61 protein-coding genes are annotated in these 52307 nt (G+C 62.9%); 29 read left to right on the top strand and 32 right to left on the bottom strand.

The genetic code is table 11. The annotated features are described in order from the left end of the window. Positions 1-142: 142 nt before the first annotated feature. A complete protein-coding gene (locus AArcSt11_RS13830; protein WP_250597928.1) occupies positions 143-1285 on the bottom strand; it encodes a thiolase family protein in 1143 nt (380 codons plus the stop codon). 120 nt (positions 1286-1405) lie between these two features. Here AArcSt11_RS13830 and AArcSt11_RS13825 point away from each other — a divergent pair, with 120 nt between their 5' ends. From AArcSt11_RS13825 to AArcSt11_RS13810, 4 genes are read left to right on the top strand one after another with little or no spacing between them, the layout of a single operon-like run. Next, the gene (locus tag AArcSt11_RS13825; protein ID WP_250597927.1) at positions 1406-2218 is read left to right on the top strand and encodes a DUF8173 domain-containing protein; all 813 of its coding nucleotides are present in this window, start codon (positions 1406-1408) and stop codon (positions 2216-2218) included. A gap of 58 nt (positions 2219-2276) precedes the next feature. Then, a complete protein-coding gene (locus AArcSt11_RS13820) occupies positions 2277-3644 on the top strand; it encodes an ATP-binding protein (RefSeq protein WP_250597926.1) in 1368 nt (455 codons plus the stop codon). A gap of 4 nt (positions 3645-3648) precedes the next feature. Then, entirely contained in the window at positions 3649-4473 is an 825-nt protein-coding gene (locus AArcSt11_RS13815; protein WP_250597925.1) for an MBL fold metallo-hydrolase, read from the top strand. 38 nt (positions 4474-4511) lie between these two features. Next, positions 4512-4694 (top strand): hypothetical protein, encoded by a 183-nt coding sequence (locus AArcSt11_RS13810; protein ID WP_250597924.1) that lies wholly within the window; start codon positions 4512-4514, stop codon positions 4692-4694. Between the two features lie 4 nt (positions 4695-4698). Here AArcSt11_RS13810 and AArcSt11_RS13805 read toward each other — a convergent pair whose 3' ends face one another. Then, the gene (locus AArcSt11_RS13805) at positions 4699-5682 is read right to left on the bottom strand and encodes a DUF5787 family protein (RefSeq protein ID WP_250597923.1); all 984 of its coding nucleotides are present in this window, start codon (positions 5680-5682) and stop codon (positions 4699-4701) included. 40 nt (positions 5683-5722) lie between these two features. After that, positions 5723-7414, bottom strand: a complete 1692-nt coding sequence (locus AArcSt11_RS13800) for an L-lactate permease (RefSeq protein WP_250597921.1) — start codon at positions 7412-7414, stop codon at positions 5723-5725. A gap of 226 nt (positions 7415-7640) precedes the next feature. On the opposite strand from AArcSt11_RS13800, the gene AArcSt11_RS13795 reads away from it, so the two are divergent. From AArcSt11_RS13795 to AArcSt11_RS13775, 5 genes are read left to right on the top strand one after another with little or no spacing between them, the layout of a single operon-like run. After that, complete coding sequence (locus tag AArcSt11_RS13795) at positions 7641-8873, top strand: translation initiation factor IF-2 subunit gamma (protein ID WP_250597919.1); 1233 nt, start codon at positions 7641-7643, stop codon at positions 8871-8873. Positions 8874-8879: 6 nt separating this feature from the next. Beyond that, on the top strand, positions 8880-9266 hold the full coding sequence (locus tag AArcSt11_RS13790) for a type II toxin-antitoxin system VapC family toxin (protein ID WP_250597917.1): 387 nt from the start codon (positions 8880-8882) through the stop codon (positions 9264-9266). A gap of 2 nt (positions 9267-9268) precedes the next feature. After that, on the top strand, positions 9269-9841 hold the full coding sequence (locus AArcSt11_RS13785; protein ID WP_250597915.1) for a DNA-directed RNA polymerase: 573 nt from the start codon (positions 9269-9271) through the stop codon (positions 9839-9841). Next, positions 9841-10038, top strand: coding sequence for a transcription elongation factor subunit Spt4 (spt4, locus tag AArcSt11_RS13780; protein WP_250597913.1), 198 nt, complete (start codon positions 9841-9843; stop codon positions 10036-10038). The genes AArcSt11_RS13785 and spt4 overlap by 1 nt, the downstream gene beginning before the upstream one ends. Position 10039: 1 nt before the next feature. Next, positions 10040-10600, top strand: a complete 561-nt coding sequence (locus tag AArcSt11_RS13775; protein ID WP_250597911.1) for a GTP-dependent dephospho-CoA kinase family protein — start codon at positions 10040-10042, stop codon at positions 10598-10600. Here AArcSt11_RS13775 and AArcSt11_RS13770 read toward each other — a convergent pair. From AArcSt11_RS13770 to AArcSt11_RS13750, 5 genes are all read right to left on the bottom strand, one after another. Further along, on the bottom strand, positions 10597-11010 hold the full coding sequence (locus AArcSt11_RS13770) for a magnetosome magnetite crystal formation protein family (RefSeq protein WP_250597909.1): 414 nt from the start codon (positions 11008-11010) through the stop codon (positions 10597-10599). The genes AArcSt11_RS13775 and AArcSt11_RS13770 overlap by 4 nt on opposite strands. 6 nt (positions 11011-11016) lie before the next feature. Next, the gene (locus AArcSt11_RS13765) at positions 11017-11601 is read right to left on the bottom strand and encodes a hypothetical protein (RefSeq protein ID WP_250597908.1); all 585 of its coding nucleotides are present in this window, start codon (positions 11599-11601) and stop codon (positions 11017-11019) included. An 88-nt stretch (positions 11602-11689) separates the two neighbouring features. After that, the gene (locus AArcSt11_RS13760) at positions 11690-12571 is read right to left on the bottom strand and encodes a hypothetical protein (protein WP_250597907.1); all 882 of its coding nucleotides are present in this window, start codon (positions 12569-12571) and stop codon (positions 11690-11692) included. A gap of 150 nt (positions 12572-12721) precedes the next feature. Then, the gene (locus AArcSt11_RS13755; RefSeq protein ID WP_250597906.1) at positions 12722-13357 is read right to left on the bottom strand and encodes a helix-turn-helix domain-containing protein; all 636 of its coding nucleotides are present in this window, start codon (positions 13355-13357) and stop codon (positions 12722-12724) included. 63 nt (positions 13358-13420) lie between these two features. After that, the gene (locus AArcSt11_RS13750) at positions 13421-13795 is read right to left on the bottom strand and encodes a DUF7344 domain-containing protein (RefSeq protein WP_250597905.1); all 375 of its coding nucleotides are present in this window, start codon (positions 13793-13795) and stop codon (positions 13421-13423) included. Positions 13796-14031: 236 nt separating this feature from the next. Between AArcSt11_RS13750 and AArcSt11_RS13745 the strand changes: the two genes are divergently transcribed. From AArcSt11_RS13745 to AArcSt11_RS13735, 3 genes are read left to right on the top strand one after another with little or no spacing between them, the layout of a single operon-like run. Further along, entirely contained in the window at positions 14032-14346 is a 315-nt protein-coding gene (locus AArcSt11_RS13745; RefSeq protein WP_250597904.1) for a 30S ribosomal protein S24e, read from the top strand. Next, on the top strand, positions 14347-14511 hold the full coding sequence (locus tag AArcSt11_RS13740; protein WP_250597903.1) for a 30S ribosomal protein S27ae: 165 nt from the start codon (positions 14347-14349) through the stop codon (positions 14509-14511). A 36-nt stretch (positions 14512-14547) separates the two neighbouring features. Then, positions 14548-16146, top strand: coding sequence for a bifunctional N(6)-L-threonylcarbamoyladenine synthase/serine/threonine protein kinase (locus tag AArcSt11_RS13735; RefSeq protein ID WP_250597901.1), 1599 nt, complete (start codon positions 14548-14550; stop codon positions 16144-16146). A 16-nt stretch (positions 16147-16162) separates the two neighbouring features. Here the strand turns inward: AArcSt11_RS13735 and AArcSt11_RS13730 are convergent, their stop codons facing one another. The 4 genes from AArcSt11_RS13730 to AArcSt11_RS13715 all read right to left on the bottom strand — a co-directional run bounded on the left by AArcSt11_RS13730 (position 16163) and on the right by AArcSt11_RS13715 (position 21929). Next, positions 16163-16807 carry a cyclase family protein gene (locus AArcSt11_RS13730; RefSeq protein ID WP_250597899.1) on the bottom strand — a complete coding sequence of 215 codons (645 nt, stop codon included), beginning with the start codon at positions 16805-16807 and terminating at the stop codon, positions 16163-16165. A 38-nt stretch (positions 16808-16845) separates the two neighbouring features. After that, the gene (locus tag AArcSt11_RS13725; RefSeq protein WP_250597897.1) at positions 16846-18855 is read right to left on the bottom strand and encodes an AMP-dependent synthetase/ligase; all 2010 of its coding nucleotides are present in this window, start codon (positions 18853-18855) and stop codon (positions 16846-16848) included. A 107-nt stretch (positions 18856-18962) separates the two neighbouring features. After that, the gene (locus tag AArcSt11_RS13720) at positions 18963-20954 is read right to left on the bottom strand and encodes an AMP-dependent synthetase/ligase (RefSeq protein ID WP_250597895.1); all 1992 of its coding nucleotides are present in this window, start codon (positions 20952-20954) and stop codon (positions 18963-18965) included. 63 nt (positions 20955-21017) lie between these two features. Continuing rightward, positions 21018-21929 carry an MBL fold metallo-hydrolase gene (locus AArcSt11_RS13715; protein ID WP_250597893.1) on the bottom strand — a complete coding sequence of 304 codons (912 nt, stop codon included), beginning with the start codon at positions 21927-21929 and terminating at the stop codon, positions 21018-21020. Between the two features lie 99 nt (positions 21930-22028). On the opposite strand from AArcSt11_RS13715, the gene AArcSt11_RS13710 reads away from it, so the two are divergent. Together AArcSt11_RS13710 and serS are read left to right on the top strand one after the other, a co-directional pair. Then, the gene (locus AArcSt11_RS13710) at positions 22029-22625 is read left to right on the top strand and encodes a DUF4234 domain-containing protein (protein WP_250597891.1); all 597 of its coding nucleotides are present in this window, start codon (positions 22029-22031) and stop codon (positions 22623-22625) included. Between the two features lie 68 nt (positions 22626-22693). After that, positions 22694-24073 (top strand): serine--tRNA ligase, encoded by a 1380-nt coding sequence (serS, locus tag AArcSt11_RS13705; protein WP_250597889.1) that lies wholly within the window; start codon positions 22694-22696, stop codon positions 24071-24073. Between the two features lie 17 nt (positions 24074-24090). Here the strand turns inward: serS and AArcSt11_RS13700 are convergent, their stop codons facing one another. Further along, on the bottom strand, positions 24091-24444 hold the full coding sequence (locus AArcSt11_RS13700; RefSeq protein WP_250597887.1) for a nuclear transport factor 2 family protein: 354 nt from the start codon (positions 24442-24444) through the stop codon (positions 24091-24093). A 76-nt stretch (positions 24445-24520) separates the two neighbouring features. Here AArcSt11_RS13700 and AArcSt11_RS13695 point away from each other — a divergent pair, with 76 nt between their 5' ends. The 6 genes from AArcSt11_RS13695 to AArcSt11_RS13670 all read left to right on the top strand — a co-directional run bounded on the left by AArcSt11_RS13695 (position 24521) and on the right by AArcSt11_RS13670 (position 28433). Continuing rightward, positions 24521-25306 carry a PHP domain-containing protein gene (locus AArcSt11_RS13695; RefSeq protein WP_250597885.1) on the top strand — a complete coding sequence of 262 codons (786 nt, stop codon included), beginning with the start codon at positions 24521-24523 and terminating at the stop codon, positions 25304-25306. Between the two features lie 63 nt (positions 25307-25369). Further along, positions 25370-25534, top strand: coding sequence for a DUF6757 family protein (locus AArcSt11_RS13690; RefSeq protein WP_238477724.1), 165 nt, complete (start codon positions 25370-25372; stop codon positions 25532-25534). 96 nt (positions 25535-25630) lie between these two features. After that, positions 25631-26224, top strand: coding sequence for a uracil-DNA glycosylase (locus AArcSt11_RS13685; protein ID WP_250597883.1), 594 nt, complete (start codon positions 25631-25633; stop codon positions 26222-26224). 151 nt (positions 26225-26375) lie between these two features. Beyond that, positions 26376-27527: a chorismate synthase gene (gene aroC, locus AArcSt11_RS13680; RefSeq protein ID WP_250597881.1), complete on the top strand. Its 1152-nt coding sequence runs from the start codon at positions 26376-26378 to the stop codon at positions 27525-27527. Beyond that, positions 27527-28048 (top strand): DUF84 family protein, encoded by a 522-nt coding sequence (locus AArcSt11_RS13675; RefSeq protein ID WP_250597879.1) that lies wholly within the window; start codon positions 27527-27529, stop codon positions 28046-28048. Before aroC ends, AArcSt11_RS13675 begins: the two co-directional genes overlap by 1 nt. Positions 28049-28175: 127 nt before the next feature. Beyond that, entirely contained in the window at positions 28176-28433 is a 258-nt protein-coding gene (locus AArcSt11_RS13670; protein ID WP_250597877.1) for a DUF7123 family protein, read from the top strand. Here AArcSt11_RS13670 and AArcSt11_RS13665 read toward each other — a convergent pair. The 5 genes from AArcSt11_RS13665 to pyk all read right to left on the bottom strand — a co-directional run bounded on the left by AArcSt11_RS13665 (position 28430) and on the right by pyk (position 33100). Next, positions 28430-29047 carry a winged helix-turn-helix transcriptional regulator gene (locus tag AArcSt11_RS13665; protein ID WP_250597875.1) on the bottom strand — a complete coding sequence of 206 codons (618 nt, stop codon included), beginning with the start codon at positions 29045-29047 and terminating at the stop codon, positions 28430-28432. The genes AArcSt11_RS13670 and AArcSt11_RS13665 overlap by 4 nt on opposite strands. 45 nt (positions 29048-29092) lie before the next feature. Then, positions 29093-30235, bottom strand: a complete 1143-nt coding sequence (locus AArcSt11_RS13660; RefSeq protein ID WP_250597873.1) for an SPFH domain-containing protein — start codon at positions 30233-30235, stop codon at positions 29093-29095. A gap of 73 nt (positions 30236-30308) precedes the next feature. After that, complete coding sequence (locus AArcSt11_RS13655) at positions 30309-30941, bottom strand: NfeD family protein (RefSeq protein WP_250597871.1); 633 nt, start codon at positions 30939-30941, stop codon at positions 30309-30311. 48 nt (positions 30942-30989) lie between these two features. Continuing rightward, positions 30990-31289 carry a DUF7312 domain-containing protein gene (locus AArcSt11_RS13650; RefSeq protein ID WP_250597869.1) on the bottom strand — a complete coding sequence of 100 codons (300 nt, stop codon included), beginning with the start codon at positions 31287-31289 and terminating at the stop codon, positions 30990-30992. Positions 31290-31336: 47 nt separating this feature from the next. After that, positions 31337-33100: a pyruvate kinase gene (pyk, locus tag AArcSt11_RS13645; RefSeq protein WP_250597868.1), complete on the bottom strand. Its 1764-nt coding sequence runs from the start codon at positions 33098-33100 to the stop codon at positions 31337-31339. 277 nt (positions 33101-33377) lie between these two features. Here pyk and AArcSt11_RS13640 point away from each other — a divergent pair, with 277 nt between their 5' ends. The 3 genes from AArcSt11_RS13640 to AArcSt11_RS13630 are packed head-to-tail and all read left to right on the top strand — an operon-like array spanning position 33378 to position 36207. Further along, positions 33378-34151 carry an ABC transporter ATP-binding protein gene (locus AArcSt11_RS13640; protein WP_250597867.1) on the top strand — a complete coding sequence of 258 codons (774 nt, stop codon included), beginning with the start codon at positions 33378-33380 and terminating at the stop codon, positions 34149-34151. Next, on the top strand, positions 34141-35823 hold the full coding sequence (locus tag AArcSt11_RS13635; RefSeq protein ID WP_250597866.1) for a hypothetical protein: 1683 nt from the start codon (positions 34141-34143) through the stop codon (positions 35821-35823). The genes AArcSt11_RS13640 and AArcSt11_RS13635 overlap by 11 nt, the downstream gene beginning before the upstream one ends. Positions 35824-35862: 39 nt before the next feature. After that, positions 35863-36207: a DUF7964 domain-containing protein gene (locus AArcSt11_RS13630; RefSeq protein ID WP_250597865.1), complete on the top strand. Its 345-nt coding sequence runs from the start codon at positions 35863-35865 to the stop codon at positions 36205-36207. A gap of 28 nt (positions 36208-36235) precedes the next feature. Here AArcSt11_RS13630 and AArcSt11_RS13625 read toward each other — a convergent pair whose 3' ends face one another. Further along, entirely contained in the window at positions 36236-36898 is a 663-nt protein-coding gene (locus tag AArcSt11_RS13625) for an HVO_2922 family protein (RefSeq protein ID WP_250597864.1), read from the bottom strand. Positions 36899-37148: 250 nt separating this feature from the next. On the opposite strand from AArcSt11_RS13625, the gene AArcSt11_RS13620 reads away from it, so the two are divergent. After that, positions 37149-38570: an FAD-dependent oxidoreductase gene (locus tag AArcSt11_RS13620; RefSeq protein WP_250597862.1), complete on the top strand. Its 1422-nt coding sequence runs from the start codon at positions 37149-37151 to the stop codon at positions 38568-38570. 27 nt (positions 38571-38597) lie between these two features. Here the strand turns inward: AArcSt11_RS13620 and phnE are convergent, their stop codons facing one another. The 5 genes from phnE to AArcSt11_RS13595 all read right to left on the bottom strand — a co-directional run bounded on the left by phnE (position 38598) and on the right by AArcSt11_RS13595 (position 41874). Further along, entirely contained in the window at positions 38598-39452 is an 855-nt protein-coding gene (gene phnE / locus AArcSt11_RS13615) for a phosphonate ABC transporter, permease protein PhnE (RefSeq protein ID WP_250597861.1), read from the bottom strand. Then, positions 39439-40152 (bottom strand): phosphonate ABC transporter ATP-binding protein, encoded by a 714-nt coding sequence (locus AArcSt11_RS13610; protein WP_250597860.1) that lies wholly within the window; start codon positions 40150-40152, stop codon positions 39439-39441. Before AArcSt11_RS13610 ends, phnE begins: the two co-directional genes overlap by 14 nt. A gap of 4 nt (positions 40153-40156) precedes the next feature. Further along, positions 40157-41065 (bottom strand): phosphate/phosphite/phosphonate ABC transporter substrate-binding protein, encoded by a 909-nt coding sequence (locus tag AArcSt11_RS13605; RefSeq protein WP_250597859.1) that lies wholly within the window; start codon positions 41063-41065, stop codon positions 40157-40159. Between the two features lie 75 nt (positions 41066-41140). Beyond that, on the bottom strand, positions 41141-41605 hold the full coding sequence (locus tag AArcSt11_RS13600; RefSeq protein ID WP_250597858.1) for a hypothetical protein: 465 nt from the start codon (positions 41603-41605) through the stop codon (positions 41141-41143). A gap of 38 nt (positions 41606-41643) precedes the next feature. Next, positions 41644-41874, bottom strand: a complete 231-nt coding sequence (locus tag AArcSt11_RS13595; RefSeq protein ID WP_250597857.1) for a hypothetical protein — start codon at positions 41872-41874, stop codon at positions 41644-41646. 109 nt (positions 41875-41983) lie between these two features. Between AArcSt11_RS13595 and AArcSt11_RS13590 the strand changes: the two genes are divergently transcribed. Next, complete coding sequence (locus tag AArcSt11_RS13590) at positions 41984-43798, top strand: L-aspartate oxidase (protein ID WP_250597855.1); 1815 nt, start codon at positions 41984-41986, stop codon at positions 43796-43798. A 44-nt stretch (positions 43799-43842) separates the two neighbouring features. Here the strand turns inward: AArcSt11_RS13590 and AArcSt11_RS13585 are convergent, their stop codons facing one another. Both AArcSt11_RS13585 and AArcSt11_RS13580 read right to left on the bottom strand, forming a co-directional pair. Next, positions 43843-44541 carry a DUF429 domain-containing protein gene (locus tag AArcSt11_RS13585; RefSeq protein ID WP_250597853.1) on the bottom strand — a complete coding sequence of 233 codons (699 nt, stop codon included), beginning with the start codon at positions 44539-44541 and terminating at the stop codon, positions 43843-43845. Beyond that, the gene (locus tag AArcSt11_RS13580; RefSeq protein WP_250597851.1) at positions 44538-45332 is read right to left on the bottom strand and encodes a helix-turn-helix transcriptional regulator; all 795 of its coding nucleotides are present in this window, start codon (positions 45330-45332) and stop codon (positions 44538-44540) included. The genes AArcSt11_RS13585 and AArcSt11_RS13580 overlap by 4 nt, the downstream gene beginning before the upstream one ends. A gap of 195 nt (positions 45333-45527) precedes the next feature. On the opposite strand from AArcSt11_RS13580, the gene AArcSt11_RS13575 reads away from it, so the two are divergent. Together AArcSt11_RS13575 and AArcSt11_RS13570 are read left to right on the top strand one after the other, a co-directional pair. Next, positions 45528-46511 (top strand): DMT family transporter, encoded by a 984-nt coding sequence (locus tag AArcSt11_RS13575; RefSeq protein ID WP_250597849.1) that lies wholly within the window; start codon positions 45528-45530, stop codon positions 46509-46511. Between the two features lie 62 nt (positions 46512-46573). Further along, positions 46574-47113, top strand: a complete 540-nt coding sequence (locus AArcSt11_RS13570; protein ID WP_250597846.1) for a purine phosphoribosyltransferase family protein — start codon at positions 46574-46576, stop codon at positions 47111-47113. Between the two features lie 11 nt (positions 47114-47124). Here the strand turns inward: AArcSt11_RS13570 and AArcSt11_RS13565 are convergent, their stop codons facing one another. Genes AArcSt11_RS13565 through AArcSt11_RS13550 form a run of 4 tightly spaced genes read right to left on the bottom strand, consistent with a single transcriptional unit; the run spans position 47125 to position 49048 of the window. Next, the gene (locus AArcSt11_RS13565) at positions 47125-47556 is read right to left on the bottom strand and encodes a universal stress protein (RefSeq protein WP_250597844.1); all 432 of its coding nucleotides are present in this window, start codon (positions 47554-47556) and stop codon (positions 47125-47127) included. 57 nt (positions 47557-47613) lie between these two features. Then, positions 47614-47925 (bottom strand): ASCH domain-containing protein, encoded by a 312-nt coding sequence (locus AArcSt11_RS13560; protein ID WP_250597843.1) that lies wholly within the window; start codon positions 47923-47925, stop codon positions 47614-47616. A gap of 42 nt (positions 47926-47967) precedes the next feature. Beyond that, positions 47968-48324: a 2Fe-2S iron-sulfur cluster-binding protein gene (locus AArcSt11_RS13555; RefSeq protein WP_250597841.1), complete on the bottom strand. Its 357-nt coding sequence runs from the start codon at positions 48322-48324 to the stop codon at positions 47968-47970. A gap of 1 nt (position 48325) precedes the next feature. Then, complete coding sequence (locus AArcSt11_RS13550; RefSeq protein WP_250597839.1) at positions 48326-49048, bottom strand: profilin-fold protein; 723 nt, start codon at positions 49046-49048, stop codon at positions 48326-48328. A gap of 165 nt (positions 49049-49213) precedes the next feature. On the opposite strand from AArcSt11_RS13550, the gene AArcSt11_RS13545 reads away from it, so the two are divergent. Further along, positions 49214-50212, top strand: coding sequence for an AIR synthase family protein (locus tag AArcSt11_RS13545; protein ID WP_250597837.1), 999 nt, complete (start codon positions 49214-49216; stop codon positions 50210-50212). Between the two features lie 73 nt (positions 50213-50285). On the opposite strand, the gene AArcSt11_RS13540 is transcribed toward AArcSt11_RS13545, so the two are convergent. Both AArcSt11_RS13540 and AArcSt11_RS13535 read right to left on the bottom strand, forming a co-directional pair. Beyond that, entirely contained in the window at positions 50286-50780 is a 495-nt protein-coding gene (locus AArcSt11_RS13540; protein WP_250597835.1) for a DUF8154 family protein, read from the bottom strand. A 3-nt stretch (positions 50781-50783) separates the two neighbouring features. Beyond that, on the bottom strand, positions 50784-51467 hold the full coding sequence (locus AArcSt11_RS13535) for a nucleotidyltransferase domain-containing protein (RefSeq protein ID WP_250597833.1): 684 nt from the start codon (positions 51465-51467) through the stop codon (positions 50784-50786). Between the two features lie 408 nt (positions 51468-51875). On the opposite strand from AArcSt11_RS13535, the gene AArcSt11_RS13530 reads away from it, so the two are divergent. Then, the coding region (locus tag AArcSt11_RS13530) for a hypothetical protein (protein ID WP_250597831.1) at positions 51876-52307 on the top strand (432 nt) is incomplete at its 3' end.

Genomic DNA, 52307 nt, shown 5'->3' with positions numbered 1-52307 from the left:
AAAGACCCAGGTTGATCGCTTCAGGGACGTTCGAACTCGATCGCCGCACCCTGACGCGACCACCTTTTGTCTCGACCGACTCGCTCGCCGTGCTCGCGGTCGGTCTCGCAAAATCTGGGCCAAAAGACCCAGGTTGATCGCTTCAGGGACGTTCGAACTCGATCGCCGCACCCTGACCGAAGCCCACACAGAGCGTCGCCAGTCCGCGGTCGGCGTCGCGCTTTTGCATCTCGTGGATGAGCGTCACGGGCAGGCGCGCGCCGCTCGCGCCGAGCGGATGGCCGATCGCGATCGCGCCGCCGTTGACGTTGAACGTCTCGGGGTCGATCCCCAGTTCGTCCCGGGAGTACACGGCCTGGCTTGCGAACGCTTCGTTGAGTTCGACGAGGTCGTACTCCTCGATGTCCCGGTCGGCACGGTCGAGCAAGCCACGGGTCGCCGGTACCGGGCCGATCCCCATCACCGTCGGATCGACGCCCGCAACGTTGTTCGCGCCGACCTCTGCGAGGACGTCAAGGTCGTGCTCGTCGGCGAAGGCTTTGCTCGTCACGAGCGTCGCCGCTGCGCCATCGCTGACCTGTGAGGCGTTCCCCGGCGTCACCGTCCCGTCGGATTTGAACACGGTCGGCAGGCCTGCGAGTTTCTCCAGAGAGGTGTCCGGGCGGATCCCCTCGTCCTCGGTCACGGTTCCCTCCTCCGTTTCGATCGGTACGATCTCGTCATCGAACCGTCCTGACTCGGTCGCCTCGTGGGCGCGCTGCTGACTCTGCAGAGCGTACTCGTCCTGTTTCTCGCGGGAGACGTCGTGTTCTTCCGAGACCTTCTCGGCGGTCATCCCCATCTGGAGCTCGCCGATGTTGTACAGTTCGGCGAGTCGTGGATGGACGTTGTGCGTGTTCTCCCCCATCGGGACACGGCTCATGGACTCGACGCCGCCCGCGATCACGGCGTCGCGGTTTCCAGCCGCGATGGCGTCGGCTGCCGAGATGACCGACTGCATGGAGGAGGCACACCAGCGGTTAATCGTCGAAGCGGGGACCGATTCGCCCAGTTCAGAGAGCAAGGCGATCACGCGCGCCATGTTGTTACCCTGCTCGTCGCGCTGCTGTGCACAGCCCCAGAGCAGGTCGTCGATCTCCGCGCCGGTGAGGCCAGTTTCGTCGAGTATGTGGTCGATTAGCGGGACCGAAAGGTCCTCGCTCCGTAGATCGGCGAAAACGCCGTCCTCTTTGCCCTGTGGTGTGCGATACGCCGCAGCGATGACCGGAGTCGTCTCGTCGGACATGTATCCTGAATCGTTGTTCATGAACTTAAAACCGGTTAGAACTGGAAGGGGTTGGTCGGCGAGTTCACTGCCCCTGACGTGATCACCATCCTTATATTCGATACGGGAGGAATACGAATTATGAGACGATCAGCCCTCCACGCGATCGTAGCAACGTGTGCGCTCGTGCTGTTTTCCGGAGTTACGACTGCAACTCAACAGAACCCCGAAGAGATCACCGTGGCATTTGACGAACTATCGACGACGGCGATGCTCGCCGGACTCGCCGCCTCGTTCGTATTCTTCGGGCTGATCGCTGCCGTCCTGATTCACCTCACGTCGGAGTACACCCGCTCGACGAACCAGCACATACGGAGTGATCCGATCACGACCGGATTGATCGGGTTCGGGACCGTCATCGGTGTCTTCATCGTCAGCCTCGTGCTCATACTGACGTTTATCGGCGCTCTCGTCGGGATTCCACTCCTGTTGGCGCTCGTATTGGTGTCCTTTGTCGGCGCAGTGCTCGTCGACATCACGATCGGGCGTTACCTGCTCGCGGAGTTCGCCGGTCGCACCGAACGCCCGCCATCCACGAAGACGCTCTGGCTCGCGTTTCTTGTCGGCTTCGTTGTTACGGCGATTGTCACCTCGATCCCGGTCGTCGGTGGGCTCCTCGCGCTTGCGCTGTCCTCGCTCGGCATCGGTGCAATGGTCCAGCAGTTTCGGCTTGGATCTGCCCTACCGGAGGACCAGGACGGGACCGGCGACGAAACGTGGGCGTCGAGTTCGACGTCGAGCAGCTGGGATGACCCGGAAGGCGACGACGCTGGCTGGGGACAGCAGGACGAGGAGCCGAATAACTGGGAGTCAGACGACACGGCATCCGACAACGAGTGGGGAGCCGACGACGAGGGCGTCGACGACAGGCGGGACGACGACCGGCCCTGGTAGATCGAGACCGGTGTGTCTTCGACGCGCTTAACATCCGGCCACACGAACCTCTTCTAGAATGAGCGATGCGTCGATAGACGTCGTCGAGTTCCTGCTGACGACGCGGCTGTACACCGACAACCGATCCCTCGACGAGAACGACCTGCCGCCCCGGTATCGGCAGGTGTTCTGGAGCGATGGCGAGATAGAGCGACCGCTGTCGGCGACGAACAGCACCGCACGAACGGCAACGGGCATCGACCAGCCCTGGGACGCCGTCTCGGAGCTGATGTTCACCGAGCGCGACGAGTTCTCGGGCTCGATCTCGTTGACGGACGAGCGGATGGCGGAGAACTGGTTCCGCGACCGGGTCGATACCGAGCGGGTTCAGTCGAACCCAACCCTCGCGTACGCCTTCGAGGACGAGTTCGAGGGTGTCGACTACGATCGGGCGCGGAAGGCCAACCGACCCATCCAGGCCGACCGGGTCTGGATCGACAGCCTGCTAGAGGAGTTCTTCGACGAGGACGAAGAGGAGCTGCTCGATCTCGTCGATGTCCGGGCCCCCGAGGAGATCGAGATGACGCTCGACGACCTCGTGTTGACGCCCGACCAGGAAAACGAGATCCACAAGGTCGTCAAGGCGATCGAACACCGCGATTATCTCGCGGAAATCGGCCTGCGCGAGATCGGCAAACTGCTCTTTGTCGGCCCGCCGGGAACCGGAAAGACGACTGCGGCACGCGGTCTTTCCCACGAACTTGATCTCCCCTTCGTCGAGGTGAAGCTCTCGATGATCACGAGCCAGTATCTCGGCGAGACGGCCAAAAACGTCGAGAAGGTCTTCGAGGTGGCAAAGCGACTCTCGCCGTGTATCCTCTTTATGGACGAGTTCGACTTCGTCGCCAAGACGCGCTCGTCGGACGAGCACGCAGCGATCAAGCGCGCGGTCAACACCCTGCTCAAGTCGATCGACGAGGTGAGCCTCATCGAGGACGAGGTCCTGCTAATCGGCGCGACGAACCACCCTGATCAGCTCGATGCCGCCGCGTGGCGACGCTTCGACGAGATTGTCAACTTCCCCAAACCGGATCGTGGCATGCGCTCGGATATCCTTCGTGTTATCACCCACGCGATGGAGATCAACGAGTTCGATCCGGACGCCGTCGCCGAGATCACCGAAGGGTTGACCGGGAGTGATCTCCGCATGGTCATGCGCGAAGCCGTGCTCGACGCGCTGACCGAGAACCGGACGAACCTGACCCAGCAGGATCTGATCGACGCCGTCGAGGACTTCGAGGAGCGGGACAACCTCAAAAATATGGACATGATGGACGGCGATCACGAGGCGCTGGTCGCGGGCGGCGACATCAGCGGCGACGGCGGCAGCGCGGACGACGGCGGGAGCACGGACGGCCACTCGCACGACCACGACCACAATCACTGACAGGATGGAGGTGACCCTCCTCGGAACAGGTGATACGACCGGCACGCCGACACTCGACTGTGAGTGTGACACCTGTGAGTACGCCCGCGAACACGGGATCGAGCGCACCCGGTTTTCCGTCTACCTCGAGAACGACCGCACCGACGAAGCGTTGTTGATCGACGCCAGTCCCGACTTCCGCCACCAGTTCGAGCGCGAGGACGTTGCCCTGCCCGATTCCATCGTCATCACACACGTCCACTTCGATCACCTCGACGGCCTTGGAAACGTCTACCGACTCCTCCGGGACGCACCGGTCTATGCAGCCAACGAGACCGATCCGGTCACCGGCGAAAGCGTCGCCGAGACGGTCAATCGGAAGTACAGCTATCTCGATGCAATCGATGTCCAGCCGACTGCGCCGTTCGAGACAGTCCGAACCTGCGGGTTCGACGTGACGCTCGTTCCGGTCGATCACCCGCCGCTGCTCTGTTACGGCGTCGTGATCGAGGACCCAGAAACGGGCGCGAAGCTAACGCTCTCCGGCGATACGAACTACGCGATTCCTGAGGACTCGCGGGCGGCAATGGCTAACCCGGATCTCCTGCTCGCGGACGGGATCGTCCCTGCGCAGGTCGCAGAGAGCCATCACATCGGCGGTGACCACCACGACGATGAGGGGGTCGCACGGACGTTTGGAAGCAAGCATATGACACGTGAGGGGGCGATCGCGCTGGGCGATGACCTGAATGCCGAACGTACCCGGCTGGTTCACGTCGCTCACTACTACCCCGTCGACGAGGCGTTCGAGGAACCGCTTGCAGTCGACGGCGAGCGGTTCTCGCTGTAAGGAAACGCCGATATGTACTCGGTGGCAACGGACAGTCGATGACCTGGGCCTCGGATTCGACGCGCTTTCTCGTTTTGCTCGCCGTGGGTGCCGTCTGCTACGCGGTGGCGGCGGTCGCCTTCGATGAGTTTACCCACCCGATCGAACTGGCGATCTTTGTGCTCGGGCTGGCCGCCGTGCTGGGGCTGTTCTGGTACTACGCAGACGAACTGCGCGAGTGAATGATCAGCCGAACCGGTCCAGTCCTGCCTGTCGCCGCTGTCTTCCGTCGGGGTCAGCGATCCACGGCGATGTCTCGGCGCGCTCGGCGTGGAGATCGACTTCGGGTGAGTCGGCTGCCTTGTAGCCTGGACAGTCCGGCCCGCAGTCGCTTGCAGGGTCGACCAGTCGGTTGTACCATGAGCAGTAGGGGAGGCCGCGACAGTCCCCACAGGCTGCTGCACTTACGTTACCACACTCCGGGAACTCGTAGGTCCGCCAGCCCTTGCCGTACGCGCGCTCGGCGATACGGCGTCGAGCACGAGTTTTCTCCTCCGGAGAAACGGTCGTGATGTCCGCGCGTCCGGCGTGTCGCTCCAGCAGTTCGATTCCACCTGTGTCGGTCGGAAGCGGCGTCGGTTCGCGAACGACCTCGATCGGGTCGTCGCCGACCGCATCGGGGTCGAATCGCCAGATGCCAACCGCCTCCGGCAGCCGGTTCAGGTGTGCACCGGTCACGTAGCTTTCCGTCGCCAGCACGACCTCATCGACCAGCCCGAGGCTGACGTCCTTCCGTAACTGCGTCTCCAGTGCGCCCGGACGTCCGAGGTCGGGTTTGTTCTCCACCGCGATGATGCGGCTGAACCAGTTGTCGGGATACCGGGCGACCTGTCTGACGTACTCGCGTCCATCCCGGCGCTCTCGCTCGAAAAAGCCCGCCTCGACGGCGCGCTCGACGACCGACTTCGCACGGCGGGGTGGTCCGGAGAGGACGTTCCGTCGATCGCGAAAGCGACCCAGCCCAGCGTCGCTCTCGATAGCGGCATCGGGAATGGTCTCGGACGATATCGCTGTGCGCGCGTCGAAGGATGGACCCTGCTCGACAAGTACGGTATCGAGCACCCGCTTGCCGGGCGCGGCGACGCCGCCGCCGAGCTGTCGAGCGATGATCGAGTCTGTTGTCGCTTCGAGATGGGCACACAGCGATAGCTCGAACGCGAACTCGCTCACGGAGAGAGATTGGGCTGGCCGAACAAAAAGGTCGCGCGAGCTAGAGCGCCACGGCGATCGAGATGACGATTGCGCCCATAATAATATAGAACAGTACCGGGATGAGGTTCAGTCGGATTACTCGACCCTCTTGCCCGACGAGCCCGACCGTCGCCAGCGCGGCGATGACGTTGTGAATTGCGATCACGTTCCCGATCGCGGCACCGATCATCTGCCCGCCGACGATCAGATGCTGTGGGAGACCTGCCTGAGTGGCGACCTCGTACTGGAGGCCGCTAAAGGTAATGTTCGAGACCGTAATCGAGCCGGTGATGAACGTCCCGAGGACACCGACCGGAACAGCGACCAGCGTGTAGATGTCACCGAACACCGCACCAGTGCCGTCGGCAAGGACGACCATCATGCTGTCACCGCCCGGTGCCTCCGGATACTGGCCGGATTCCAGCATGATGCCGACCATCCCGATAACGAACACCAGCGCGATGGCTGGTGAGACGATCTTCTGGCCGGCTTCACGCCATGCGTCGGCAACCTGTGATCCGTCAAGGTCGAACAGTGGGATGGCGATGAGCGCGCTCAGGACCAGCCAGGTGCCGGGAACGTAGGCCCACTCGATTTCTTGCTCGACAGTTGTGCCGAGGATCCCGTCCCATGCCGGAGCCAGCACCGCAACCTGTCTCAAGACCTCACCGATCGGCGTGAAGTCTCGGGTGATGATCAGCAGACCGACGAGGATCAGGTACGGTGCCCACGCTCGGGCGAGGGAGATCGACGGGTTGTCATCGACTGCTGGTTCTGGATCCGAGCTGTTCTCCCCGCCCGGTTCGACGGAGCCGACCCAGTGGTCGGGCCACTCGTCACGCTCCGGGAAGGTCCATTCCTCTTCGGGGACGAAATAGCCAGCCTTGAGCGCTGCGACGGTAACCGTGATCCCGACCATCGAGCCGATGATCGAGGGGAGCTCGGGACCGATAAAGAGTGCTGTCAGCGCAAAGGGGACGACAAATGCGACGCCGGCGAACAGACAGAGCGGGACGACCGGCTTGATGGGTGCGAGCGACCGTTCTTCCGGATCACCGAAGAAGTAAACGATCATACCAACCGCCATGAGTGGCATAAACACGCCGATAATAGCCTGATACACTGCGGCCGATCCGGCAGCCTGTGCAACTACATCAGAGGCTTCCGCGGCTGATACGCCGTCCAGTGCCGAGATCGGATCGAGCGTCCCGGGTCTGACGGGAACGCCCACGGCTCCGAACGTCGTCGCGATGGCGTGGCCGATCAGCGCAGCGATCACCGCGGCCATCGCCGGGAAGCCCAGCGCGAGCAGGAGCGGGGCCACGACTGCAGCAGGCGTCCCGAAGCCGGCGACACCTTCCAGAAACGTCGCCATAAAGAAGCCAAGCAGGACGACCTGTACTCGCCGGTCCTCACTGATCGAGGCGAAACCGTCGTTGATACGGTCGATCGCACCGGCGCGCATCAGCGTGTACAACAACACGAGCGCGCCGAAGACGATCCAGAGTATCTCGATAGCGAGCATCACGCCCCAGAGCGTCGTTGCTGCGATCCAGTCCAGCGGCATCCCCCAGACGACACCTGCGACGACGGCTGCCGTTGCCCACGCCACGGGCATCGATCTGACTGCGGGCCAGAGCAGTCCGACGAGCAGGACTGCGACGACGAGCAGTGGTGCAAGCGCCGCCAGTACGAGCGTCGCGTCGGTCATCCGATCACCCGTTTGAGCACTCTCTTACCATCAAAATCCCCCGCATCACGCCTGACTCGATTGCCACGTTGAGACGACATCACCGTCCCCTTTGCCACGAGATTAAATAAAACGTTGCAGGCGTTCCCGCGGGCCGGGAAATCGGCGCAGGCGTCCGTCAGTCGGGTCGAGAACAGTAGGTTTATCAGGCGTTCGGGGCGAATCACTACCAAGATTACTGTCTCATATGTCAGATAACAAACGACAACCGGAGGTGAACATCGGACTCGTCGGCCACGTCGACCACGGCAAGACGACGCTCGTACAGGCACTGTCCGGCGAGTGGACGGACCAGCACTCCGAGGAGATGAAGCGGGGTATCTCGATCCGTCTCGGCTACGCCGATGCGACCTTCCGGCGGTTCCCGGACCGTGACGAGCCCGAGTGTTATACCGTCGAGGAAACAGGACCGGACGGTGAGGAAAGCGAGATTATGCGTACCGTCTCCTTCGTCGACGCCCCGGGCCACGAAACGTTGATGGCGACGATGCTTTCCGGTGCGTCGATCATGGATGGTGCGGTACTGGTCGTGAGTGCAAGCGAGCCAGTCCCTCAGCCACAGACCGAAGAGCACCTGATGGCGCTCGACATCATCGGCATCGATAACATCGTGATCGCACAGAACAAGATCGATCTGGTCGACGCCGACCGCGCCCGCGAGAACTACGAGGAGATCCAGGAGTTCGTCGAGGGAACGGTCGCCGAGGATGCACCCGTGGTCCCTGTCAGTGCCGGGCAGAACGTCAACATGGACGTCCTGATCGGAGCGATCGAGGAAGAGATCCCGACGCCCGAGCGCGATCCCGATGCCGACGCGACGATGCACGTCGCCCGGAGTTTCGATATCAACCGGCCGGGAACCACCTGGGAGGACCTGACCGGTGGCGTCATCGGTGGCAGCCTCTCGAAAGGCGAACTGGAAAACGGCGCAGAGATCGAGATCCGTCCCGGCCGCGAAGTCGAAGAGGGCGGCCAGTCCGAGTACCAGCCCATCGAGACGGAGATCCGATCGCTGCAGGCGGGCGGCGAGACGGTCGACCGTGTCTCGCCGGGTGGACTGCTCGGCGTCGGAACCGGCCTCGACCCCAGCCTGACGAAAGGCGACGCACTCGCCGGGCAGGTCGCTGGTCCCTCCGGAACGCTCCCCCCGACGTGGGAGAGCTTCGAGATGGAGGTCGACTTGCTTGATCGGATTGTCGGTCAGGAAAGCGGGAGCGTCGACGAGATCAGCACCGGCGAACCGCTGATGCTGACCGTGGGAACGGCGACGACAGTCGGATCGGTTACCAGCGCGCGCGGCGACGAGTGTGAACTCAAACTCAAACGCCCCGTCTGCGCGGCTGAAGGAGACAAGATCGCGATCAACCGTCGCGTCGGTGCGCGCTGGCGGCTGATCGGCGTTGGAACGCTCACAGGATAATCGGCGATGGCACCGACAGTCGCTGTCGACACGAACGCCTTCATGATGCCAGTTGAACTCGATGTTCGGCTGTTCGACGAGCTCAATCGACTGCTCGATGGGTACGAACCGGTCACCCCACAGGCAGTCGTCGAAGAGCTGCGAAAGCTTTCCGGGAAGGGCGGCAACGAAGGCATCGCGGCGAGCGTCGGTCACGACCTGGCGACAGAACGGTGTCTCATCCTCGATACGGACGCAACGTACGCGGACGACGCAGTCGTCGAACTGGCCCGTGAGGGCACGGCCGACTACGTCGTCACGAACGACCAGCCCCTTCAGCAGCGCGCGCTCGACGCGTCCGTTGCAGTAATTGGTTTAAGGGGCAAGAACAAACTCGCAATCACTCAACCATAGCCATGTACAAACGGGTCAGACTAAAGGATACAGTCGAAGTACCGCCGCGGGAGCTGGCGAACGTCACGCCGAATCTCGTGAAGAAACTGCTGCAGGACAAACTCGAAGGTCGGATGGACGAGGAGGTCGGCTCCGTCGTCAGCGTCGTCGACGTGCACGATATCGGCGACGGCGCGGTGCTTCCGAACCGGCCGGGCGTCTACTACGAGGCCGAGTTCGACGCCGTCACCTTCGATCCGCAGATGCAGGAGGTCGTCGACGGGACCGTCGTCGAGGTCGTCGAGTTCGGCGCGTTCGTCGGCATCGGGCCGGTCGACGGGCTGCTCCACGTCTCCCAGATCTCCGACGAGTATCTCGCCTATGATGGCGAGAACCAGCGACTCGCCTCGAACGAGTCCGACCAGGCGCTCGCCGTCGACGACGCCGTCCGGGCACGGATCGTCACCAAGAGTATCGACGAGCGCAACCCACGGGACTCGAAGATCGGCCTCACCGCCAAACAGCCGGGACTGGGCAAGCACGGCTGGCTCGAAGACGAGCGGAGCAAGCGACAGGCGCAAGCCGGTGAGAGCTGATGGCCGAGGATCGCCTCGTCTGTCGTGAATGCCATCGCGTTAACGATCCGGACGAGCAGAACTGTGTCGCCTGCGGCTCCAGCAGTCTCACCGAGGACTGGGCGGGATACGTGTTTATCGCCCATCCCGAGGAGAGCCAGATCGCAACGGAGATGGAAGTGACCGAAGCGGGCGCGTACGCGCTGAAAGTCCGGTAACGTGTCTCCGGAGGATGATTGCGACGATGTTGATGTCGTCGTCACGCTGCCCGAGGAGCTTCGGTCGGCGTTCAAAGAGCCACTGGGGCCAGTGTACACTGATCCGCAAATTCTTCTCGAAGACGCTGGCTCGCCGCTGATCGCCGTCGGGGACATCGTCACCTATCACTTCGAGCGAGTCGGTGTCCAGCCCGACCTCGTGCTCGTCGACGGTCGGACAAAACGCCGTGAAGTCGGCGACGAGGTCAGAGAGACGGTCGATGCGTTGCCGAATCGGATCGAGGCGGCGAACCCGGCCGGAACACTCAGCGCGGAGCTGCTCGACGCCCTCGTGAACGCCCTCGACCGTGCGGAGCCGACGACGATCGTCGTCGATGGTGAGGAAGACCTTGCGGCGGTACCGGCGGTGCTCGCCGCCCCGGTTGGGGCATCGGTCGTCTACGGCCAGCCGGATGAAGGAATGGTCGAGGTACACGTCACCGAGGAGCGCAAACAGGAGTTTCGGGATCTGCTGGAGCGGATGGACGGCAATCACGAGCGGTTGTGGGCACTCCTGGACTAGCCCAGGTAGTCAACGATGTCGGGGACAACGGGATACTCCCAGGCCGAGCCGAAGATCGCCTTCACAGTCGCGAGCAGACTGGCTACGAACGTAACAGCCATCGCGATCATGAGTATGACGATCAGGACTGCACCGACAAGCCCAAGAGTCGTTCCCAGCGGTTCCGGGACGAGTCCATCGTTTGCCCCGAGGAAGAACGTCGGAACAGCGACGAGTATCAGGGTGGTAAGGCCAAGATGCCAGTTGAGCGCGTTACGGGCATTCGCTCGTGTAAAGTCGTTCCGTGATACCAGGTAGATGAGACCGGCACCGAAGATCCCGGTCAACAGTGCGATCGGATGGACGGCGATACCGGTGATCGAGCGCTCTTCGAGCAGTTTCGGACCGTGAGTGGTGGAGTTTGCTGTCATATGTTGTTATCTTGGCAAGATGTTCAACGAGCCGAAGCGGGACCGCAGCGATCGGGCAACACGCTCGAGAACGAGTAACAGCAGGCAAAGGCCCAGCAGGTCGAAGGCCGAATCCCAGAGCGCCATGTCACTTTCCGTGACGGTATCGACGCCAAGGACCGTCAGGACCGCACCGAGCGCGAGCAACACGAGCGTCAACTGGAACCCAGCCAGCACGAGCGTCCGGATTCCGGCCGTGTCCTGCAGCGTGAGGAATCCGCGCGTGGAGAGCCGGTCGAGCGGGGACTCGGACAGCAGCGCGCGTTCCCCTTCGGGTGAGAGCGGCCAATCAGTGACCTCGTGGTCAATGTAGTACAGCGTAATCGACTCGGGATAGACTTCGGTCGCGACGACATCGAGCTCCTGTAGCTCGTTCAGTCTGTTGCGTACCGTCGCTTTCCCGACATCCGGTTTCACCCGAGCTTGTAGCTGACGCGCCGAGAAGAACGGTCGCTCCGAATCGACCATCGTCTCGACGACGTGACGTTGCGTCAACTTGTTGTTGAGGTCGTGATCGACGCGGTCGTCGATCCAGTCGGGCAGATCGGACACGGTATCATCACCTATTGGGTGTTGTATATTAGTTCAGGCTGCACAGTTTCTGCGTGTGAAACTGCGTGATTCTTCCTCAACCTGTCGATCAAGGTTCGTAGTGGACCCGGTGAACGACGGTTTCCTCGTTGTCGGTGATTGCGGTAACGACGATCTGATCGCCCTCCTCGTTGAGGTTTACGTTCGCCCAGGAGCCGGACCAGGCAGTCTGGGACTCACCCGAGAACTCGAACTCCGAGTCGGCGATCGTTGATTCGATCCTGACTGCGTCGGCCTCGATACCTGGCTCATCTACAAGCGTGACTCGTGCCCACTCACCGGGGTTGTCGATGTCGGGGTCCCAGTCGATATCGGCGACCACGGCATCGTCCTCGTCGATGATTTCTGGATCGAGCTGTTCGGCAGGCGTTTCGGGTGGTTCTGCCGTCGCCCAGAACATCTTCCACTCTTCTCCTTCCGTGACCACTACCCACGTGTCCTCGCGGAACGAGTCCTCGGGGTCGAACGTGACATCGAGCAAGACCGCAGCCTCACCGTCGAGCGCGTTCGCAAGTTCGTCTTCGTCCTGAAACAGGGTTTCGGCATATTGCAGATCGAGGACATCTGCGGCGGTCACGTCCTTTTTGATCGTTTCGTGGTCGACGATTTCGACGTCGTCGATCTCGTCGAAGTCAGTTTCACCTTCTTCCAGGAACGGAAGCAGGGGGCTCTCTTCGTGCACAGCCTCGATCGTCGCATCGATGTCGGCGTTCTCTCCTGCCCGTACGTACGCCTCGACCGCGTCAATGGGATCCGAATCCCGAGTGTCGTTGTCAGCGGTGTCATTCGTACCGTTTCCGTCGCCAGTGTCGTCTCCGTTGTCAGTGTTGCTTGTGTCGGTGTCGCCTCCGTTGTCGAGTTCGTCGATACAACCTGCGAAGAGGGCTGATGCTATGCTGCCAGCAGCGACCATGTAGGTTCGGCGGTTCATAGCCACCCGGACCTTCGAGCCAGGGTAGTATTAAATCAGTAGCGAATTTGACATCCGCTAACCGGCGATTCGTGGCTGGAAATCCACGATTCGTGGGCACGAAATTCGAATTTGAGGTGAACCACCTCTACCTACCACGCCCAGGATACTTCACGAGAAGTGCTCCGAGAGGACCGCGTGGACGCCGCGACGAATCAGCTTCGAGAGCGCTTGCTCGGAAACATCAAACTGTTCAGATAGCTCGCCCAGAGTCGTGCGTCGCGGAACGTCGAAGAACCCGTTCTCGAAGGCAGCGGTGACCGCTTCGGATTGCTTGTCGGTCATCGGCGAGCAACGTCCCGATCCTGACCGGGCGTAGAGCTGTTCGATCTCGAACTGAATACTCGACGCTGTGCAATCGTCGTAGAGTTGCCCGAGTGCGGCGTCGTCCGGTGCCCGAAGGCGTAGTGACCACATTCTGTCAGCACCGACGGCTTCGAGGACCGCAATCCCACGTTCGGAGAGCATACGAACGAACTCGGTGCGAAAGTCCGGTGCCCACTCAACACAAACGAGCAACGAGTGTTCGACGGAGCCGTACACCTGCGCGTCGGCTATCGAGTCCAGCGACTGAATCTGCGAGCGGACCTCATGGGGTGTATCAGCGGTGACCCAGCAGAACTGAGTAGGGCACGAACCGAACTGTACCGCCCGCTCGAACTCGATCCGAGCAACAGGTTCCGACGTGAGCAACTCGCCGAGCGGGAACGCCGACGGGGCTACTGAGACGTCTGCAAGAACGGCCATAGCAGTGATAGAACTAGTCTCTGAGAATATATTAGCATTTTGGTTTAAATACTATTACATGGCTTAATCAGGGTAGAGGTCGAGCTTAATAGTTGTTCCACTAGATCCATCATATATGTCAACGAGTCCTTCCGACTCCAGTTTCGGGAGGTGAACGTGGCGTAGTTGGAGGAGCGCGTCCGATCGATTCGAGAGATCAACCGTTTCACGTTGGGCGAGACGTCCGGCGAGTTCGGAAGTCGACAGTGATCCGTCCGACCTGGCGAGTTCGAGAAGAGCGTACTTTCGGGTCGGTGAGCTGAGAACGTCGTGGAGCTCCGCGGGTGCGTCAAGAAACGGCGTGAGCCCGTGGCGGTCGATCGTCTCATCGATTGAACTGGATGTCTCCGCAGTACCGATGGAATCGTGTTGACCACCTGAAGAGTCATCATCCGACATTCGTTTCGGATAACACTGACGCCCATCTTAGACTACAGGGTTGATGACCCAACGTTTTTAACCGGATCGGGCTGGTTCCGGCGGGTATCAGGCTGAACTGGGCGAACGCGCGCTTCAGGTTCCGATAGGCCTCGCCTGGGGGCCTTACAGCCGCCTCCCGGTATTCGTAGTGCTACGGCGACGCGTTCGAAATCCTTTTACCCGTTTCAGCGGGAGTAATATGCAACTGAGTACACATGGACGTCGAAATCCTAGACGAAGACGAGAATCCGATGTTGCACCGTACCGACGTGACCTTCCAGATCGTTCACGAAGAAGCAACCCCCGAGCGCCTCTCCGTCCGCGACAGCCTCGCGGCGAAGCTCAACAAGGACGCCAGCGAGGTCGTCGTCCGCAAACTCGATACCAAGTTCGGGATGCGAAAAACGATCGGCAAGGCGAAAGTCTACGAGAGCGCCGACCACGCACAGGACGTCGAGCAGGACCACATGCTCGAACGCAACAAGATCGAACTCGGTGAGGGCGAAGCCGAAGAAGCGGAGGAGGCCTGAATGCCCCGACACGAGCTCTACAACGACGACGGAACGACGGATAACGAGAAGTGTCCGAGCTGTGGTAACGCGTTCCTCGCCGACCACGGTGACCGCCAGCACTGCGGTGCCTGTGGCTACACCGAGTGGGACACGGACGATGTGTCGAGCGAAGAAGACCAATAGTCGTGAGCGGCCAACAGTCGCGAACTGTTGTACATTGTGAGTGACCGACCGCGCGTTCTCGGGATCGAAGGGACGGCCTGGGCGGCCAGCGCAGCCGTCTATGATCCCGAGGACGGCGTTTACATCGAGACCGACGCCTACCAGCCCGAGAGCGGCGGCATCGATCCGAGCGAGGCCGCCGAGCACATGCACAACGCGATCCCGGAGGTCGTTGGGACAGCGCTCGATTACGCTGCGGGCCTGAGCGACGGCGACCCGCCGATCGACGCGGTCGCCTTTTCACGGGGACCCGGTCTCGGACCGTGTCTCCGGATCGTCGGAACCGCCGCGCGTGCGCTTGCCCAGTCGCTCGACGTTCCCCTGATCGGTGTCAACCACATGGTTGCCCATCTGGAGATCGGCCGCCATCGGTCGGGCTTTGACTCCCCGGTCTGTCTGAACGCCAGCGGCGCGAACGCCCACGTGCTTGGCTTTCACAACGGCCGGTATCAGGTGCTCGGCGAGACGATGGATACCGGAGCTGGCAACGCCATCGACAAGTTCACTCGCCACGTCGGCTGGTCGCACCCTGGCGGGCCAAAAGTCGAGGAGGCAGCGCGGGAGGGTGAATACATAGAACTCCCCTACGTCGTGAAGGGGATGGACTTCTCGTTTTCCGGGATTATGAGTGCCGCAAAGCAAGAGTACGATGCGGGAACGCCGGTCGAGGACGTCTGTGTCGGCCTGCAGGAGACGATCTTCGCGATGCTCACAGAGGTGGCCGAGCGGGCGCTCTCGCTGACGGGGAGCAACGAACTCGTTCTCGGCGGCGGCGTCGGACAGAACGAGCGACTGCGGGAGATGCTCGCCGCAATGTGTGACCAGCGGGATGCGGAGTTTTACGCCCCGGAGCCGCGCTTCCTGCGGGACAACGCCGGGATGATCGCCGTCCTCGGCGCGACGATGTATGAAGCCGGTGATACGATCGGGATCGACGAGTCGAGGATCGACTCGGATTTCCGCCCCGATCAAGTGCCGGTGACGTGGCGTGATGAGGAAAGCGTCGCGCGCGGTGCGGTCGAATCGGATCGCCAGCAGGGCGCGGAAGCGACGGTTCGGATCGAGGACGGTCGAGTGTACAAAGAACGGGTTCCCAAGACGTACCGCCACCCAGAACTCGACGACCGACTGCGCCGCGAGCGGACGACGCTCGAAGCGCGCCTCACCAGCGAGGCGCGGCGCAACGGCGTCCCGACCCCACTCGTGCTGGATATCGACCGCCGGGACGCCCGGATTACGTTCGAGCGTATCGGCCAGTCGGACCTGCAGGCCGACCTGACCGAAGAGCGCGTCAGGACGGTGGGCAAACACCTCGCGGCCCTGCACGCCGCCGGGATCGTCCACGGTGACCCGACGACTCGAAACGTCCGGATCGACGACGAGCGCGTCTCTCTGATCGACTTTGGTCTGGGCTACTACTCCGATCACGTCGAGGACTACGCGATGGATCTGCATGTCTTCGAGCAGAGTCTTGACGGTACTGCGGCGGATCCGCCCGCGATGCGCGCTGCGTTCGAGGACGGCTACGCGGCCGCAGGCGAGCAGCGAGTTCTCGACCAGTTACGCGAGATCGAAGGGCGCGGTCGATACCAGTAGTGCGGGCTGGCCGTCGTTACTCGGTTCGACCGATCGCGCGCACTGGGGCGGCATCCGCCTCGGTCACTGGAAGCGGCGCGACGTCGAGCCGGAACGACTGTGGGACCGCCCCGAGGTTCGTCAGATTCTCGACGATCAGGTTTCCAGCGCCCAGTATCGCGTGATGGGCGGGGACACCTGCTGAGTCACCTGCATTCTCTCCATCACTGCCCGTCGGATCAACATTCAGCGCGTCGATACCGACGTGACAGTCCAGTTCGGCGACACGGCTGGCGGTCTCGGGCGCGAGGTAGGGATGGACGAGATAGCGCTCCTCGGGCCAGTGGGCGTCCCAGCCGGTATGAAAGACGAGGGTGTCGGCGTCCGGATCGGTCGGCAGGACGGTGGGTGGGATCGGGTCACCGGCTCTATACCCGGTGCAGTCCAGTTTCACTGCGTCCATCGAGAACGTCTCGACGGGGAACGAATCCAGCGTCACCCCGTTCGGTTCGGTGTGGGCGGGCGCGTCGATGTGTGTGCCGCTATGGCTTCCGAGTGAGAGTGCGGTGACACGGTAGCCGTCGGCATCGTGGCTTGCGTGCGGGTTGAGTGAGACAGTTGGATCGCCAGGGTACACGGGAACGTCCTCGTCGAGGGGCTGGGAGAGATCGAAAATGGTCATAGCCGCTCATTGGGCCCGAGCAGCCTAACGGTTCCCCACTACTCCGACTCGGCCGGGGTCGCCGCGCCGCCGCTGGCGTCCGGGTCGGGATCCGCATAGATCGATTCGATCTCGTCGGCGTACATGTCGAAGATATTCCGGCGTTTCTTCTTCATCGTCGGCGTCAGCAGGTCGTTGTCCTCGGTGAACTCGATCGGCACGAGTCGGAACTGTTTGATCTGCTCGTGGTGCTCGAAGTCGTCGTTGACCGCGTCGACTTCTTGCTGGATTCGCTCGATAACGCGCTCGTCGGAGCAGAGCTCCTCGGCCGAGTCCGGCAGATCGATTCCCTCGTTCTCTGCCCACGTGCGAATCCGCTCGACGTTCGGCACCAGGAGCGCGCCGACGAACTTCCGGCCGTCGCCGACCACGAAACACTGCTCGACGAGCTGGTTCGACGCGAAGGCGTCCTCGATCGGTGCCGGGGCGACGTTTTTCCCTGTCGACAGCACGAGCAGTTGCTTTGCGCGCTCGCGGAAGACCAGATAGTCGTCGGGGCGTTGCTGGACGATGTCGCCGGTCCGGAACCAGCGACCGTCCTCGTCCTCGACGAACGCCTCCTCTGTGGCCTCGGGCTTTTCCCAGTACCCCTCGGCGACGTTCGGTCCCTGCACGAGCAACTCGCCGATCTCGCCCATCGCGTCGTCGAACTGCTGGCGTGGGACCACCGAGGTGTCGACCTTGACCTCGACGCCGGGCAGCGGGAGGCCGATCGTGCCGATCTTGGTGTCTTCCGCAGGGTTCGTCGAAACGACCGGGGAGGTCTCGGTCAGCCCGTAGCCCTCGTAGATCGGTAGACCCATCCCGTGATAGAGCCGACAGAGATCGGGAGAAAGCGTCCCGCCGCCGGAGTTCATGATCTCGATGTTGCCACCCAGTGCGTCCCGCACATCGGAGAACACGAGCGTGTCGGCGATCTTCATCTTCGTTTTGAGTCCGATCCCCGGCGACTGAGCCTGCTGGTAGGACTTGCTTACCTCGGTGGCCCACTCGAAGATCCGCGCTTTGACGTCGGACTCCTGGGCCTGCTCGCGGATCGCGTCGTACATCTTCTCGTAGACGCGGGGAACGCTCGTCGACGCAGTCGGGCGGATCGCCTGAAAGTCGTCTTTGAGCGTGTCGGTGCTCTCGGCATAGGCGACCGTCGCGCCGACCGCGAACATCAGGAAGTGGCCGACGGTACGCTCGTAGACGTGTGCAAGCGGCAGGAACGAGACTGTGTCGGTATCGGTATCGAGCGTTGGCAGGTCTGCGGTCTTGTCTGACCGGGGAGCGTACCGTCTGTACGTCTGGTTGACGTTGGCCCGGAGGTTCCGGTGAGTGAGTTTGACGCCTTTGGGCTGGCCCGTGGTTCCGGAGGTGTAGATCAGGGTCGCGAGGTCGCCAACAGACTGCTCGTCGATCCAGCCCTCGAAGGCGTCGGGATCGAAGGTCTCCTCGCCGAGCGCGTACACCTCGTCGAGCGTGTAGATCCCTTCGTCTTCGCGGTCCTGATACTCCGGACCGAGTTCGTCCATCGACACGATGAACTCCAGATCGAGCCCGTCGGCGACCGAGAGAACCCGTTCGAGGTGTTTTTGATTTTCGACGACGACACCAGTTGCGTCGGGATCGTCGAGCAGGTACTCGACCTGTGCCTCCGAAGAGCTCTCATAGATCGTCGTTACGACTGCTCCTGCCGAGAGGAGTGCGAAGTCGCTCTGGGCCCACTCCATGCGCGTGTCGCCGAAGATGGCGACGCGCTCGCCGCTCTCGACGCCCAGTTCGTGGAACCCCGCGGCGAGTCGTCGAACGACCTCCGCCATCTCGTCGTACGTGATTTCTGCGAACTCGCCGTCCGATGCCGCCTCGAGTACCGACCCAGCCAGCGACCGATCGTAGATACCGCCCTTGTACCGCTGTGCTGGCTGGTCGGGGTTTCGCTCGACCGTCTCGGCGAACAGCCGGGGTATCGTTGTCATGCCCGTTACATCGTCCGTGTACTCCCGTTCTGCTTCTCGCCAGCTCATGCTCTACCTGACAATCTCATTCGATAATAATAAATTGGGCGGGTTATCTGGATGGATATCAGCTCCAAAAGCACTGGCAAAGGGTAATACTACAGTTTCTAACTAGCTCAATCCTCGTACATATCCTCGATCTGATCATCGAACCGGTCGATGATGTTCCGGCGTTTCTTCTTCATCGTCGGCGTCATCAGATCGTTATCCTCGGTGAACTCCTCGGAGACGAGCCGGAACTTCTTGATCGTCTCGTAGGACTCGAAGTTCTCGTTTACGGCGTCGACTTCCTGATGGATCCGCTCACGGACGCGGTCGTCCTCGATAAGCGCACTGTGACTGGCTGGCAGGTCAATTCCGTCCTCCTCGGCCCACGAGCGGATCCCCTCCACGTTGGGTGCGATCAGCGCGCCGACGAACTTCCGGCTGTCGCCGACGACCATGCACTGTTCGACAACCTCGCTGGAAGCGAAGGCGTCCTCGATGGGGGCCGGAGCGACGTTTTTGCCCGTCGAGAGCACCATGATCTGTTTTGCTCGCTCTTTGAACTCGATGTAGTCGTCAGGACGCTGGTGAACGATGTCGCCAGTCCGGAACCAGCGGTCTGTCTCCCCCTCGCCGCCATCTGCGGACGCCGCTTCACTCTCTAGCTCGGTGAACGCGCCCGCAGTGGCGTCTGGCTTCTCCCAGTACCCTTCAGTGACGTTCGGGCCTCGAACGAGCAACTCGCCGACCTCGCCGGGCAGATCCGCGAACTCGTCGCCCGCGAGGCTCTCGTCGATCCGGACGTCGACGTCGACCACTGGGGGACCGATCGTTCCGACCTTCGGCTCCTCGGGCGGGTTGACTGCGACGACGGGTGAGGTCTCGGTCAGGCCGTACCCCTCCATAATCGGCAGGCCCATCCCATGATATAGCGCACAGAGCTCTGACGAGAGGCTGCCGCCTCCGCTGATGAAAAACTCGATATTTCCGCCCAGCGCCTCCTTGACCGTGCTGAAAACGAGTTTGTCGGCGACAGTTCGCTTCGTTTCGAGGACGAAGCCGGGGTCGTCGGTCTCGTGGTACGTCTGTCCGACGTCGGTCGCCCAGGCGAAGATCCGGGCTTTGATGTCCGATTCCTGGGCCTGCTCGCGGATCGCGTCGTACATCTTCTCGTACACCCGCGGGACGCTGGTCGCGGTCGTCGGCCCGACCTGCTCGAAGTCCGCCTGAATGGTGTCGGAGCTCTCGGCGTAGGCGACGCAGGCCCCGACGCCGAACATGAGGAAGTGTCCGGCCATCCGCTCGAAGACGTGTGCGAGGGGCAGGAAGGAGACAGTCCGGGTGTGTTCGTCGATAACCGGCGTGTCGCCCTTGTCGGGGCGCGGGCCGTACCGTCTGTACACCTGATTGACGTTCGAGCGGAAGTTGGCGTGGGTCAACTGGACGCCCTTGGGCTGGCCAGTGGTTCCGGACGTGTATATCAGGCTGGCGAGATCCTCCACATCACGCTCGTCGAGCCATCCTTCGTATTCGTCCGGGTCGTACCTGTCCGCGCCGCGATCGTGGACGTCGGCGAGCGTATAGATGTCCTCGCGGTCGTAGGCGTCGTCGCTCTCGTCGTAGCTGTCCATCACGACGATGAACTCCAGATCGAGCTCGTCCTCGACGGAGAGGATCCGGTCAAGCAGCTCCGCGTTTTCGACGACGACGCCCTCTGCACCCGGATCGTCCAGCAGGTACTGGGCCTGGTGCGGTGAGGAACCGGTGTAGACTGTGGTGACGACGCCGCCCGCCGCGAGGAGGCTGAAGTCGGTCTGTGCCCACTCCATGCGGGTGTCGGCAAAGAGTCCAACACGGGTGCCATCCGCGACGCCGAGATCGCGGAATCCCGCCGCTAGATGGTGCACGATATCGCGCATCTCGGCGTATGGGATGGCGCGGAACTCGTCGTCGGGCGCTTCGGGAAGCACGGACTCGGTCAGTGAGCGATCGTAGACCCCACCCTTGTACTGCTGGGCGGGTCGATCCGCGTGGCGCTCGGCCGCCACCTCGAACAGCCGCGGCAACGTGCTCATCTCGGTTACGTGATCGTCGAACTCCGCCTCGGCGTCCCTCCAGTTCATATGGGAGTGACTGTCCACCATCATAATAAAACGGTATGAACATAGCGGCGGTTTAGAGTTGTTTTACCGATGGTCGAGATAGCCGAGGACGCCGCGGACGTTCATCGCCGTCTCCGCGCGTGCCTTGTGTTCGCCCCAGACCTCGATCAGGTCCTCGTCGACGCCATCGACGAAGTGGTCCACGACGGCCTCGTCGTTACCGAGCACTGCACGCTTTTCCTCGACGCTTTCGACCCACTCGGAGAGTACCGTCTCGTACTCGTCGAGGAGGCCCGCCGTCGGGGCTGGGCCGAAGTGGGCAAACAGCAGCGTCTCCGGATCGATCTCCCGGAGCGTTTCGACGTCGTCGAGCGCCCCTTCGAGGTCGAAGTTCGACGGCGGCGAGGTGGGTTCGATCCGGTCCAGTTCTGGCACGTAGATCCCGGCGGCGTCGGCGGTAAAGACCGCGTCGTTCGCCGGATCCTCGAAGACGACCTGGTGGGGGGCGTGGCCCGGCGCGTGGTGGACACGGAGTTCGTGATCGCCCAGATCGATGACGTCGCCATCAGTGAGCGCCCGGAGACGGTCTTCGGGAACCGGCTTCGGATCGGTGTAATACTGCCACTGATCGCCGACAGCGGCCCTGGTTCCCTCCACGAGTCGTGATGGGTCGGCGAGATGCGGGACGCCGATCTCGTGTGTGTAGACGTCCGCATTCGGACAGTCCGCGGCAAGAAAACCCGCCCCACCGGCGTGGTCGAGGTGGACGTGTGTCGGCGCGATGACCTCGATCTCCTCGGTCGTGAGTCCGACTGTGTCGATGGCATCCTTCACGTACTCGTAGTTCGTGCCGATCCCGGTATCGACGACTGCGGGACGCTCGGCGTCGAGAACGTACACCGCGCCGTAGCCCGGCGAGTCGTACATTCCGGTATCGACATAGTAGAGGTCAGTACACGAACCCATCGTCACTTCCGTGACATCGCCTGCTGCCATAGTGGAAAACCGTGTGGCAACCTAAAAGAGGTTACTTCGACCCGTCGAGTTTCTTGCGTGAGAAACGCTTATGGGAATTGGGGGAACATACTCGACCCAATGCGATATTGTCACGAGTGCGAGGCGGAAGTCGGCCCGAAGGCGACCGAGTGTGGGGAGTGTGCGGCAAACCTGATTGGGTCGACGGCGAACTCGCAGGGTCCGGCCCCGAGTGATGGTGGTGGGATCCTCGACTCGCTTCGAAATCTGTTTGGTGGCGACGACGACAAACAGGCGTCAACTGAGGAGACAACACGCGCTTCGACTGCCACGGCTGCTGATACGACAGCTTCCGCCAGCACGACGACGTTGACCGATGGCACGACATTAACCGATCCCGCTGCGTTCCAGCACCGATCGCTCGGAAAACAGGTCCTGTTTACTGTTCTCTCGCTTGGCTTCTACACGACCTACTGGTGTTACGTGACGAACGATCAGCTGGATCGCGGGACTGACAAGGAGCTTCGGCCGCTGGCGCGTACCCTCGGATTGTTCGCCCCACCGATCACGTTCGCCGTCTTCTGGTTCATGAGTGACGATCTACAGGGGATCGCTGACCAGTCCAACATCGTACTCTTTGTCTGCGCGGTGTTCGTTCCACCCGCGTTCTGGTACTTTGTCCAGTCCGGTATCAACGACATCGCCGTAAAGTCCTGACCGACGACACAGTTCGGTGGACTGCACCGACACGGTTTTGCCGCGCGCACCTGAATCACTTCCCAAGAATGCTCGACAGGACGACCCTTCGCGAGCGGGCCGACGAGGTCCGGGAGGCGATGGCAGCACGTGGTGCCGATGCGGATGTCGACGCCGTGCTCGAACTCGACGAGGAGTGGCGCGAGCTGAAGGCGCGTGGCGACGAACTGCGCCACGAGCGCAATCAGGTCAGTAGCACGATCGGCGAACTCAAACAGGAGGGAAAACACGAGGAGGCCGAGGAAGCGATCGAACGCTCCCAGTCGCTCAAGAGCGAACTCGAGGAGGTCGAGACCGAAGCCGACGAGCTGGCCGCCCAGCTTGAGGACGCGATGCTCGAACTGCCACAGGTACCCCACGAGAGCGTCCCGGTCGGTGAGGACGAGTCGGACAACGTCGAACTTCGACGCGAGGGGTTCGAGGACTCTCGTGAGCTTCCGAACGAGGTCACGCCCCACTACGACCTCGGGGAGGACCTGGAGATCATCGACGAGGCTCGCGGCGCGAAGACGACCGGGAGCGGCTTCTATTTCCTCAAAGGCGAGGGTGCACAGCTCGAACACGCGCTGATCCAGTTCATGCTCGACCTCCATCGCGAACAGGAGTACCACGACGTCTTCCCACCGGTCCCGGTGAAAAGCGAGTCGATGCAGGGGACTGGCCAGCTCCCGAAGTTCGCCGACGACGCCTACCGTCTGGGCGGGAGCAACGAGGAAGCGTACGGGGACGACGACCTCTGGCTCTGCCCGACTGCGGAGGTTCCGGTCACCAACATGTACGCCGACGAAATACTGTTGGCTGACGATCTGCCGCTGAAACATCAGGCGTACACGCCGAACTTCCGACGAGAAGCGGGCGAACACGGCGTCGCGACGCGCGGGATCGTTCGGGTCCACCAGTTCAACAAGGTCGAGCTAGTCAACTTTGTCGAACCCGAGGAGAGCTACGAGCGTCTCGAAACGCTGCTCGACGAGGCAGAGGAGGTCCTTCGACGTCTGGGGCTCCCCTATCGAATCCTCGAACTCTGTACCGGCGATCTGACCTTCGCGTCGGCGAAGACCTACGACATCGAGGTGTGGGCACCTGGCGACGACATGGAGGATGGCCCGGACCGCGGTGGTCGGTGGCTGGAGGTCTCGTCGGCGTCGAACTTCGAGGAGTTCCAGGCGCGGCGTGCCGGACTGCGGTACCGCCCCGAACGCCACGAGTCGGCGGAGTATCTCCACACGCTCAACGCGTCGGGGACGGCCGTGGGACGCGTGATGGTCGCCCTGCTGGAGTACTACCAGAACGAGGACGGCACCGTCACTGTCCCCGAGCCGCTGCGCCCCTACATGGGCGGCAAAGAACGGATCGAGGGACATGACCCGGTCGGCGAGTCGGCGCTTGGCGCGGGCGAGCGCGAGTAGTTACTCTCCGACAGTTCTCAGGATTCGACCCGTTTCGGATGCCCCTGCGTGTACGTCCGGACGCTCTCGATCCGCCCGTCTGTGACTGTGTGGATATCCGCGAACCGGAAGAGCGATTCTCCCTGCGAGTCCAGCAGTCGTCCCTGTACGGCGGCTCCGCTCCCGTTCGTAAACACCCCTTCTATTTCGTGGGTCGTGTCGGTCATCGGTCGGTCTTCGCGCATGAACGAGACGAATGCGTCCCGACCCTCAAAGGTCCGATCCGGTCGATAGTGAGTGAATCCGGGGACGAGCAGGTCGGTGAGATCGTCGTAGCGGTGCTCGTCGAGGGCGGCGTAGAACGCGCGGACGGTCGCGTCGGCGTCGGCCATACAGGCGAGTGCGTGCCGAGGGGTAACAAGCGCTGTGGACCGGAACGGTCATCGGCCCGGGGTCGAAAGCGGAGATATGGTCTATGCGGATCTCCACGTCCACACGACGCGCTCGGACGGCTCGCTAACGCTCGAAACTCTCCCTGCCGCCGCACGCGAAGCAGGCGTCTCTGTCGTCGCGATCACCGATCACGACCGGCTCCACCCCGATATCGAGACACCGGTCGACGTCATCGACGATCTCACCGTCGTGAGCGGGATCGAGCTTCGCGTCGAGACGGCAAGCGGCCAGCGCGTCGACCTGCTGGGCTACGGTGCAGAGAGGACCGCCGAGCTAACTACGGAACTCGATCGGATCCAGCGCGACCGGATCGGGCGCGGACGGGCGATGGTCGAGCGCTGTGAAGACCGACTCGGCGTGGATCTCGGTCTTACCGTCGAGGAGGGCTTTGGTCGCCCACACCTCGCGCGGGCGATCGATGCACACCCGGAAACGGGGCTGTCCTACACGGACGCGTTCGACGAGTTGATCGGCAACGACGGGCCGTGTTTCGTCGCGCGCGACGTGACGACGTTCGAGACGGGGCGGCGGCTTCTGGACGACGCCTGTGGGTTGGTTGGTCTGGCGCACCCCCTACGCTACGACGACCCCGACGCAGCGCTGGCACTGTCCGAGCACCTCGACGCTGTTGAGCGGTTCTACCCGTACGGACGGGCAGTGGATACGACACCCGTTGACCGGGTGATCCGCGAACACGATCTGGTCCCGACCGGGGGGACGGACGCACATGAAACCGAACTCGGGCGGGCCGGACTCGACGAGACAGAATACCGATCGATCGCCGCGGTACTCGGGGACTGACGGCGGATCGGCGCGGTGTCCGATAACGCAGGCTTCAAACGGTGTCGGCTCCTACATTCGAATATGCAGTGCCACTACTGTGACGAGACCGCTTCCGTCGCCGCCGAGTCCGACGGTATCAAAGTCGGCCTCTGCGAGGATCACTTCCAGGAGCGGCTCGAAGAGCTGGCCGAATCCGACGCGCTCGACGAGCTACGGGAAAGCGTCGACGTGGATCATCAGGAGTAGTTCTCTCGACCCATAGTGCGACCGCAATCCGGCGTAGCGACCGCTATTTTCGATGCCGATCCGTACCCATTAGTGAACGCGGCCCTGTCTGCGAGTATGGAGCAGATGGACGGCACCACGGTGACCGCCTGCGAACGCTGTCCCGAACTGTGTGACTCCCGTAGTCGGATTGTCAACGGCGTCGGCCCCGAGGATACCGACATCGTCTTCGTCGGGGAAGCACCCGGTGCAACCGAGGACGAACGCGGTGAACCGTTCGTCGGCCGGAGCGGCGATGTCCTCGACGACGCGCTGCGAGACGTCGGACTTGCACGCGCGGACGTCCGGATCACCAACTGCGTCCGCTGTCGCCCGCCCGAGAACCGCGATCCGACCAACGAGGAACTTGACAACTGCAAGCCGTATCTGGAGCGGGAACTCGAACTCATCGACCCAGAGATCGTCGTCACGCTCGGGAAAGTCCCCAGCGAGCACGTTCTGGGGAGATCCGTGGGAATCACCTCGGAAGCCGGACGCGTCGAGGACGTCCGGATCGGCGGGAGTTCACGCCGCGTCCTGCTGTCGGTACATCCCGCAGCCACACTGTACGATCGGAGCCAGCGCGACACCTTCGACGAAACCATCGCTACCGCAGCGGATCTCGGTGGGAGCGGTGGCTCGGGTGGGCAGGCACGACTCGGGGAGTACTGACGCCGACCGGGAACGTACCGGTGACCGGTACGCTCTCCGGCCGGCGAGATCAAGAACCCGCGGAACGTCCTCTGCTCGGACAATATCCACGAGTAGCGACGGCGCGCATCGATTGCAACATCTAAATGCCTGCCCCCCTCAGGGAGAGGTAATGAACGGGAATCGGTTCGGTCGCCTCTTCCAGGTGACCACGTTCGGCGAAAGTCACGGCGAGGCGATGGGCGTCACGGTCTCGGGCTGTCCGGCGGGACTGGAACTCTCAGAGGAGGATATCCAGGGCGATCTCGACCGGCGCAAACCCGGCCAGTCGATGATCTCGACGTCCCGGGGTGAACCCGACGCCGTCTCGATCAAAAGCGGGATTCAGGACGGCTATACGACGGGCACGCCGATCGGCATGATCATCCAGAACAAGGACGCCCGGTCGGGCAAGTACGAGCCCTTTATCACCGCACCCCGTCCGTCCCACGGCGACTTCACCTACTCCGCGAAGTTCGGCACGCGCAACTGGGGTGGCGGCGGGCGCTCCTCGGCGCGCGAAACGGTAAACTGGGTCGCCGCCGGAGCCATCGCGAAGAAACTACTTGCACAGGAGGGGATCGAGCTCAAGGCACACGTCAACCAGATCGGCGATGTCGAAGCGCCCGACGTGAGCTTCGAGCAACTGCTCGAACACAGCGAGGAAAACGACGTTCGGTGTGCAGACCCCGATGCCGCAGCAGAGATGCAGGAACTGATCGAGAGCTATCAGGAGGAGGGCGACTCGATCGGCGGCTCGATCTACTTCGAGGCCCGCGGCGTTCCGGCCGGGCTCGGCGCGCCACGTTTCGATTCCCTCTCTGCGCGTCTCGGTGAGGCCATGATGTCGGTGCCTGCGACGACGGCCTTCGAGTTCGGGCTGGGTACCGAGGCCGCCGAGTGGACCGGCAAGGAGCGAAACGACGACTGGGAGTTCGACGATGATGGAAACCCGACACCGGTAGAAAATGACCACGGAGGGATTCAGGGCGGTATCTCCAGCGGCGAGCCGATCTACGGCGAGGTGACGCTTCACGCTCCGACGTCGATCCCGAAGACTCAGCAGACTGCCGACTGGGAAACCGGCGAACTCAAAGAGGAGAAGGTGATCGGCCGTCACGATCCCGTCCTGCCGCCACGGGGCGTCCCAGTGGTTGAGGCGATGCTGGCACTCACCCTAGTTGACTTCATGCTGCTCTCCGGCCGGATCAACCCCGACCGCGTCGACGATCAGCCGGGCGAGTACGATACCGATTATCACCCGTCAAATCCGCGTAACGAGTGATGAACGTCGGCGTCGGCAGTACGAATCCGGTCAAGATCGGCGCGGTCGAAGCAGCGTTCTCGGAGCTTCCGGGCGTCCAGGTCGAGGGGATTGCTGTCGACTCGCGCGTCCCCGAACAGCCCTGGGGTCGTGCGGAGACGATCGAGGGAGCGGAGAACCGTGCACGATGCGCACTCGATGCCGGGAGCTACGATCTCGGGGTCGGTATCGAAGGTGGCGTCGAAGTGGTCGACGAGATTCCGGGGCTCTCGCTGATCATGTGGGCCGCCGTGACCGACGGCGATCGGCTGGTTCGTGGGGGCGGGCCGACGCTCCCGCTCCCGGGACGTGTCGGCGAGCGACTCCAGGCGGGCGAGGAACTCGGTCCGATCCTCGACGACGAACTCGACCGAGAGAACGTCGCCCGACAGGAAGGCGCGGCGGGCGTCCTGACCGGAGACACTATCTCGCGGGAGTCCGCGCTGGTCCACGCAGTCGCGGGCGCGATCGGTCCGTTCGTCACCGACGAGTACGAGCGTTAGCCAGCCGTACCAACGGGGGGTTCCGAAGCGTCAGTTCGCGGTATTCGATGCACGAAAACCACCAGACTGCAGCGGATTAACTGACCGTACCAAACCCGCTAAGTCAGTGCTTCTTCTGTACTGTAATATGAGCACGACCGCCGCGACGACTGCCGCCGACGGACTGGACCTCGACCTGAACGAGAAACAGCGCCGTATTCTGGGACATCTCCGCGAGAAAGGAGCCACAAAAACCTACTTCAAGTCACGGAACATCGGCAAGGCCCTGGATATGACTGCAAAGGAGGTCGGTGCGAACATGACCGCGATCCAGAAGGGTTCGGTGGGAATCGACGTCGAGAAGTGGGGCTACTCGTCGAGTACGACCTGGAAAGTAACGGTCTAGGGGTCGAACCGAATCAGCCCGTCCGCGTCGGCAGCCAGCGTCTGGGCATCCGGCCCGAACGAGTCGGCGTACCGAACGACAAGCGTCAGTACGGTCTCGGGTTCGACGACTCCGTAGCCGTCTTCGCGTGCGAGCAGTCCGGCTTCTTCCAGTTTTTTGGCATACTTGCTCACCGTCGGCTGTGAGACATCGAGCGCCGTGGCGAGCGTGCTGCCTGTCGCATCGGGATCGCGGAGTAGTTCAATAATCATCCCCCGCGGCGTCTCTCGTCGGAGATAGCCGAGTGCAACCTGCTCGAACGTGGAAAATCGATCGGCGGGAAAATACCGCCTGTAGTCGCCGTCCCGGCGGGTCTCGACCCGTTCGGAATCGACGAGTTCGCGGAGATGATGCTGGGCCTCGCCGGTACCCAGTTGAAGGTCGTCACGAATTTTCGAGAAGTGAGCGCCCGGTGTCGTTGAAAGGTACCCCTCGATCGCGGATCGGCGTTCGCTCCGGCCCTCCCGTTCTTCTTCGGAGCCAGCAGCCATCCCGGCGAGCGGGCTGGCGGCTCCGAGTGCGGCGAATCGGCGCAACGTTGCGCGCTTACCCTCGTCGACCGGACGCTCTGGCATCTACTGCGGTATAGAGGACTGTATAATAAAACCGCTTCGGGTGGGTTACCGTGCTTCGTCTTCGAGTTCGACGTTACCTTCCTCGATCTCCTCGTCCATCTCGTCGATCACTTCGTCGGCGCTTTTGATACCGGTACCGGCCTTGCCTTCCTTGATCTTCTGGGCCTCTTCTTCCATCGCCTCGATATCCATCTCGGCTTCCTCGTCGATCTCACCGAGGATCTCCTCGATGTCGTTCAGGCCGAGCAGTTCGGCGGTGTCGTCGTCGAAGTCCAGACTGTCCAGCGCGCTGGTCTGTTGCTGGACATCGCTGCCCGAAAGGTGTTTGCCGTAACGACCGATCATGGAGGTGAGCTCCTGGGGCATGACGAAGGTCGTCGATTCGCCCTTGCCGATCTCTTCTAACGTCTCCATTCCCTGATCGATGATCGCGCGCTCGCCCATCGATTCGGCGGATTTCGCGCGAAGCACGGTCGAAATCGAGTCACCCTGCGCTTCGAGGATCTGGCTCTGTTTCTCACCCTGCGCGCGGATGATGTTGGACTGCTTGTCACCTTCTGCCTTCTCGACGGCGCTCCGGCGTTCACCCTGCGCTTCGAGGATCATTGCACGGCGACGGCGCTCCGCGGAGGTCTGTTTCTCCATTGCCTGCTGGACGTCCTTGGAGGGGTTGACCTCGCGGACCTCGACTGACTCGACGCGGATCCCCCACTCGTCGGTGGGTTCGTCGAGTTCTTTGCGGATCTTTGCGTTGATCTCCTGGCGTTTGTTCAGCGTGTCGTCGAGTTCCATGTCACCCAGCACGGCACGGAGGGTGGTCTGGGCGAGATTCGAGACAGCCTTCTTGTAGTTGTCCACTTCGAGGAACGCCTTCTTTGCGTCCATCACCTTGATGTAGACGACGGCGTCGGCGGTCACCGGCGAGTTGTCACGGGTGATCGCCTCCTGTCGTGGGACATCAAGCGTCTGTGTACGCATATCGAAGGCGTACGTCCGTGAGACGAACGGCGGTACGAAGTTGATACCGGGCTGGAGGAGCTTTCGGTACTCGCCAAAGACCGTCAGTGCACGTTTTTCGTACGCATCAACGATCTCGACCATGCTGGCGACCGTTACGATCGCAAGCAACAGGACGAGTCCGACCAGTATCGTTGGACCGATTCCGATCAGGGCAATTGTAGCTGCCATATAAATAATACCGGATCCGGACGTAAAAATACTTCTCGTTTTGTGTCACGAACCAGTCACGAATGACAGCGCCTCACTCCGTCGCCTGCTCCGTCTCGGCGCTCTCGGACGCCTCGGTTACTGGAGCGGAGTCGGTATCCTCGTGTTCGCCGCCCTGATTACCTGCTTTTCCTCCCTCCTCGTCGAGATCGCGGTCGCGGGCGAGCGCTCGGTCGATCTCGTCCTCGTCGAGATGCTCAAACGAGTCGACAGTGAGCACGTTGCCCCCGCCGGGATCCACGACGATCACTTCCGTCCCCTCTTCGATCTCCTGATCCATACTGCGGGCCTGATAGAAGGGGTTGAACCCCCCCTCTTCGAGTTTGATCTGTCCGCTCTGTTTCGTGACTCGCTCGGTGACGTAGCCGGTCTGGCCGGTAAGCGAATCCGAGTTGCTCGTCTGCCCCGCCTCCGTACCGCCGTAGAGGTCGAACTCGCGATAGATAAACAGGGCAATAGCGCCGGTCACGAGTACCATCCCGGCGAGCGCGAGCGTCGAGACGGGCCCGCCGAGCACGCCGCCGATAGCAAGTCCCAGCAATCCCGCCACCAGCAGGGCGACGCCGAGGACGATGAAGTTTGCGCCGGGAGCCATCGCTTCCATTACGAGCAGGATGATCCCTGCGATCACGAGTAGCGTCGGCGCATCGATAGCCTGCAAGACCATACTCGTCATTGGGGTTGCGGTGGATTAACACTTGTGCAGGGCCCGCCCTCACGCGAACACGGTCACGGTTCTGGCGAGAATCAGTACCGCAATGACGACGCCCAGCACGACGAACACGGCGTTTTCGGCGGCGATCGTTTCCGGCTCGATCGATGTGTCGATGCGGCCGCCTTCGTTGACGATACCGTTTTCGTCGACATCGTCGACGCCGAAGCGCCACTCCTCGTCGGCGTCGACTTCGATACTGTCCGGAGACTCGGCTGATGGGTCGTCACGCCCGTCCGGTGGTCCAACCGGGGTCTGCTCGGACTCGCCCCGACGCTCCGGTTCGCCGCTCCCGTCAGTCATACCGGTCGTTTGCGCTCCAGTGACAAAAGACCGCGGCTCTCGGATCGCTACTGATCGACGACGGACCGACGCGCTTCGAGGATATCCCCGCCGTAGACGACGCCACGTTCGGCGTCGACCGTGACACGATCGAGCTCGTCGACTGCATTACCCAGCGGAGCGCCACTGATCATCGGAATATCGAGTTCGCGTGCGATCATGGCCGGATAGCCCGTGAGCCCGGGTCGAGCATCGACAATACCGGCCAGCTTCTCCGTGTCGCCGGAGAACTCGCCGTCGAAGTCGGGGCCGAGTGAAAGGATCGCTCCCTCGGGCGCCGCGGACAGATCACCGTCATCAGTTCGAACGACTGGTCCGGAGACGCGACCATCAACGACAACTCGGCCTGATGCAACCGTCTCGGCGGCGACGTGGACCTTGAGCAGGTTCGTCGAGTGGACATCGTCGAACTCGGTCATCATGCCGGACAGAACGACGACAGTGTCACCGCTCTCCGCCACACCGGCATCGATCGCGGACTGTACGGCGTTCTCGATGAGTCGATCCGAGCCTTCCTCGACGAACGTCGTGCTAGCAGGTTGGACGCCACCGGAGAGCGCGAGTTTGCGACGGACTCCCTCGTTTGGCGTCGCGGCGACGACCGGGACACCGGGCCGGAACTTTGCTGTCTTCAGCGCGGTGTAGCCGGACTCGCTTGCGGCGACGATGGCGCTTGCGCCGATGTCGCGGGCGAGATAGCGCGCGGAACGGGCGAGCGCGTCGGTCCGGGTATCGTCGGCGGTGGGGACGCGCTGTTCGCGGAGTTCGCGATACTCGGTGCTCCGTTCGATCTCCCGGACGATCCGATCCATCGCTTCGACCACACGAACGGGATGGTCACCGATCGCCGTTTCACCGGAGAGCATCACCGCATCAGTACCGTCGAGGACGGCGTTGGCAACGTCGGATGACTCCGCGCGGGTGGGGCGTCGGGCATGCACCATCGAATCGAGCATCTCCGTCGCGGTGATAACCGGAACACCGGCCTCACGGCATTTCCGAATAATCCGTTTCTGGACGACTGGCACCTGCTCCATCGGACATTCGACGCCGAGATCACCGCGGGCCACCATGATCCCGTATGACGCCTCGATGATTTCGTCGAGGTTCTCGACCGCACCGGCCCGCTCGATTTTCGAGATGATCGGGATATCCGCGCCGTGCTCTTCGAGGACCTCGTTGACAGCGTAGACATCGTCGGCGTCGCGGACGAAACTTGCTGCAACCAGGTCGACCTCCTTTTCGGCCGCGAGCGCAAGATCGCGGCGATCTTTTTCGGTTACGACGTCCAGTTCGAGATCCACGCCGGGAACGTTGACACCTTTGCGAGCCGTGAGCTCGCCGCCGCTGATGACCTCGGCATAGATGTCGTCGCCATCGACCTCGGTGACCGTGAGTTCGATTCGGCCGTCGTCGAACAGCACGGTGTCCCCGGCGTCGACACCCGTGATCGGGATCGAGAGTCCGACGGCTTCGGGCGTCGCATCGTCACCCTCGTACAGGCGGATCTCGGAGCCGGTTTCGAGTTCGATCGCCCCGTCGATATCGGCAGTTCGGATCTCCGGGCCCTGGGTATCGAACATCGCCGCGAGCGGCTCTTCCGACGCCTGACTGACGGCCTGAATCCGATCGATCAGATCGGCTCGGTCCTCCCGGTTCCCGTGGCTCGCGTTGATACGTGCAACCGACATTCCCGCATCCGCGAGGTTCCGCAACATGCTGCGAGAGTCCGAGGCTGGTCCGATGGTACAGACAATCTTTGCGTTTCTCATACCCCCACCTACGCCGGACCCATCAAAAAACGCAATGATTACGCCTCAGCGTCCGAACGATCATTTACTTTTTGTACGTGAGCACATTCCTCGAAACGGATCATGTATGTTCAGTTTTGTCACAACTGACGGATGCTCCAGAGCTATTCCCGTTCGGAAATTATTTAATATTGTGTCGGTTTCGAGTGAATATGTTCAGTTTAGTGTCACCTAGTGCACAGCTCTCCAGTACCCCCTCGGAGTGTAGAAAAGTACCTCCCAAGAGTAGCGTCACACGATGACCGAGCACGCCATCGTTGCCGACGGGCTCACTAAGCGGTATGCCGAAGAGCTCGCGGTCGATGATCTCTCGTTGTCGATCTCGACGGGATCGGTGTACGGGTTTCTCGGGCCGAACGGTGCGGGGAAGACCACGACAATGCGAATGCTGACGACGCTGACGATGCCGACCAGCGGATCCGCAACCGTCGCCGGAGTCGACATCACGGACCGACCCGCAATCACCGAACGGATCGGGTATCTACCAGCAGATCCCCCCGTTTTTGACGAGTTGACCGGGCGAGAACAGCTCCAGTACGTAGCCCGGCTGCACGAACTGGGCAACGTCGATGCACGGATCGAGGAACTGCTGGCGCGATTCGACCTCGCCGACGCCGCCGACCGTCGGATTGCCGGCTACTCGACCGGGATGTGCAAAAAAGTCGGCGTGATCGGTGCGATCCTACACGAGCCCGAGGTTGTGCTGATGGATGAGCCGACCAGCGGTCTGGATCCGCGCGCCGCGCGGACGATGCGCGATACGTTGGCTGACCTCGCAGAACGGGATATGACCGTGTTTCTCTCGACACATATCCTTCCGGTTGTCGACGAGCTCGCTGACACCGTGGGTGTCATTGACGACGGGCGGCTGGTCGCGGAGGGGACGCCCGCGGAGCTGAAACGACGTGCTGAGTCCGCCGAGAGCGCCGATCTCGAAACCGCGTTTCTGGAGGTCACCCGGAAGGACGAAGCGGGGGCTGCCGAACCGGCAGGGATGGGCAATGGGGAGTGAGCGCCCACGCGAGGGGAGTCGGTACAGTCGGTTTCCCACGCCACGGATCAGCCTGCTGATCGGCATCACGGAGCTTCGCCGCGGATGGCGAAAGCTCCGCCAGCAGGACGTCTGGCTGGCGCTGGTTGGACTCGGACTGCTCGGAATCCTGCTCGTATTACCCCTTGTGTACGACATTACGCGAGACGTCGGCTCGGCACTTGCGGCGGGCGAGGCCGACGCTGTCGCCCCCGCAGCAACTGTCGTTGCCGGGTTCTGGCTATTCACTGTCGTGATCGCCGTTGTGACCGGAATCGGCTCGGACGGCGAGATTGACAACGCCGCGGGCGTACTGACGGTCCGCCCACCCAAGGATGTCGCTGGGGGACTGCTCGTGAACGCTGCAGTCTGGTTCGCGCCGTTCGTGCTCCCGGCCTTTGTCGTCGGCGGGGTGGGCCTGTCCGCAGGAGTCGGTTCCCCGTTCCCCGTAATCGGTGCGGTCGTCGCTGGCGTGACGCTGCTGGTCACGGCCGCGCTCGTCGGCTATCCGATCGGTCTCGCGGCCAAGGGTGCAATACGACGCTCCAAACGCCTTTCCGACCTGAAACCGGTCCTCGGCGCTGTCGTCGTCGTCGGCTACGCCTGGCTCGTGTTCTCGGGCGAACTCAACCGGCTCCTCGATACTGCTGGCGAGGCGATCGAGGCGACCCCGGTCGGCTGGCTGGCCGACCTCGCACTGGTCACGACGCCCGGAGCCGAGGCGTCGATAGTTCGGGCACTCGCTGTCCTGGCGATCGCAGCGGTAATCATCCCGGCTAGCGCCCTCGCGACTGCCCGTGCCGGGGCGTTCACCTGGTATACCGACGACGCTCGCTCGGCCGAGGAATCCGAGCCAGCCGACGGTACTACGGCTGTCGAACGGCTGGACACCCTGGTTGGGAGTCTTACGCGTCGTGACAGCACGCGTGGTGTCGCCGTGATGCTACTGGTGCGGGCCTATCGCGCCCCGCTTCAGTTGGTCTTCGTTGCCCTGCCACTCCTGCTCACCCTGCCGATCGTTGAGTCAGCAGTAACGACCGGGACCGTCCCCGACTACACCATCTGGTTGGTCGTCCTCTACGGGGCGTGGGCGGCGGGCGCGTCGTTCCCGCTGAACGTGCTCGGCAACCAGAGCGCGACCCTCCCCACACTGTTGCTCTCCCGCGCTCGCGGACATGAGGTCGTCCGTGGCCATGTCCTCGCCGCGACGTTACTGCTCGCCCCGGTGACGCTGCTCGGCGCGGTCGGCGTCGGGCTGATCGGCAACCGGTCGGCACCCGAACTGCTATCCATCGGTGCGGTTGCAGTTGCCACTGTCGTCGCTGGCGGGATCGTCGCGAGTGGCCTCGGCGCGCTGTTCCCTCGCTTTTCGTCGATCGATGTCACGGCCGACCGGTCGGCGTCGGTTCCGAGCAAGGCCGCGTTCAGCCTCTTTACGTTGCTCGTGTTCCTCTCGGTACTTGCCACGGCAAGCGTTACCGACGAGATCATGCGACTCCTGTTGAGCAGCCTCATCACGGACTGGGCACCGTTCGACATCACACCGGGCGATCTCGAAACACTTGGGCAGGTATTGCTGCCGGGGCTGGTTGCCCTCGTCCCTGTCGCGTACGTCGTTGCGGTGCGACGCGTCGACAGCTACCGGCTCGACTGAGCCAGTACCCTCTTGGCGCTTGGTGTCGACCATGCTGATATGGACGAAGACGACGGAATCCTCTCATCACTACCGGACGCCCCGTTGACGACAGATGCCGTCGATGCCCTCGACACGAGCGATAGCGTGCGCGAGGCCACCGTGGTCATGGTTCGTGGCGGGGGTGGCCGTGCGGGACCAGACGAGGACCACACTGACGACGTTCTGCTCGCGACAGATGGCCGGATCCGCTATCTCTCACGGGTTCCCGAGGACGGCTGGTCGGTCGAGTACTCGCAGTCCTACGGTGAGGCGGAGTATGATACCGCCTTCGAGGAAGTGCTGGCGGTTGCACAGGAGACCGCAGAACGCAAGTATCAGTCCCAGACCGAGTTCGAACTGTAGTCCGGAGTGGCGAGGTAAAAAGGGGTGCTCAGTCAGACGTTTCGACCGGTGCGCCCGGCGCGTTCGTCTTCACGCTCTGTAACCCCTGCTTTGCCTTCTGTTTGGAGGAGTATCCCTGACCGCTGTCGGCGATGATGTTCCCGTTGTCGTGGACGAGTCGCCAGCGCCACTTGGCCGCTTTGTCGGCGAATAGCTCTGCCGTCGCGTTACTGCCTGCTGGATCAGTCTCGACAGGTTCGTCCTTCGACTGATCGACGACGTTCGCGCCGGCGACGTTGCGCTTGACGCTTTCGAGCCCTTGCGTTGCTTTCTGTTTCGACGCGTATCCCTCGCTCCCGTCGGCGATGATGTTGCCGTTGCGGTGGACGAGTCGCCAGCGCCATTGCTCGGCGTTGTCCTGGTAGACCTCGAAGGTCGCCTTGCTCGCGAGTACATCGGTTTCGACGTCCCCCTCGCCTTCCTCCCACTCGACCGCGATATCGAGGCTGAGCCGGTCGCCATCGCGTCCGATCTCGACGGCCAGATCGGACTCCTCGGGCGGGGCTACCGTGACTGTCTGTTCCTCGTCGACCGGGACCGGCTCGCCGCGGGCGAGTCGACGCGAGAGCCGATGGAAGAAGGCGGCGAGGCCGTTTCGACTTCGTGTCGCACTCGATTCGTGTAGTAACTCGTCCTGATCCGTATCCGACATACGCCTGTTGTTTGTAGACGCCTCTCATAATATTGTGCCTGCTGACCGGCTACGACGGGTAAACCGACAATCGACGAATATGGCCTCGAACGCGGTTTCCCATTACGGGCCATAGGGATGAAATACAATGAAAATCCGTGTAAGATACCCTGTACCGTGTCGATGTGTGGTTCGACAATCAACGAATCTTCGGCGGAAAGAACATTAGTTATATGCTATGAGTGCTGTCGTGGGAATAACGACCCTATATATGACCGGTAAGTACGACCTCGTTATCGTCGGCGGCGGTATCAGTGGTGCGTCGCTCCTGTATACAACAGCAAAGTTTACTGATATCGACTCGATCGCGCTGATCGAGAAAGAATCCGAGCTGGCGGCGATCAACTCCCATCACACCAACAACTCCCAGACGCTCCATTTCGGAGATATCGAGACGAACTACACTCTCGAAAAGGCCGAAGAAGTCAAGGAGGGCGCGGAGCTGCTCGCGGGATATCTCGAAAACTACGATGACGACAGCGAGATGCACGCCAGGCGCAGCAAGATGGTGCTCGCTGTCGGTGAGGAAGAAGTCGCAGAGCTAGAGGAACGATACCACGACGAGGGCTTTGGCGACCTCTTCCCGAAACTGCGCCCGATCGGTCGCGAGAAGATTGCCGAGATCGAGCCGAAAGTCGTCGAGGGCCGCGACGAGGACGTGGAGATGCTGGCCCTCCAGACGCCCGACGGCTACGTCGTCGACTACGGCGAGACGACAAAATCGTTCGTCGAGGAGGCAAAAGAAGAAGCTACTGTCGACGTCTATACCGGCACCGAAGTCACGGATATCACGCCGACGCTGGACGGCTACACGATCGAGACCGACGGTGGCCGCTTCGACTGTGACGCTACGGTGGTCGCCGCCGGTTCGCACAGCCTCCAGATCGCCCAGGAGCTTGGCTACGGCGAGGATAAAGCGTTGCTCCCTGTCGCAGGTAGTTTCTTCCTCGCGGACGACCTGCTCAACGGCAAGGTCTACACCCTCCAGATGAAGAAGCTCCCCTTCGCCGCGGTCCACGGTGACGCCGACGTCCACGATTCGAGCGTCACGCGGTTTGGTCCGACGGCGAAGATGGTCCCGACGCTCGAACGCGGGCGGATCTCGACGGTCGGGGACTTCCTCGACGTCTTCGGTCTCAACGCCGCGTCGTTCCTCAGCTACGCAAACATTCTTTCCGATCGCATCCTCCTGCCGTACGTCCTCGAAAATCTCCTGTACGATCTCCCCGAAGTCGGCCCGCGCCAGTTCCTGCCGGACGTCCAGAAGGTCGTCCCGAGCGTCGAACTCGACGACATCGAGCGCGCCGAGGGCTACGGTGGGGTCCGACCGCAGATCGTCGATACCAGCGAGAAGTCCCTCGATATGGGTGAGGCAAAGATCGTCGGCGACGACGTCATCTTCAACATCACGCCCTCGCCGGGTGCCTCGACCTGCCTGAAAAACGCCATGCGGGACACCCATACCGTTCTGGAGTTCCTCGACGGCGAGTACGAGTTCGACGAGGAAGCGTTCCGTGCGGAGACCATCGGCAACTTCCCACGTGTCGACGACGCGAGCGCGGTTGATGGCCCCAGTGCGTCCGAAACGAGCGATGCCGAGGCCGCCGGTGACGCCGCAGCGACCGACGACTGAGACAGATCGTTTTGTGCTGGCATCGGGCTAGCTCGCCCGCTCGCGGTCGAGGCCAAACCGATCCCGCAACCGGTTGGCGACGAGTTCCACGCCCACGACGAGCACGAGGATCACGATAATCGCGGCCATCACGCGGGTGTAGTTGCGCGCCCGGAAGGCCATGATGAGCGGATAGCCGATCCCGCCAGCGCCGACGATCCCGAGGACGGTGCTTTTGCGTGCGTTGATTTCCAGATAGAACAGCGTCCACGCGAGATACGCGGTCGACACCTGTGGGAGCCGTGCGGCCGAGGTCGTCGCCAGCAAGCTCGCGCCGGTCGAACGCACGGCCTCGACGGGCCCGCGGTCGATCTCTTCCATCTCGTCGGCGAACAGTCGGCCGAGATCGCCGATGGTCCCCGCAGCAATCGCGAGCGTCCCGGCGACCGGCCCCAGACCGGCCAGCACGACGAACAGCAGGGCATACACCATGCTCGGGATGGCGCGCGCGCCGCCGAGGAAGAGCCGGACGCTCGCGTGGACGTATCGCGGCGTGACGTTGCTCGCGGCCAGCACGCCCAGAACAAACGCGAGCGGAAGCCCGATCGCCGTCCCCGCCGCAGCGATACCGAGCGTCTCGGCGGCCGCAGGCAGGAGTTGTGGCGCGTCCGCGACCAGTTGCTCCCAGAGCGGGCCGGGCAACAGCATCTCCTCTATCAGCACCGACCGGAGGTTCTCCCGATGGGCCCACAGATAGGCGAGATCGAAGCCGAGCCAGCGTGTCGTCGCGTAGAAGCCAGCGAGTAGTGCAAGGAAAGCGAGGAGCCGCAGTGCACTCCGGCGTCGCCACTGTTGCTGGATCCGCTCGAACTCGTCCTCGACGGCGAGCTCATCGGATGCCACGGTCGTACACCTCCGCGATCCGGTCGGCGTCGACGTCCTCGGCGGGGGCGTCGAGGACGAGTTCGCCGTCGGCAAGGCCCAGATACCGGTCCGCGATCCCCCGGGCCAGGTCGGGCTGGTGCAGGCTGACGAGTCCGGCCAGATCGTGGTCACGAACTACCGCTCCGAGCCGTTCGAGGACGGATTCGGCCGTCGCCGGGTCGAGACTGGCCACCGGTTCGTCCGCAAGCAAGACCGCGGGCTCTTGCTGGAGTGCGCGGGCGATCCCCACGCGCTGGCGCTGGCCGCCCGAGAGCGTCCGCACTGGCCGGTCGGCGTAGCCGTCGAGGCCGACTGCGTGCAGCCGTTCGATCGCCGCGCGTTTTGTCGCCGGAGCGTGCCAGCCAACCAGTTCCCGCCAGGCCGGTTCACGCCCGAGCGAGCCGTCGAGCACGTTCTCCAGTGCGGATTTGGAGTCGAGCAGCGCGCCCGCCTGAAAGACGAGCGCGATATCGGTCACTGCGGCCGTGGAGCCGTCCAGCGACACCGTCCCCTCATCGGGCTGTTCCAATCCGTTCAGACAGCGAAGGAGTGTCGTCTTGCCCGCTCCGGAACGCCCGACCAGGACGGCCAGTTCGCCGTCCGGGAGCGTCATCGAGACGTCACTGACGGCGACGTCGTCGTCGTACCGCTTCGTGAGCCGCTGGACGGAGAGGGTCACAGGCTCAGTCGTCGCTTTCGGCCTCGTCGAGGGTGTCGACGTCGACGCCCATCTCCTCGGCGATCTCGCGGACCTGCTCGTACAGGCTCGCGTCGTACTCGCCGTACTGGTCGACGCGGTGCTCTTCGAGATACTCGTCGGGGGTCGCCTGGATGCGCTCGCGGAGTGCCGCGACGACATCGTCGGGGGTGTCGGGCGTCGCGGTGACGACGTCGAACGGGATCGGGTCGCTCTCGGCGATCTTCACGATATCGTCGTCGTCGGGGTGCTGGAAGTCGCCGTAGGCTGCGGCGTCGACGTGGCCCTCTTCGAGCACTCGCAGCGCGGAGTCGTGGCCGCCGGCCCAGTCGATGTCGAAGTCATCCGGCTCCGTCTCGACCGTTCCGGCGTCGAGACCGGCCTCCGAGAGCGTGTAGCGCGGGAAGATTCCGCCGCTGGCCGAGAACGGATCGACCATCCCGATGGTCTTGCCTTCGAGATCGTCGACCGTCTCGATATCCGTCTCGGCTCGCGTCGCGATGTAGGTGTGGTAGGCGTCGGAGCCGTGAGACCAGTTGATCGCCAGCGGATGGACGCCGTCGTCCATCGCCAGCGAGAAGATGATCGGCGAGAGGTTCGCGATCTCGGTGTGGCCCTGGAGGACGCTCTCGACGACCGCGCTGTAGTCGGTCGTCGGCGTCCCCTCGACGGTTAGCTCGTCGAAGCCCTCTTCGAGCCACTCGAACGTGCCGCCGTAGTTTCGCTGTAGCTCCTCGGCGTCCTGAAACGGCGGCAGTCCGAACTCGATTTCGCCGTCCGCCCAGGCAGCAACGGGGTACTCGTCCGCGTCGATCTCCTCACCAGTCCCGAGACAGCCAGCGACACCGGCAACTGCGCCGGCAGCGACCGTCCCCAGATACGTGCGTCGGTTCATACCACCACTCGGTAGCACCGAGAGATAACACTGGCGAATACCACGCGGTATAATCAACGATGATTGGAGATCCGATCAGAGCAGTACGAACACGACGGAGACAACCGGAACCAGCACCGCAACGTAGACGGCCGCCGAGAGTGCCCAGTCCCTGCCGACTGTCGATCGACGATTGGGGTGCAGATCGACCTGAGCCAGCGGGATCAGCACGAAGAAGCCGACCATCAGGGCGTAGAGGACTCCGGCAGCGACGAGCGTCGCCGTGACGCCCCTGCCGAACAGCCCCTCGCTCGTGAGCAAGAGCCAGACGAACAGCGGTCCGGTGAACACGCCAGCGAGGTAGTGGATGACAAACGCAAGCCGTTCCGGTGCGGCCCGCGGTGTCGTCTCGGTCAGGACGGCTGCGGCCACGAACGGGGGGGTTGGTCCTTCCGGAAGCGCGCCCATCGCGCGGTCCATAGCCAGCGTCGCGAGCAGACCCGCGAGGACGCCGAACGCGAACTGCAACGGTACTGTCAGCGTGGCGAGAGACGGCTCCATATCCGTGAGTGGGTTGGATCCATCTTTGTTCTGATGGTTCAGGTATCCGCGCCAACACGAGCGAGAACTGCCCCAGCGAGCAGGAACAGGACGCCGACGAGTCGCACCCGTGTCGTCGCATCGTCGCGGGGATCGAAATCGACGGCGAGCAGGCGATCGTAGCCCCATCCGGCAATCGCCAGCAGTCGGTCGGGAACCAGAAGGTGGACGACGCCGACCAGCATCGCGCCGAGGGAACCGATCCGGAGCAGGGTAGTTCTCGTTCGCATCGGTGGTAGCTCGGGGCGGCGAGGAATTGTAGCTTGTGCTGACACCGCTCCTGCCCGTCTCGCGCGCACGCGCGTGAAGCTTATCCTTCTCTGGTCCTGAAATATAGCGATGACACAGCTACCACCGCGCGAGGAGGGCGGAACGACGACCGGACCGCAAGCGTCAGGAGACGACCAGTCCGTCGAGTACGAGACGGTGCGGACGCCAGTACTCGTCGTTGGTGCGGGGGCGGCCGGCGCTCGCGTCGCCATCGAACTCGCCGAGGCGGGCGTCGAGCCGCTAGTGATCGGGAAACGCGATCACGGCGACGCGCACACGACGTGGGCCGCCGGGGGCATCAACGCGGCGCTGGGATCGCTCGATCCGGCGGACGACTGGACGATTCACGCCGCCGATACGCTCGACGAGGGCCACTTCATCAACGATCCCACGGCAGTCGAGTTGACGACCCGCGAGATGCCCGATCGGATCCACGAACTCGACGAGTGGGGGATGGGGCTGGACCGAACCGAGGACGGGCGGATCAACCAGCGGTATTTCGGCGCACAGTCGTTCCGGCGAACCTGTTTCGTCGGCGACCGCACGGGGGAGGCGATGCTCGACGCGCTGGTCTCGAAGGCCCAGGAGCTGTCGATCCCCTACCGGGAGAACGTGATGGTCACTCGTCTGCTCTCGGATGGCGGAGCGGTCCACGGCGCAGCCGGATACGATATGGAGACGGGCGAGTTCGTCCTGTTCGAGGCCGACCACGTCGTGCTCGCCGCAGGTGGGTATTCGGCGCTGTACAACCGCCACTCATCGCGGGACGACGAGAACAACGGTGACGGGGCAGTGCTAGCACTCGAAGCAGGGGCCTCGCTGATGGATGTCGAATTCGTCCAGTTCCACCCGACAGGGATGGTCGAAGGTCGCTACGGGGACGACTGGGCTGGTCGCCTCGTCACAGAAGCCGTCCGCGGCGAGGGGGGACGGCTGTACAACGCGGACGGCGAGCGGTTCATGGAGCGGTACTCGCCCGACCAGATGGAGCTCGACGCCCGCGACGTGGTCGCCCGGGCGATCGCACAGGAGGTCCGCGAGGGGCGTGGGACCGAGAACGGCGGCGTCTATCTGGACATCTCTCACCGGGAGGACGAGTATGTCAAAGATCGGCTGCCGCGGATGCACGAGCGCTTTGCCGAGCTGGGCGTCGATATCACCGAGGAGCCGATGGAGGTCGCCCCGACCGCCCACTACTCGATGGGCGGCGTCGATATCGACTTCGAGACCGGTGAGACAGGTGTCGAGGGCCTCTACGCCGTCGGCGAGACGGTCGCTGGCGTCCACGGCGCGAACCGGCTCGGGGGCAACTCGCTGGCCGAGACGGTCGCGATCGGGAAACTCGTCGGCGAGCACGTTGCCGCGCAAGTCGGCGACGGGACGGAGCTGCCGGATACTGCCCGGGCACTCGCAGAACGGGAGTTCCGGTCACTGGCGGGGCTCGAAGCCGCGGACGGCACCGACCGGCCACGGGAGTTGCTCGACGACCTCGGGGACGTGCTCTGGGAGCACGCCGGGATTCTCCGGGACGCCGAGATGCTCCGCGAAGGCCTCGACGCAGTCGCGTCGATTCGCGAGCGAACTGAGGACCTTCGCGTGGAGGGCGGCCTGACCGGTCGCGACTTCGAGTTCGCGGTCGACCTCTCCTTTAGCCTCACGCTCGCGGAGGCCCTCCTCCGGAGCGCGCTGGAGCGCGAGGAGTCCCGCGGCGCACACTACCGGACCGACTACCCCGAGGTCGACCCGAGCTGGCGGCGCAACGTCCTCGTCGACGCCGGTGATACGGGGCTCGAACTACGGACCCGCGGTGTCCCCGAGCCCAGCGAACAGGTCCAGGAGGCGATCGAAGCGGGGTACGAGCTGGATTACCACCATCTCGAGTAGCCGGTACTGTCGCGCCTGAAGAGGCAGGCGGTCGCGTCTCGCGGTCAGCGCGGTACCGGATACGCGATCGTTTGCCGATCGGTGCGGTGGTCCCGCCCATCCGGCACCGACTCCAGCGTCTCCTCGCGTGCGGCGGCAGTCAGCGCGAGGGCGTCGAGCACGTCGTCACGGCTCACGTCCTTGCGGTAGTACGCACCGAGCGCGCCCTCGTAGGCCGCGTCGCTTCCCGGAAGTTCGGCGCGGAGCAGTTCCCGACGGCTCGTCCGGCCCGCCTCGGTGTGTTTCGAGTCCGGAACGGGCGTTCCACCGGCGAAGGCGGCGAAACAGAGCTCCGGGTGACACTCGATCACGCGCTCTCGTGGTGTCCTGTGTTCGTCGAGAAAGTGCGCGACCTCCCTGATACCCGGGAGAATGTTGTAGCTCTGCACCGAGAGTCCGTGTCCGGTGTGCTCGCGGTTACGCTCGTTTGCCTCCTCGTAGCTGTCCGCCGCAAGGACTGCGCGAGCAGGGGCGTAGAACACACAGGAGCGCCGGTCGCCGAGCAGCTCGCGTGCCGCCTCGTCACAGGCTCGTCGGCCCGACTCCGGGAGGCCGATCGGGACGTCGATCAGCAGGCGCTCGGCATCCGCGTGATCGGCCCAGAGCGCCTCGATGTCGTCGTACCGGGCCACGCGGAGTCCCGCCCCGTCGTGGACTCCCGCGACCCACCCGCTCGGACAGGCGTCGATGCCGAGCACCGTCATGTGTCGAGGTCGGCCGGCTCCAGGGGCGTGGACGTCCGCCAGTAGTGATCGTAGGTGTCGTCGGCCCACGAGCGGACCTGCGGATCGTCCGTATCGAGCGAGGCCTGCAGGACACCGCTCTCGTCGCGCAAGAGCAGATGAACCGTCTCGTCGGCGATCGTCACGGCCAGCGGGATCCCCTCCTCGCGGAGCCGGATCGACGCCCCGTCGGTCCGTAAAATACGCTGTAGCCGATCCCGGAGCTCGTCGTCGTCGGCCACCGCCTCGACGGCGCTGCGCGAGAGGACGGCACGGAACTGCTGGTCTCCCGCAGTGACACGGTCCTCGACGACGCGGAGACTTCCCTCGTTGAACGCGTGGGAGAACGCCCTGACCGACTCGCTGTCCCGGAGCAGATCGAGTAGCCGCCTGAGCGGGGCGTTCGGCCGGGTCTGGGAGGGGACCGTGATCCGCGCGTCGGCCAGTCGCTGCAGATCGAAGTCCATCGCGTGTGTCGGCAGATACTCTACGATCTCTCTCAGTTCGCCCTCGGTCTCGACTATCTCCAGTAGATCCGTAAAGCCATCGGCGAGGAGCCGTCCCGTCGCGGTGGCAACGTACTCGCCGTCGTCACGGACGATCCACGAGCGCTCCTCGAAATCACCAAGAACGCGGCTCAGCGTCGCCTGTGACGCGCCGGTTTCGGCGGCCAGCTCCGACCGGGTCCGACGCTCCTCGGCGAGACACTGAAGCACCCGGACCCTGTTCTCCGAGAGCGCGAGGAACTCGATCTCCTCGAGTGCCGATTCCATACCCGCTTTCGGCGGTGGCGCGATAAACCGTTTTCGTCCCCTGAAACCGTTGCAGGCTCCGAACCGATACCGAGACGTGCGCGAGTTCGTCACCCCGAAATATTTTCTAAATGACATTATAATCCTCCGGCTCGTACGTGTGAGCAAGATGGTCTCGACACTCCGCGGCGCACGCAACTGGGTGAGTACTCCCCCGTGGTAGATCGGCGCACTGCCGTCCTCTTCGTGGCGTCGAGTCTCCTCTTTGGCGGAACCTTCGTCGCGGCAAAGGCGGGACTGGAGTATTTCCCCCCGCTTGCGTTCGTTGCGCTCCGGTTCGACATCGCCGCGATCGTCCTGCTCGGGTACGTCCTGCTGACACGGTCGCGCGCCGAGCTCGTCCCCCGCACTCGCGGCGATATCGCGGGGATCCTCGCGACCGGCGTGCTCGCGATCGGCCTGACGAACGCCCTGATCTTCGTCGGCCAGCAGTACGCCACCAGCGCCGTGGCCGCGATCATGTTCAGCCTCAACCCGATCCTGACGCCGGTCTTTGCCGCACTGTTACTTTCCGACGAACGACTCTCCGCTCGCGGTGCGGCGGGCCTGCTGCTCGGTCTCGGCGGCGTCGTGCTCGTGGTCGGCCCCTCACCGGACCTGCTGCTTGGCGGCGGACTGTTCGGTCAGGCGGTCCTCTTTGCCGCCGCGGTCAGCGGCGCGCTGGGGGCGGTGTCGATCCGCAGGGCCGGCGGGACGCTTTCCAGTACGGTCAGAACTGCGTGGGGACTGCCGTTCGCTGCCGCGCTCACGCACGTACTGAGCGTTGCCAGCGGCGAATCGATGTCCGAGATCGTCTGGACGCCCGAGTCCGTACTGGCGCTTGCTTACGTCGCCCTCTTTGCTGGCGCGCTCGCCTACGTTGCCTACTTCGGCCTGATCGATTCGGCCGGTGCGATCCACGCGAACCTCGCCTTCTACGTCGTTCCAGCCGTCTCGACGGTCGGCGGCTGGGCGCTGCTCGGCGAGACGATCTCGACGTTGACGGTCGTCGGCTTTCTCGTGATCTTCGCCGGGTTCGCCGTCCTCGGGAGCGAGTCGGTCGACCTGCGGCGGTATCTCCCGGTTAGAGCGACGCGGCGTCGCTCGACGGCCGAACAGTTCGTCTCACTCGACGACATCCGCGGCGAGAAGGCCGACTGAGTGGGCTCTGTCCACCGGCAGGGAACGAACGGCTTTTGCACCCGTTCGCCGTACTCACGGCCATGGAACGGCTCGAAGCGTCGCTACACGAGGCACCTATCGTCGATCAGGACGGCTACGAGTATCTGGTCCACCCGATCAGCAACGGCATCCCGATGCTCGATCCCGGACTCTTGCGCGAGGCCGTCATCGGTCTGATGCGTGAAACCAACCTCGAGGTCGACAAGATCGTCGCCCCCGAGGCGACCGGGATCCACGTCGCGACCGCCCTCTCACTGCAGACGGACATCCCGCTGGTCGTGGTGCGAAAACGTGAATACGGACTCGACGGTGAGGTCCCCCTCGACGTGACGAGCGCCTACGACGAGGCCGAACTGTTCATCAACGACGTCGAGGCGGGCGACCGCGTGCTCGTGATCGACGACCTGCTTGCGACCGGCGGGACGCTCGGCGCGGTCTGTACCGCGCTCGACGAGCTCGGCGCGGACGTCGTCGACATCGGTGTCGTGATCCGAAAGCTCGACCAGCCCGGCCTCGACGAGTTCGACGTGACCAGCCTCGTCGATATCAGTATCGAGGACGGCGAGGTCACGGTTCACTAGCGAAGACGAGTCTACTCCTCGGCGACGTTGACGGTCAGCACCGGCGCAGGCGATTTCGTGACGACTTTCTGGGACGTGCTTCCGAGCATGTTCTCTGTGAACTCGTCGGCCTGTGTACCCATGGTCACGAGGTCGATATCGGCGTCGTCGACGTACGAGACGATCGTTTCGGCGGGCGAGCCGCGCCGGATCGCGGTCTCGACCCTGTAGCCTGCGTCGTCGAGTGAGTCGGCAACCTCCGAGAGGGCCCGTTCACCCTCCGACTGGAGGTCCTCCAGTACCTCGGCTTTCATCTCCTCTTGCAGCGTCAGAAACGCCCCGTCGTCGATGACATAGAGGACGTGGACGGTCGTCGAATCTTCGTCTGCGATATCGGTCGTGTGTTCGAGCACCGTCTCGACCGACGCGCCGCCGTCGGTCGGGACCAGGATGTCGCTGTACATCGTACCTGTACTTTCGGCGGTCGATACACACCGTTTACGGTTTTCGCGTCGTTGGCCCTACCGTGGCTCGAACGCGTGGCGCACGATCTCGGAATCGTCGTCCCACTCGAAGTTCTCGTGGGCTCGCTGGAGGATCGATTTGTACTGGTCGAGATCCGCAGCGCCCTCCGCCCGGGCGTCCTCGTCGGTCATGTCCCCCAGCCGTCGCTCCTCGATTGCTGTGATCTCGAAGGTCGTGTCCTCGATCGTGAAGCTGTCCCCTTCCTCCGCGTAGGCCTGCCCGCGGTGGATCTGTGTGACCTCACCCGCGAGTGCCTGCTGACGCATCCGGTCACTCGGGAGTATCGTTCCGGCGTCGATCTCTGCCATAGCTATCTGTTGGACTCGTCGGCCGAAAGCGTTCCGCCGGAGCTACTCACCGTCGGCCGCCCGTCCACCCCAGACGCGCTTGTCGTCGACCAGTGCGACCGTCATCGGTTCCTCGACGGTGATCTGGCAGGAGAGCCGGGGATAGCCAAAGCGGTCGGCGGCACGATCGTGCCAGTGCTCGGGCGATGGCTCACCGTCGGCGATCCGGACGCCACAGGTTGCGCAGATGCCGCGCCCCCCGCAGTTCAGGCTGCTCGTCAGGTCGGTGTACGGCGAGTGCCCACGATCGAGCAGTGCGTTCCGGAGGTTCCGCCCGCGCCTGACCTCGAACTCGTGGACCTCGCCCTCGGTGTGGACTGTGAGCTGGACCGTCTCGGAGCCGTCGGCGTCTCGCCCCATCTCACAGCGAGACGGTCGCCAGATCGGATTCGAGCTCGGCGACGTGCTCGTTGTACGCCTCGATCACGCCCGCAACCATCGGCGCGTACTTTCGGACGTCCGCAGCCGATGGGGGTTCGTACTGGGAGAGCAGGTAGACGCCGCCCGACCCACCGGCGCGCAGGTAGGAGACGCCGTCGGTGTCCCATTTCAGTTCCCAGCGCGTCCCGTCGACCCGCGTGGTGAAGGTGCCGTAGTCGCCGCCCTCGTACCGGTGGAGCTCACCGGCGATCAGGTCACAGGCCTCCTCGACCCGGTTCAACAGCCGGTCCCGCTCGGCGACGATGCCCTCGGTCGTCTCGATCTCGGGATACTCCGGGTCTACGTCGTCAAGCAGCCCGTCGAGCGACCTGACGTACTCGTTGTACGACGCGACGAATGCCTCGTAGTCTTCGAGTGCCGTCGCCAGTTTCTCCGGCTCTGGCGGCTGCTTCGTCGAGACGACGTACACCTCCAGCCCGCGGCCGCCCTCGAAGCGGAGGTACTGCAGGTCACCGGCCTCGTACTTGACCGTCCACGTCCCGCGATCGGTCTCGAAGCTCTGCTGGCCGTAGTCGCCGCCCTGAAACTTGGCGAGCTGGTAGGCAATCGTCCCGGCGTGATCGCGGATCCGCTCGACGAGGTCGTCGCGCTGGCGTGTTGCTTCCTCGGGGTCGGCAACGTCGAGCGCGGCAAGGTCGATCATACGCGATGGTAGTGTCCGACCGTCAAAACAGGTTCGGACGGACGTGCCATGGCGAGGCTGTCCCGGGTACGTCGCCGGGGCGCTGGCCCGACTACTCCACCGGCGGGCCGACCTGATTCCTCCGTGCCGGAACTGCCAAGGGCGTGGCCTGTCGACTCTCACTCGATGGGTGGCAAACTCGATCCCGAGGCGCTGGCGGCGGTGCTTGGCCGGACGGGCGGGCTTGGCGAGGACGTCCTCGTCGGGCCGGCCTATGGTGAGGACGCCGCGGCGATCGACCTCGGCGACGACCGGCTGATCGTCTCCTCGGATCCGATATCGCTGGCGGCCGAACGGATCGGCACGCTCGGCGTCCACGTCGCCTGTAATGACGTGGCGGTCGGCGGCGCGGATCCGGAGTTCCTGACCGCCGTCCTCCTGGTGCCGAGCGAGGCTGGCGATGGAGAGGCTGTGGCGGGCAGCGCGGGAAGCGACGACCGCGTCGAGACGATCATGGCGGACGTCGAACGCGAGGCGAGCGACCTCGACGTCTCGATCGTCGGCGGCCACACCGAGTACGTCGACCAGCTCGACCGGCCGCTGCTCTCGATGACGGCGATGGGCAGGACCGACCGGGAAGTCCCGACGAGCGGCGCGAAACCGGGCGATCGGATCGTCCTGACGAAGGGTGCAGGGATCGAGGCGACTGCAATTCTGGCGACCGACTTCCGCGAGGATCTGGAGGGCGTCTCGGCCGAAACGGTCGACCGGGCGGCGGACTTTTTCGATGATCTCAGCGTGGTCCCCGACGCCCGAGTTCTGCGCGAGCACGCGACTGCGATGCACGACCCGACCGAGGGCGGCGTCTTCGACGGGCTGATCGAGCTATCTGCGGCGTCGGGGGTCGAACTGGTTGTCGACTCGGCAACCATTCCGATCCGCGAGGAGACGGCCCGGCTCTGTGCCGCGATGGACGTCGACCCACTGCATTCCTTTGGCTCCGGAGCCGCGCTGGCGACGGTCCCCGAGGAGGACGTCGCGGACGCGCTGGCCGCGCTCGCCGATGCCGGGATTGAGGCGGCAGAGATCGGGACGGTTCGGGCGGCCGACGAACCCGCACTCGTACTCGATGGGGAGCGCTTCGACGAACCGGCACGCGAGGCGCTGTACGAACTGTGGGAGTGAGGGTGCTCTAATAAAAAAGTAGCCTATCACCGTGAGAAGATGATTCACCGGGCCACCGTACGCGAGGTAACACTCAATCGCAGATACACTCGTGAGATTGGCTGGCCAGATGGACTACTTGCCTATGGATTCGAGTAGACAGTGTCAACATGGTCTCCGCACGCTCCTGGGTAGGCATCCCGTCTTGATAGTACGTCTGTGCACGGTTTTCGGTCCAGAGGTCATCGAGTCGAGACGCGACTTCTTCACTGATGAATCCAGCTTCTGCGCTTCGATTGATCGCAGTTGTGTGTGACTGTGGTGGGTTCGCCGGATCCTGATGCCCCTCGTGGATTAGCCAAAACATGAACGTCTTCTCGATGGACGTGAACACTGCTTCGATCGCCAGCGTGTAGTAGCCATCTGTCAGTAGTTGGTCTGCACCCGATAGCGATCGACAGGCCTTGCGAAGTTGAACAAGTCCCGCGTCAGCGACCTCAAGTCCGACCTCCGATTCTTGACCGCCGTGACGGAACGCTGTCTCCGCATCCGAGAGTTCCGGCTCAACATCATCAAGCGTGATCGGCATCGGTTACTCGCCTCCTCGTTCGGTTTCATAGACCGCGTCTCGAACGTCCTCCAGAGCGTCAGTTCGCTCCAGGACAATTCCCTCATCGAAGATGTCCCGTAACGGTACTCCGTGAGATGCGGCAGACTCGGAGTTTTCGACAAGCACCTCGAACTGGTAGCGTTCTCCCTGGAACGTTCGTTCCTCCAGATCTCTGGCGAGTTGGGAAACGAGGCGACGCCCGTACGTAAGATTCCCCTCGACGATGACGAGGAGATCAATGTCGCTACTTCGATCAGCTCCACCGCGTGCGACGCTCCCGAAGAGGATGACGCCGACAATCTGTTCCACGTCATCAGAGGTTCCGATGTCCGTGGTGAGTTCATTGAGGAACGCCTGTACCGGCTTTCGAAACTCTCGCTGTGGGATGGTGAACAGCGGGTCAGATCCGGTGATATGATCTTGGTCGATCGTAATCTGTGCTGGTTTCCCGGTCGCGATATCGAGGACACCCATCCGTTCGAGGAGTTCCACAGATCGTGAGACGGAAGACACGTCGGAGCCAGTGATCGTCGCTAATTCTTTCTGCGTGAACCCCTCGAACGGGTTGTTAACCAGATGATGGAGGATGTCTTGCATCGCCTGGTATCGAAAGACCCGTTCTTCCGGGAAGGGGAAATCAAGAAGAACCCGTGTCTGTTCTTGCATAATAAACAAACTATTGCAGGATATGCAAAAGTGTTGTGCCCCGCGCGCTCACTCTCGCGCTTCCACCCACCACGGTATTCGTTCACTGGGCTCTGATGGATTCCTCAGCAGGTGCCAGATTGAGGCCACCCATCGGTCAGTAGGTGAACGATCTATCACGTGAGATCGTGATCTGTCCCCCAATCGATAAGTGACCAGTGCAAGACATAGAGCTTGAGTCTTGCATGACGAATTGCGTTGTTTGCAGGTGCTGCGACCACTCACTCAAGTGTGCACATATGTCAGCTATGCCAAAAAATAAGTTGGAAAGGGTGTATGTTTTTGCCATGAAACGGGTGTGGATTGCTTCTGAAGTGTCGATACCGAGTGCGAGACGATGCGCGTCCCGAGAACAGAGGTGGTAATTGGATGAATGAACTGCCGTTCAACCGGCGCGACCTACTAAAACTGTCTGGGAGCACGCTGTTTGCAGCTGGAGCAGTCCCCCAAGCGGTTCAGGCCCAAAAGACCACAATCAGCCCTGGTGAGGAGATATCTGGTACAATAAACAGTTCGGATGACAGAGACGAATTTGAAATGTCGGTTAGTCAGGGCGATGTCATTGAGATAGAGAGTGAAAAAGAAGCTCGGAATCGCACTCGTTTTAACATGTCACTTCCACGCGGGGGCGGTGGAAACTTTGGTGGGTCAGTAGGTGAAGAGACGTACCGGACTCGGCGTACGATTGAAGAGACAGGGACGCTCGAGTTCAGTATCTACACGTTTGATGAGGACGTGGATGATCCCCAACCATACAGTTTTGAGATTACACGATACGAAGGACTTGATCAGTGGCCTGCA

The sequence above is a fragment of the Natranaeroarchaeum aerophilus genome, from assembly GCF_023638055.1.
Classification (GTDB): domain Archaea; phylum Halobacteriota; class Halobacteria; order Halobacteriales; family Natronoarchaeaceae; genus Natranaeroarchaeum; species Natranaeroarchaeum aerophilum.
Note: the sequence above shows the minus strand (reverse complement) of the source record. Positions and strands in the feature narration are given on the sequence as shown.

Excerpts from the sequence above, each read along its gene's own strand:
- AArcSt11_RS13830 (WP_250597928.1), bottom strand. The coding sequence starts at position 1,285 with ATGTCCGACGAGACGACTCCGGTCATCGCTGCGGCGTATCGCACACCA.
- AArcSt11_RS13825 (WP_250597927.1), top strand. The coding sequence starts at position 1,406 with ATGAGACGATCAGCCCTCCACGCGATCGTAGCAACGTGTGCGCTCGTG.
- AArcSt11_RS13820 (WP_250597926.1), top strand. The coding sequence starts at position 2,277 with ATGAGCGATGCGTCGATAGACGTCGTCGAGTTCCTGCTGACGACGCGG.
- AArcSt11_RS13815 (WP_250597925.1), top strand. The coding sequence starts at position 3,649 with ATGGAGGTGACCCTCCTCGGAACAGGTGATACGACCGGCACGCCGACA.
- AArcSt11_RS13810 (WP_250597924.1), top strand. The coding sequence starts at position 4,512 with ATGACCTGGGCCTCGGATTCGACGCGCTTTCTCGTTTTGCTCGCCGTG.
- AArcSt11_RS13800 (WP_250597921.1), bottom strand. The coding sequence starts at position 7,414 with ATGACCGACGCGACGCTCGTACTGGCGGCGCTTGCACCACTGCTCGTC.
- AArcSt11_RS13795 (WP_250597919.1), top strand. The coding sequence starts at position 7,641 with ATGTCAGATAACAAACGACAACCGGAGGTGAACATCGGACTCGTCGGC.
- AArcSt11_RS13790 (WP_250597917.1), top strand. The coding sequence starts at position 8,880 with ATGGCACCGACAGTCGCTGTCGACACGAACGCCTTCATGATGCCAGTT.
- AArcSt11_RS13785 (WP_250597915.1), top strand. The coding sequence starts at position 9,269 with ATGTACAAACGGGTCAGACTAAAGGATACAGTCGAAGTACCGCCGCGG.
- spt4 (WP_250597913.1), top strand. The coding sequence starts at position 9,841 with ATGGCCGAGGATCGCCTCGTCTGTCGTGAATGCCATCGCGTTAACGAT.
- AArcSt11_RS13770 (WP_250597909.1), bottom strand. The coding sequence starts at position 11,010 with ATGACAGCAAACTCCACCACTCACGGTCCGAAACTGCTCGAAGAGCGC.
- AArcSt11_RS13760 (WP_250597907.1), bottom strand. The coding sequence starts at position 12,571 with ATGAACCGCCGAACCTACATGGTCGCTGCTGGCAGCATAGCATCAGCC.
- AArcSt11_RS13755 (WP_250597906.1), bottom strand. The coding sequence starts at position 13,357 with ATGGCCGTTCTTGCAGACGTCTCAGTAGCCCCGTCGGCGTTCCCGCTC.
- AArcSt11_RS13750 (WP_250597905.1), bottom strand. The coding sequence starts at position 13,795 with ATGTCGGATGATGACTCTTCAGGTGGTCAACACGATTCCATCGGTACT.
- AArcSt11_RS13745 (WP_250597904.1), top strand. The coding sequence starts at position 14,032 with ATGGACGTCGAAATCCTAGACGAAGACGAGAATCCGATGTTGCACCGT.
- AArcSt11_RS13740 (WP_250597903.1), top strand. The coding sequence starts at position 14,347 with ATGCCCCGACACGAGCTCTACAACGACGACGGAACGACGGATAACGAG.
- AArcSt11_RS13730 (WP_250597899.1), bottom strand. The coding sequence starts at position 16,807 with ATGACCATTTTCGATCTCTCCCAGCCCCTCGACGAGGACGTTCCCGTG.
- AArcSt11_RS13725 (WP_250597897.1), bottom strand. The coding sequence starts at position 18,855 with ATGAGCTGGCGAGAAGCAGAACGGGAGTACACGGACGATGTAACGGGC.
- AArcSt11_RS13720 (WP_250597895.1), bottom strand. The coding sequence starts at position 20,954 with ATGAACTGGAGGGACGCCGAGGCGGAGTTCGACGATCACGTAACCGAG.
- AArcSt11_RS13715 (WP_250597893.1), bottom strand. The coding sequence starts at position 21,929 with ATGGCAGCAGGCGATGTCACGGAAGTGACGATGGGTTCGTGTACTGAC.
- AArcSt11_RS13710 (WP_250597891.1), top strand. The coding sequence starts at position 22,029 with ATGCGATATTGTCACGAGTGCGAGGCGGAAGTCGGCCCGAAGGCGACC.
- serS (WP_250597889.1), top strand. The coding sequence starts at position 22,694 with ATGCTCGACAGGACGACCCTTCGCGAGCGGGCCGACGAGGTCCGGGAG.
- AArcSt11_RS13700 (WP_250597887.1), bottom strand. The coding sequence starts at position 24,444 with ATGGCCGACGCCGACGCGACCGTCCGCGCGTTCTACGCCGCCCTCGAC.
- AArcSt11_RS13695 (WP_250597885.1), top strand. The coding sequence starts at position 24,521 with ATGGTCTATGCGGATCTCCACGTCCACACGACGCGCTCGGACGGCTCG.
- AArcSt11_RS13690 (WP_238477724.1), top strand. The coding sequence starts at position 25,370 with ATGCAGTGCCACTACTGTGACGAGACCGCTTCCGTCGCCGCCGAGTCC.
- AArcSt11_RS13685 (WP_250597883.1), top strand. The coding sequence starts at position 25,631 with ATGGAGCAGATGGACGGCACCACGGTGACCGCCTGCGAACGCTGTCCC.
- aroC (WP_250597881.1), top strand. The coding sequence starts at position 26,376 with ATGAACGGGAATCGGTTCGGTCGCCTCTTCCAGGTGACCACGTTCGGC.
- AArcSt11_RS13675 (WP_250597879.1), top strand. The coding sequence starts at position 27,527 with ATGAACGTCGGCGTCGGCAGTACGAATCCGGTCAAGATCGGCGCGGTC.
- AArcSt11_RS13670 (WP_250597877.1), top strand. The coding sequence starts at position 28,176 with ATGAGCACGACCGCCGCGACGACTGCCGCCGACGGACTGGACCTCGAC.
- AArcSt11_RS13665 (WP_250597875.1), bottom strand. The coding sequence starts at position 29,047 with ATGCCAGAGCGTCCGGTCGACGAGGGTAAGCGCGCAACGTTGCGCCGA.
- AArcSt11_RS13660 (WP_250597873.1), bottom strand. The coding sequence starts at position 30,235 with ATGGCAGCTACAATTGCCCTGATCGGAATCGGTCCAACGATACTGGTC.
- AArcSt11_RS13655 (WP_250597871.1), bottom strand. The coding sequence starts at position 30,941 with ATGGTCTTGCAGGCTATCGATGCGCCGACGCTACTCGTGATCGCAGGG.
- AArcSt11_RS13650 (WP_250597869.1), bottom strand. The coding sequence starts at position 31,289 with ATGACTGACGGGAGCGGCGAACCGGAGCGTCGGGGCGAGTCCGAGCAG.
- pyk (WP_250597868.1), bottom strand. The coding sequence starts at position 33,100 with ATGAGAAACGCAAAGATTGTCTGTACCATCGGACCAGCCTCGGACTCT.
- AArcSt11_RS13640 (WP_250597867.1), top strand. The coding sequence starts at position 33,378 with ATGACCGAGCACGCCATCGTTGCCGACGGGCTCACTAAGCGGTATGCC.
- AArcSt11_RS13635 (WP_250597866.1), top strand. The coding sequence starts at position 34,141 with ATGGGGAGTGAGCGCCCACGCGAGGGGAGTCGGTACAGTCGGTTTCCC.
- AArcSt11_RS13630 (WP_250597865.1), top strand. The coding sequence starts at position 35,863 with ATGGACGAAGACGACGGAATCCTCTCATCACTACCGGACGCCCCGTTG.
- AArcSt11_RS13625 (WP_250597864.1), bottom strand. The coding sequence starts at position 36,898 with ATGTCGGATACGGATCAGGACGAGTTACTACACGAATCGAGTGCGACA.
- AArcSt11_RS13620 (WP_250597862.1), top strand. The coding sequence starts at position 37,149 with ATGACCGGTAAGTACGACCTCGTTATCGTCGGCGGCGGTATCAGTGGT.
- AArcSt11_RS13605 (WP_250597859.1), bottom strand. The coding sequence starts at position 41,065 with ATGAACCGACGCACGTATCTGGGGACGGTCGCTGCCGGCGCAGTTGCC.
- AArcSt11_RS13600 (WP_250597858.1), bottom strand. The coding sequence starts at position 41,605 with ATGGAGCCGTCTCTCGCCACGCTGACAGTACCGTTGCAGTTCGCGTTC.
- AArcSt11_RS13595 (WP_250597857.1), bottom strand. The coding sequence starts at position 41,874 with ATGCGAACGAGAACTACCCTGCTCCGGATCGGTTCCCTCGGCGCGATG.
- AArcSt11_RS13590 (WP_250597855.1), top strand. The coding sequence starts at position 41,984 with ATGACACAGCTACCACCGCGCGAGGAGGGCGGAACGACGACCGGACCG.
- AArcSt11_RS13585 (WP_250597853.1), bottom strand. The coding sequence starts at position 44,541 with ATGACGGTGCTCGGCATCGACGCCTGTCCGAGCGGGTGGGTCGCGGGA.
- AArcSt11_RS13580 (WP_250597851.1), bottom strand. The coding sequence starts at position 45,332 with ATGGAATCGGCACTCGAGGAGATCGAGTTCCTCGCGCTCTCGGAGAAC.
- AArcSt11_RS13570 (WP_250597846.1), top strand. The coding sequence starts at position 46,574 with ATGGAACGGCTCGAAGCGTCGCTACACGAGGCACCTATCGTCGATCAG.
- AArcSt11_RS13565 (WP_250597844.1), bottom strand. The coding sequence starts at position 47,556 with ATGTACAGCGACATCCTGGTCCCGACCGACGGCGGCGCGTCGGTCGAG.
- AArcSt11_RS13560 (WP_250597843.1), bottom strand. The coding sequence starts at position 47,925 with ATGGCAGAGATCGACGCCGGAACGATACTCCCGAGTGACCGGATGCGT.
- AArcSt11_RS13555 (WP_250597841.1), bottom strand. The coding sequence starts at position 48,324 with ATGGGGCGAGACGCCGACGGCTCCGAGACGGTCCAGCTCACAGTCCAC.
- AArcSt11_RS13550 (WP_250597839.1), bottom strand. The coding sequence starts at position 49,048 with ATGATCGACCTTGCCGCGCTCGACGTTGCCGACCCCGAGGAAGCAACA.
- AArcSt11_RS13545 (WP_250597837.1), top strand. The coding sequence starts at position 49,214 with ATGGGTGGCAAACTCGATCCCGAGGCGCTGGCGGCGGTGCTTGGCCGG.
- AArcSt11_RS13540 (WP_250597835.1), bottom strand. The coding sequence starts at position 50,780 with ATGCCGATCACGCTTGATGATGTTGAGCCGGAACTCTCGGATGCGGAG.
- AArcSt11_RS13535 (WP_250597833.1), bottom strand. The coding sequence starts at position 51,467 with ATGCAAGAACAGACACGGGTTCTTCTTGATTTCCCCTTCCCGGAAGAA.